The following is a 57671-nucleotide window of genomic DNA, read 5'->3' on the forward strand; positions in this document are numbered from 1 at the left end:
CCGGACGGGAGCGGTGTGCTCCCGTCCGGCCCGTCGCCCGTCCGGCACTCAGAGGAGTCCGTCGAACCGCAGTCCCACCTGGGCGCAGGCCTTCCCGCTCCCGCGCCCGCCGTCGGACAGCGGCCGCGCGGCCAGGAGTTCGCGGGCCCGGGCGGCGGAGCGGCTGCTCGCGTACCAGGGCACGGGGTCGTCCGCGAGGTCGGTGCGGATCAGTTCGAGCGCGCAGGTCCGCTGGGGCTCCGGCAGGCGGTCCAGGGCGGGGACGGCGTCCGCGGACAGGGTCCGGACGTTGCGCAGGTCGATCTGGTGCGACCGCTCGAAGCGGGCGACGTTCTGCCCGGCGACGACCGCGTCCGGCCCCATCAGCCCGTACACCACGGCGGTCAGCGCACCGCTGAGCACCACGGCGCGTGGCAGCCACCCGGTGCGGCGGGTCAGCCCGGCGGCGATCAGCAGCAGGAAGACGGCGCCCAGCCAGACCTCGACCACCAGCACCCAGAGCCGGAGCCGGGTCAGTCCGGAGGCGTCCACGTAGAACCACATCCGGCCGAGCGCCGAGGCGACCACGCCCAGTGCCAGCACGCAGAGCAGGCCGAGCAGGATCCGCGCCACCCGGCGATCGGCAGGTGTGGTGCGCGGGGCCCAGCGCTTGGCGAAGGTCACCACGACCAGGGTCAGCACGGTGATCGCGCTCAGCTGCCAGAAGCCCTGCCGGGCGTACTCGGAGCGGCTCATCCCGGTGTTGCTGAGCACGGCGTCCGCACCTCCAAGCACCACCACGGCCTGGATCACCGCGAAGGCTCCGAACATCAGGTTGAGCGCGACCAGCGGAAGCGCCCACTCCAGCCGGCGCCGCTCCCGGCCCGGCCGGATCTCCGTACGGTCCCAGCGGCGCGGGCCGGCGGCCGTGTGCGCGAAGCCCAGCGCGGTCACCGCCCCGAGCACGAACAGCGCGCCGCGCCCCGGGAGTTGGTCGAGGTCGAGGTCCGGGCTGAGATTGCCCAGCAGGTCCGCCATGGCGGCGTCGGCGCCGGCGAACAGCAGGCCGAAGACGGTCAGCAGGACGGCGGCGACCGCGAGCGCCTTGAGCACCGGGACGATCCGGCCGCGGCCGGGCAGCGGCCGCCGGTCCATGCTCTCCCAGACCCAGACGGCCGAGGGCACCAGCTGCCACAGGATGCCGGGCAGCGGGAACAGCACGCCCGGCCAGCGGCGGCCACCGTGCAGGGCCAGCGAGGCCAGCGCGAGCGCGCCGACGGCGGCCAGCGACGCCGGCCAGCCGGCATCCCACCAGGCCGGGACGACGAGCAGGGCGAGGGCGCACAGGCTCCACACCGCCGTCCAGGGCCGGATCCGGCGTCCGGCCGCGCGGGCGGCGATCCCGGCCCCGACGGCGGTGACGGCGCCGAGCAGCAGCAGGTTGGGCCCCAGGCCGTCGTAGAGCAGCCAGGCCGCCAGCAGGCCGGCGAGCAAGGCCGCCAGGAGGACCCTGGGGGTGGCCGCCGCCCGGCGCTCGGGGTCGCTGCGGCGCAGCCACGTACCGGCCGAGGGCACCGGCACGCCGGGCGCCCGGTTCGGGCCCGGCACGCCCCACGGGCCGGGGCCCGCCGCACGGTACGGACCGTACGGGTCGTACGGGTTCTCCGGCACGGTCGGACCGGGCGTCCCGGTCAGGCCTGACGTCCCGGTCGGACCGGGCGGCTCGATGGGACCGGGCGACTCGGTCGAACCCGGCGAATCGGACGAGGCAGGCATGGACGGACCTGACATGAGTCCCCCTCAGTGGTCGGCGGGCATGCGGAAGCCGCCCATCGGGCGGTCCGCCTGCGGGCGCGCTCGGCGCCGCGGCGCTGCCGACTGTAGACCATTCTGAACAGGTTCAAAAATTGATTCTGAACACGTTCAGAATGCCTTCGCCACCAAGGGCTCCCCGGCTACCCCTTCACCGACCCGGCCAGCAGCCCCCGGACGAAGTACCGCTGGAGGCTGAAGAAGACGATCAGCGGCACGATGATCGACAGGAACGCCCCGGCCGTGAGCAGTTCCCAGCGCCCGCCGAGCGAGCCGGACAGCTGCGCCAGGCGCACCGTCATCGGCGCCACCTCCGGTGTGCCGCCCGCGAAGGTCAGCGCCACCAGCAGGTCGTTCCAGACCCACAGGAACTGGAAGATCGCGAACGAGGCCAGCGCCGGCGTGCACAGCGGCAGCACGATCGAACGGAAGATCTTGAAGTGCGAGGCGCCGTCCACCACCGCGGCCTCCATCAGGTCGCGCGGCAGCTGGGCGATGAAGTTGTGCAGCAGGAACACCGCCAGCGGCAGCGCGAACATGGTGTGCGCCAGCCAGACCGGCGCGTAGCTGCCCTTCAGGTCCACCGCCGGGATCAGCGTCAGCGGGCCCAGGTGCGCACCGCCGGCGAACAGCCGCAGCAGCGGGATCAGCGCCATCTGGAGCGGCACCACCTGGAGCGCGAACACCGTGAAGAAGACCGCGTCGCTCCCCCGGAACCTCACCCAGGCCAGCGCGTACGCCGCCATCGCGGCCAGCACCAGCGGGAAGACCGTCGCCGGGACGGCGATCGCCAGCGAGTTGACCAGGAACGGCATCAGGCCGGTGGAGACGCCGGACCCGCCCTCGAACAGCACCGAGTGGTAGTTCCCGAGGCCGAAGTCCGGGTGGAGGAAGGCGTTCCACCAGCCGCTGGCGGTCACGTCCTGCTTGGGTCGCAGCGAGGTCACCAGCAGGCCCAGCGTCGGGATCGTCCAGAGCACCGTCATCGCGATCACGAACACCGAGGCCAGTGGGCTGCTGAAGGCCTTCCGCACCGGCCTCTCCCGACCGTCCGTCCCGATCACCGGACCTCACGCTCCTTCCGCAACTGGACGATGTTGTAGGCCACCAGCGGCAGCACCGCGAGGAAGAGGAGCACCGCGAGGGCGCTGCCCCGCCCGGCGTTGAACTGGACGAAGGACTGCGAGTACATCTCGTTGGCCAGCACCTGGGTGCCGAAGTTGCCGCCGGTCATGGTGCGGACGATGTCGAAGCACTTCAGGGTGATGAGCATGACGGTGGTCAGCACGACCATCACCGTGGTGCGGATCATCGGCACGGTGACGTACCAGAACAGCCGCACCCCGCTCGCGCCGTCCAGCCGGGCCGCCTCCACCACCTCGTCCGGGATCGCCTTGATCGCCGCCGACAGCACCACCATCGCGAAGCCGGTCTGCACCCAGACCATCACCGCCATCAGCAGGAAGGTGTTCAGCGGCTGCGAGAGCAGCCAGTTCGGCGGATCGTCCCAGCCCACCGTGACGGCGAGTTGGCTGAGCAGGCCGATCTGCGACTGGCCCGGCCCGCGCGACTCGTAGACGAACTTGAAGATGATCGACGCGCCGACCAGCGAGATCGCCATCGGCATGAAGATCAGCGACTTGTACACCGACTGGCCGCGCATCCGGTCCACCAGCAGCGCCAGCACCAGTCCCAGCCCGGTCGCCACCAGCGGCACGACGACCAGCCAGAGCAACGTGTTGACCAGCACCTCCCGCACCGAGTCGGAGGTGAAGGCCCAGCCGAAGTTCTCGCCACCGACGAACCGGGTGCCGTCGTCGTTCTGGAGACTGAGGTAGACCGTGCGGACCAGCGGTACGACCAGGCCGACGGCCAGCAGCAGCACCGCCGGGCCGAGGAAGAGCGCGACCGCCAGCGGACGGGCCAGGCGGCCCCGGGCCCGTCCGGCGGCCAGGAAGACCACCAGCAGGATGCCCAGGAAGCCCGCGACGGCGCCGAAGGTGTTGCCGAACTTGACCGCCGCGTCGCTCCAGGCGCCGGCCGCCAATCTCTCGGTGACCAGCCTCCCGGCTGCCAACTCGGCGGCGGGTGACGGGAATCCGGGTACGGACATGGCTGCGCGTCCCTTCGGGCGTGGTGGGAAGGGGGCGGGCGGTGCGGGTGGGTGGCCCCGCACCGCCCTCGACAGGTGGTCCTCGGTGCGCCCGGCCCCGCCGCGGAACCGAAGCCGGAACCGGAACCGGAACCGAAGCTGGAACCAGAACCGCAACCGGAACCGGAGCGAGGCCGGGCCGGGCGACGGCCCGGCTCTACTGCGGCCAGGCGGCGTCGATGTCGGCGGCGGTCTTCTGGATCGACTGCCCCTCGGCGAACCAGGCGGTCAGCGACTTCCACTCCTGCCCGGCGCCCACGGCAGCCGGCATCAGGTCGGAGCCGTCGAAGCGGAAGGTCGCCGACGGGTCGGTCAGGGCCTCCGCCGACAGCTTGTCGATCGGATCGGTGTAGAGGCTCTTGTCCACGCCCTGGTTGGCCGACACCCAGCCGCTCGCGGTCTTCACCCGGCTGCTCGCCCAGTCCGAGCTGGACAGGTAGTTCTGCACCGCCTGCACCTCCGGCCGGCCGGAGAACGCCGCCAGGAACTCGCCGCCGCCCTCGACCGGGTTGGCGATCGACGGGTTGACCGCGGGCAGGTGGAAGGCGAAGACGTCCCCGTCCGGGCCGACCTTGGTGCCCTTGGGCCACTGCGCCTCGTAGAACGAGGCCTGCTGGAGCATCAGGCACTTGCCGCTCAGGATCGGCGTGCCCGCGTCCTGGAAGGTGGTGGTGGCGATCGACTTCACGTCACCGAAGCCCGCGTTGACCCAGGCCGGGTTCTGCATCCAGTCGGCGACCGTCTTCATCGCGGCGGTGATCTTCTGGTCGGAGAACTTCACCTGGTGGCCGACCCACTGGTCGTACACCTCGCCGCCGTACGAGCCCAGCACCACCTCCTCCAGCCAGTCGGTGGCCGGCCAGCCGGTGGCCGTCCCGGAGGCGATGCCGCCGCACCACGGCCTGGCACCGCCCGCCTTGGCGATCCGGTCGCTGAGCGCCATCAGGTCGGCCCAGGTCTTGGGCACCTCGTAGCCGGCCGTCTTGAAGGCCTTCGGCGAGTACCAGACCAGGGACTTCATGTTGGCGCTCATCGGGGCCGCGTAGAAGGTGCCGTTGACCGAGCCGTAGGTCTTCCAGATCGGGCTCCACTTGTCCTGGTTGGCAACGGTCTGGGCGGGCGGCTTCACCACCTTGCCGCTCTTCACCATCTGCGCCAGCAGGCCCGGCTGCGGGATGATCGCGAAGTCCGGCGCGTTGCCGCCGGAGACCCGGACCGGCAGCTGGGACTCGAAGTCGTTCGAGCCCTCGTAGCTGATCTTGATCCCGGTGCACTTGCCGAACTCGGCCCAGGACTTCTCCAGGTTGTCCGACTCCGGGCTCAGGATCGAGGCGAACATCGTCACGGTGGTGCCCGAATGCCCGGCGTACGGCTGGTACTTGGCGCAGTCACCGGACAGCTGGGCGGCCGATCCTCCGCCGCCGCCTCCCGAACCGCCTGAGCTGTTGGAGCAGGCCGCGGTCAAAGCCAGCGCCGCCACCAGGGCGGGCACGGCGGCCAGGCGACGGCGGGAACTCGGATGCGGAGCGGTCGGGTTGAGGGTCAATGCGGTTCTCCTCGCCAGGGCATGCTGCCGACGGTGGGCTGAACGACATTGCGCTGTACCGGAGATGGGCCCACAAGGGACCGCGGACGGAATCACGGACGGACGGCGGCCGGACTGATCGAAGACGTTAACGCAGCCGCCGCCCCCCGCCAAGGTCCACGTTCGACCTTCACGAGCCGGTGTCCCGACCGTGACCCGCGACCGGGCGGCTTCCGGGCCGTCGCCACCAGAAGCCGAAGGCCCCGACCGGAAACCCGGCCGGGGCCGTGACGTGACGGAGGATCAGAACAGCCGGATCGGCAACTCCAGCAGGCTGTTCACCACCAGCGACGGGCTCGGCCGCAGCTCGGCGTCCGGCACCGCGAGCGACAGCCCCGGGAACCGCTCGAACAGCGCGGGCAGCGCGATCCCCGCCTCCAGCCTGGCCAGCGGGGAGCCCGGGCAGACGTGCGGGCCGTGGCCGAAGGACAGGTGGCGGGTCGGGTCCCGGGTGATGTCGAAGACCTCGGCCGTCACCCCGTGCTGGAGCGGGTCACGGCCGATCGCGTTGTACGAGACCAGCACCGGCTCGCCGGCCGGGATCACCACCTCGCCGACCGGAATGGACTCGGCGGCGAAGCGGAACAGGAAGTTGCTGGTCGGTGGCGTCCAGCGGAGTGACTCCTCCACCACAACGTCCCAGGACACCTGGCCCGAGTGCACCAGCTCCAGCTGGTCCGGATGGGTCAGCAAGGCCCGCACCGCGTTGCCGATCAGGTTCACCGTGGTCTCGTGGCCGGCCGCGATGATCACCCGCAGGGTGGCCGCCGCCTCCGCGTCGGTCAGCGCCCCGCCCTCGGTGTCGGCCGCCAGCAGCACGCTCGCCAAGTCCTCGCCGGGGGCCGAACGACGCTGCGCCACCAGGCTGTTGACGAAGGCGTTCAGTCCCGCGACGGTCGCCTGGATGCCCTCCGGGTTCGGCTTGATGCCGAAGAACCGCTCGTACAGGTCGCGCAGCAGGCCGTGGTCCGACTCCGGCACACCCAGCAGCGAGCAGATCACCGTCATCGGCAGCGGGAAGGCGAAGTCCGTCTTGAGGTCCACCACCGGCTCACCCGCCGCCAGGGCGTCCAGCAGCGCGTGGGTGATCTCCTCGACGCGCGGACGCATCAGCTCCACCCGGCGCGGGGTGAAGGCCTGCGCGACCAGCGCCCGCAGCCGGCGGTGCTCGGCGCCGTCGGTGGTCACCATGCTCGGGCCGGGCACCGCCAGGCCGATCAGCGGCCAGGTCTTCGGCACCTCACCGCGCTGGTAGGCCGCCCAGTGCGCGGCGTCCTTCACCAGCCGGGCGTCCGTCAGCAGGTCGCGCGCGGCGGCGTGCTGCGTCACCGCCCAGGCGGCGACCCCGCCGGGCAGCTCGACCGGCACCACCGGGCCGGCGGCCCGCAGCAGCGCGCCCTCGGCCGCGTTGTCGCGGGCCAGCGGGTCGAGGACGATTCGGGCCGGGGCAGCGGTCATCGACAGCTCTCCTTCGAACGGCGGGTGTTGGTGGATCAGGCCGGATGGCCCGGGGTGAACGAGGCCGGCAGCGCCACGAGCCCGCGCACCCAGGCCGACGGCCGCCACACCAGTGCGTGCTCGGCCACCGCCAGTCGCAGGTCCGGCAGCCGGTCGAGCAGCACCTCGATCGCGGTGGTGGCGATCACCTCGGCCGCTTCCTGGGCCGGGAACGGGCAGCCGTGCTCGCCGTACGAGTAGCTCATGTGCGCCCGGTTCCCCTCCGCCGGTCGGCCGTCCGCCTGCCGCACCGACGGGTCGGCGTTGGCCCCGGCGAAGCCGAGCAGGACCATGTCGCCCTCGCCGATCCGCTGGCCGCCCAGCTGGGTGTCGCGGACCGCCCAGCGGCCGGCGAAGATCTGGGTCGGGGTGTCCTCCCAGAGCGCCTCGTTCAGCGCCTGGCTGATGCTGCGCCGGCCGCCGGCCAGCGAGGCGGCGAACCGCTCGTCGGTGAGCATCAGCCGCAGCGCGTTGGAGATCCAGTACGAGGTCGGCTGGTGGCCGGCGATCAGCAGCACCCGCAGGTCGCGCATCACCTCGTCGTGGGTCAGCCCGGCCGGGTGCGCCAGCATCCGCGAGGCGATGTCGGCGCCCGGGTGCTCGGCCTTCTCCTCGACCAGCGCGGACATCAGCTCCAGCAGCCGCTGGGCACCGGTCGGTGCGTCCGGGCCGCCGTCCATCATCGCCAGCAGTGCCGCGATCAGCTGCGGCGCCTGCTCCTCGTCCAGGCCGAGCACCCGGCACAGCACCAGCAGCGGCATCCGGTGCGCGTACTCGGCCACCAGATCGGCCTCACCGCGCCCGGCGAACTCGTCGATCAGCCCGTCGGCGATCTCCTCGGCATGCTTGCGCAGCTCGTACGGGTCGATCCCGGCCAGCGCGTCGGTGACCGCGAGCGAGCGCCGGACGTGCTCCTCGCCCTCGGCGTAGAGGATCGAGGGGACGGGCGCCATCATCGGCTTCAGCGGCCAGTCGGCGGGCAGCGTCGCCCAGGCGTGCCAGCGGCTGGAGTCACGGCCGAACAGCTGCGGCTGCCCGGTCACCTGCTGGAGTTCGCGGTAGCCGATGACCAGCCAGGCGGGCACCCCGCCGGCCAGCTCGACCGGGGCGACCGGGCCGTGCGCGGCGCGCAGCTCGCGGTAGAGCTGGGACGGGTCGGTCTGGAAGCGCGGCCCGTACAGCGGCGTGGCGCCGGCGTGCGCCGGGCAGCCCGGGGGCGGGGTGGCGGCGGGCTCGGTCACGGGGTGCTCTCCTCGTAGATCGCGGTGCGGGGCCCCGCCGGGGCGGGCTCCCCGGCCGGGGCTGCCTCGTCGTCCCCGGCAGCGGTGGCCGGGACGGCCTCACCGGCAACGGTGGCCAGGGCGGCCTCGTCGGCCCCGGCCAGGGCCGCCAGGTGGTGGACCAGGGCGATCAGCACCCGCTTGCCGGACTCGCGGTCGCGCGCGTCGCAGTCCACCAGCGGCACCTCGGCCGGCAGGTCGAGCGCCTCGCGGACCTGCTCCAGGGTGTGGCTCGGCTCGCCGAAGTTGTTGCGGGCCACGATGAACGGCGTGCCGTGGTGCTCCAGCCGGTCGATCGCGTACCAGGAGTCCTCCAGCCGCCGGGTGTCCACCAGGACGACCGCGCCCAGGGCGCCGCTGAACAGCCTGTCCCAGAGGAACCAGAAGCGCTCCTGTCCGGGCGCGCCGAACAGGTACAGCACCTGGCGCTCGGAGAGGGTGATCCGGCCGAAGTCGAAGGCGACCGTCGTGGAGCGCTTGCCCCAGGTGCCGGCCGGGTCGATGCCCTCGCCCGCCTTGGTCATCACCTCTTCGGTGTTCAGCGGGCGGATCTCGCTGACCGAGCCGACCAGCGTGGTCTTGCCGACGCCGAAGCCGCCGACCACGACGATCTTCAGCGCGTTGTCGGCGGTCGACCGCAGCGGGGTGCGCGCGCCGGCGGGCCGGACGTCAGAGCTGTTGGAGGCCATGCAGCACCTGCTTCAGCGTGTCGAGGTCGGGCAGCCGGGCCTTGTTCGGCGCGAACCGGGGGTGACGGGCGGTGACCGCTCCGGACTCCAGCAGGTCGCCGAGCAGGATCTTCACCACCGAGACGGGCAGCGCCAGCTCCGCCGCCACCTCCACGACCGCGGTCGGGGCCTCGCACATCCGCAGGATCCGGGCGTGCTCCGACTGCATCCCGGGCGCCGGCTCCCGCTCGGCGACGATCAGGGTGACCAGGTCGAAGGCGTTCTCCGGAGCCCGGCTGCGGCCCCGGGTGATGGTGTAGAGGCGGTCCGGATCGTCATCGCGGCCCGGCAGCACCGGCCCGGCGTTCATATCGTCGCGCTCTCTTGCGCGGCGGCCTCGCCTTCCCCGCCCCGGGCGGGCGCGCTGAGGTGGACCCCGATCTGCTCGATCAGGCCGTGCATGTTGTGGCCGACCACGCCGACGTCCGCGTCGTCGTCCGTGACCACCGCCAGGTGCGCGCCCTCGCCGGCCGCCACGATGCACAGGATGCCGCCGTGGAACTCGGTCATCGACTGGCGCACGCCGCCGCTGCCGTCGCCGAACTCGATCGAGGCCCCGTGCGCCAGGCTCTGGAGGCCGGAGGCGATGGCGGCCAGCTGATCGGCCTGGTCGGTGCTCAGTCCGGCGGTGTGGCAGAGCTTGAGGCCGTCGGCGGAGAGAACCAGGGCGTGCCGGGTGCCGGGGGTCGCCGCCAGCAGGTTCTCCAACAGCCAGTCGAGGTCGCGGTCGGTGGCGCTGCTCATCAGGTTTCCTTCTGGGTGACGGGGGAAGCGTCGGTCATGGTGTCGGGGTCCGTGGTCGGCGCCCCGGCGGGGGGCTGCTCGGCCGCCACGGGACGGGCGGCGGCCCGGCGGAACGCGCCGAACCGGGCGGCCGCGCTCACCCCGTCGCTGCGGACGGGCTTCGCGGTCCGGTCCGTCGCGGGGACGGTGGTGGCCAGCGTCTGCCCTCGGCGGCGCTGCGGCAGGCCGCTGTCGGTCATCCGGGCCGGCGCGGCCGGCAGGGCGGGCGCGGTGGCGGGCTGTGCCCCGGAAGGGGTCCGCTGCGCGGGGGGCGCCGGAGGCAGGGAGGCGGGTGCGGAGCGCGCCGGGGTGAGCGCGGGGCGCGCGGTCTCCGCGGGCGGCGCCTGCGCCGGGACGGACACCTGGACCGGCGCCGGGGTGGCGGCCGGTACCGGGTGCGTGACCAGCTGCTGCGGGATCAGCATCACCACCCCGGTGCCGCCGCGCGCCGACGGCCGGAAGGAGATCTGCAGCCCGTACTTGCGCGCCAGCACGCCGACCACCGCGAGCCCCAGCCGGGTACCGGCGGAGAGCGTGGTGAGGTCCAACGGCTCGGCGGAGACGGCCCGCTCGGCCCGGCGCAGCCAGCTGTCGCTCAGGCCCAGCCCGCTGTCCTCGACGGTGACCACCAGCCCGGCGGGCACCTCCTCGACGTAGACGTGCACCTCGGCCGGCGGGGCGGAGAAGTTGGTGGCGTTGTCCAGCAGTTCGGCCAGCGCGTGCATCACGCCCTCGGCCGCGTACCCGGCGACCGCGGCGCTGCTGGCGTTGTGCAGCCGCACCCGCTGGTAGGCGCCGATCCGGCCGAGTGCGCCGCGCAGCACCGACTCCACCGCGATCGGTTTGGCCCAGCGGCGGCCCGAGCGGGCACCGGTGAGCACCGCGATGCTGTCGGCCATCCGGCCCGCCTGGGCGGTCGAGTGGTCCAGGCTCAGCAGGTCTCCGAGGACCTCCTCGTCGTGCCGGTGCTGCATCTCGCGCAACTCGGCGTGCATGCTCGTGGCCAGCGCCTGCACCCGTCCGGCGGCGGTCGCGGAGACCGCGAGCGCGGCGGCCCGCAGCCGCTCGCCGCGGCCGATCTCCTCCCCGACGGCGCGCAGCAGCGCGTACTGGGGGTGCTTGCGGTGGGCGGACAGCGCGCTGTCCACCGCCGCGCCGGCCCGCAGCTTCTTCACCACCTCGGGCAGCACGCCCTCGGCGATCCGGGCCAGCTCGGCGCGTTCGGCCTCGGCCCGGGTCCGCTCCGTCTCCGCCCCGGCCCGCTCGGCGTCGAGTTCGGCCCGCAGCCGGGCCAGCTCGGCGTGCGCGGTGGTGACGTCCGCCTCGGCCCTGGCCCGCTCGGCGCGGGCGGCGTCCCGCTCGGCGAGCGCCGCGGCCGCGCGGTCGGCGGCGGCCGTCTCGGCCTGCCGGGCCTTGCCCGCGGCGACCAGTGCGGCCCGGGTCTCCTCGTGCTGCGCGGCCAGGTCCTCGGTCAGCCCGCGGGTGCGCTCGGCACCGGTCGCCGCGAGGCCGACGGCGATCAGCCAGAGCACCGTGACGGCGCCCACGGCGAGGGCGGTGAGCGGCTGGTGCGCGCCGAACGCCCGGCTGATGCCGACCGGCGCGGCGACCAGCGCCAGCAGGACGGCGGCCGCGGTCAGGGCGACGGTGCGCGGCGCGGGCCGTCTGCGCGATCGGCCGTCAGGGCTGGTGGCTTCTCTCATCGGTGCGGTCCTCGGCAACGTCGGCGGGCGGCGGCGCGGGCGGCGGGTCGGCGACGGTTGCGGCCGCCGACAGCTGGTCGGGCGCATACCAGACCGCCCGGCGACGTAGCGAAACGTCTCCGGGCGCCTGTTCGGTTCGCGCTATCGGCCGATCATATCGATTCAGACATGGGCCTCAAGCGGCCAGTTGACGGCCAATCTCCTTCTTTCACGCCGCCCACACCACTCGGCGACGCCGACGACGCCCACCCGAGTACCGCGCTTCACGCCCGGGGCACCCGTCCCAGCGCCTCTTCGACCGCCCGTCGCACGGCGTCCGGGTCCAGCCCGTGCTCGGAGATCACCCGCGCCCCGCGCCCCTCGCCCTCGCGCAGCACCCCGAGCAGCAGGTGGCCCACCGCGATCTCACCCGACTTCAGCCGCAGCGACTCGCGCAGCGACAGCTCCAGCGCCTTCTTCGCCCGGGCCGTGAACGGGCTCCGTCCCGGCTTCGTCTCCGACCGGAACCAGCCGCGCCGCCTCGGCCCCTCCTCGGTGGGCGCATCCAGCGCCCCCTTGCCGAACACCGACTCGACGGCCTCGCGCACCGCACCCAGGTCGACCCCGATCGAGGCGAGCGCGACCGCGTCCTCCTCCGGCCCGAGCGCCCGGGCAACCGCCCGCCGCACCGTCTCCCGGTCCAGGCCCGCCTCGATCAGGACGGCGGCCGCCGGGTCGCCGGGCGCGCCGACGACCGCCAGCAGCAGGTGCTCCGTCCCGACGTGCCCGTGCTGCAGTTCCCTCGCCTCCTGCTGGGCCGTGACCACAGCCTGCCGCGCCGTGTCGGTGAAACGCTCGAACATCGCTCAGCCTCCGTCCTCGTCCTTGCCGGACCCGCGTCGGGCGTACTTCTTGTGCACCGCCTGCCTGGTCACCCCGAGGCAGACCGCGATGTCCTGCCAGGACCAGCCCTGCGACCGGGCGTTGCCCACCTGCAGGCCCTCCAGGCGGTCCGCCAGATCGCGCAGCGCGCGGACCGCCCGGAGCCCCACGGCGGGGTCACGGCTGCTCGCCGCAGCCGCGAGTTCTCCGCTCTCACTCATGCCGTCAACTCTGGTTGACACTTCCGCGGGTGTCAACCCTGGTTGACAGTCGCGTACCTCAGCGGTCTCCGAACCGCCGCTCCAGCGCCTCCTCGAAGGTCCCCCGGCCCACCGCCCGATCCGGTGCCAGGTTGCCGCCCGCCCGCAGGCCCCGGGCGGCCGCTCCCGGCAGGCGCAGCGGCAGCAGCAGTCGGCGCTTGCCGGCCGCCCGAAGGTAGGCCTCGGCCAGCTCCCGGTACGAGCGCACCTGCGGGCCGCCCACCTCCGGCGCGAAGCCGGCCGGCTCCTCCCCCGCCAGGTCCGCGACCGCCGCGGCCACCTCCCGCACGTCCACCGGCTGGAACGCCGACCCGCTCGGCACCGGGAAGACCGGCAGCCGGGCGGAGGCGTCGAAGAACTTCAGCACCAGGTCGTGGAACTGCGTCGCCCGCAGCACCGTCCAGCCCAGCCCCGACTCCCGCACCGCCCGCTCACAGGCGAGCTTCGTCCGGTAGTACGCGATCGGCACCCGGTCGATCCCGACGATCGACACGTACACCAGGTGCCGCACCCCGGCTTCCCGGGCCCGCGCCACCAGCGTCCGGACCCCGGCCAGGTCCGCCTTCCGCTGGGTGGTCGCACAGTCCACCACCACCTCGACCCCGGCCGTCGCCTCCGCGATCCCGGCCCCGCTCACCAGGTCCCCGACCACCCACTCGACCCCGCCACCCCCGTCCCGCACCCGCCGGCTCAACCCCCGCACCGCCACCCCGCGCGCCACCAGCAGCCGCACCACCTCCCGCCCCAGCGTCCCCGTCGCCCCGGTCACCAGCACCGTTCCCATCACCGCACCACCCCTTCTCGGAAGAACCCGTCGCCCCTGTCGACCGGACACCGCCCCCGGACGTGACATCGGCACCCCCGGGAACGCGAAGAAGCGGGGCGAGGACCGTGGAAGGTCCTCGCCCCGCTTCAGGGGTTCACCTCAGGAGGTGACCACCGGGGTCGAACGCGATACTGGCGCAGGTCACTTATTCCTGACGTGCGCTATTCCTCGGCGGCGGGTGCATCGCGGTCTGCGAACGCCCGCAGGTGGAGCTGGGGTGCCCCTGAGCCTGCGAGCCACTCCAGCCGACTGTCCTGCGTGGCGAGACCGGCGCGGGCTAGCTCGCACCAGTCCTCACGATCAAGGAGCGAGAGGTAGGCGGCCAAGACCGTGTCGCGCTGTGCATCGGTGCTGCCGACGTTCTCGGGGGGCTCGATGGTGAGGTGTTGCGCCAGCGCGGCCACGATGAAGAAGCGCTCGATGGTCGGTGTAAGGCGGCCGACATGTCGGGCGTGAGCTTCCAGGACAGCCGCGGCATGAGGGTAGTGCCGAAGGGTCGTTCCCATCCCACCGCAGTACGTCATCACGTGTAGCAGCCGGCCTGTGTGGTCCAGCAGTTCGCAGTCACGCTCGAACTCCGAAAGCGCCTCGTGCAGTCCGACGACTGTGGCGACCTTGCCCGCGAAGTAGCCGTTGAGGAAGTCGCCGTCACAGGCTCTGCGAAGCAGCCATGGTCGGGCAGTTGGACTGTCGAGTCTGCAGAGAGCTTCCACGACATAGACGCGTCCCCACCCGGTCACTCGCTCGGCAAGCCAGAGCAGAGCCTCGACTCCTTCTGGCTGACTCTCGAAAGCGTGCGCAGCCAGTGGCCCAAAGCGGTTGGACAGCAGCCCGATCGTCTGGATTAGGGGGATGTCGTCATCTGATCCCACGGAAGCGAGCAGGGCAAGCCCAACGGTGACCGAGCACCGATCGGTCCCGTAGCGGACCAGCCAGCGGCCCGTTCGGCGAACGCGGTCTCGGTCCGCCTGCTCAGCTGCAGCGGCGATGTGCTCGTTGTAGTGAATAGGGATGTAGACGTCGTGGAAGGCGTCGGCCAGTTCGCTGGGAAGGGCAGAGGTCCGCGCGAAATGCGCGTTCAGGATGAGCGCCGCGTCCTTGCCGACCCAGTGCCGGTCCTCAGGTGCCTTCGGGCCTTGTCGCCCACGATGCAACCCGTCGTCGGGATACGGTTCCCCGTCGCGCGGAAGCGGCTCCCCTGGAGCCAGCTGATGTAGCCGGAGCGCGTGGTCGAACAGTGTTGTCGGTGATCCGGGCAGCCCTGTCCCGGTCGTCTCGCTCATCGGCGGACGGAGGACTCGATTCTCTTGATCATGCCCCTGAGCCTGCCATCACGGCACCCGCCACACAAGCCTCTTTCGTAGGGATCCAGTTGCATCAGACACAACTGGCTGACGTGACCAAGGCCGAGGGCGATGGAGCCGGGACTCAGCTCCACCGCCCTGACCAGCTGCTTCACCCCCTGGCTTGCCCGAGAATCCTGGGGCAGTGCCTTTATTGGGATGGTGCAGTCTTCCCTGAACCCTCTCCACCTCAACGCGCCTCCTCATCGTCCGCCGCGCGGGCAACGAGGTAGTCCGTCCAGTCCCTTCTGGCAATGCCGGCCCAGCGGACGACCGTGGTGATGTGCAGGCCAAGAAGGTCGGCGAGGACTGGGGACGGGATGTCGGCAGCCAGGGCAACGAGGGCTCCGTTGCGGGCAGGCCTGACGTTGATCCCTTGGGAAGTGAGCTTGTGGTTGAAGTAGCTGGGTGTGACGGGTCGGCTGGGCAGCAGGCCGGGGAAGAGCCATCCCGGCCCGGAGTTGTTGCCTGCGACGAAGGCCTGGCGAACGGGTGTCTCGACGAGCTGGTGCAGGAGCACGGCGAGCTTGGGTGGGACGATTAGTGCGGGCTTCCCGATGTCGAGGTAGGTATCGCCGTCTTGTTGGTGCATATGCTCGGCGCGGAGGTGCAGAACCCGCGACATAGGCAGGCCGAACAGCAACATCATCGCCCCTGCAACTCGCACGTCCAGCGGCATGGAGATCTCGTTCAGGCAGCGCTTGAGCTGATCCCAGCGGTCGTCTTCGTTGAGGATGTCCGCGGGTCCTCCCCAGGCGATGGCGGGAACGGTGACATCGTGGGCAAGACCTCGGGCCGCCGCCCAACCGAGGAAATATCGGATGGTGTAGTGGCGGGTATTGCCGTCGGCCAGCCATCGGTCGAGATCGTGCTGGGTGAGGTCACCGAGCGACAGTTTCTGCTCATCCAGCCAGGTCAGGAACTCCAGGGCGACCCGGATTCGGGTGCGCAGATGATATCCAGCCATCGACGGTTCCTGACGGCGGATGGCTCGGCGGCGGGCTCGTTTCAGTACGGACCAGTGCACGAACGGACGGATGAGCCGAGCGTGCTGCGGGGTCCTGCCCGTCAGTAGTTGGTCGAGCCATGCGGGGATGCGGTCCAGGTCCTCGTGGCGCTCGGGCAGGACCCCGGAGTGCACGAGGATGTTGCGGACTTGGAGTTCATGGCGGCTGGGCGGCAGCTGATCGAGCAGGTCATGGCTGAGTTGTGCTCCCTCGGCGGCGAGTTTTCCCAGGAGCCGTGCGTTTGGGCTGTGTTGGAGCCAGGAGAGCACGCCACGTGCGTCACCGGCTGCAGTGAGTGCGTCGAAGACTGGGCGAAGTTGATCGGAGATGTGACCGTTGGGCCCAGACAGGTGCTCTTCAAGTCGCTGGCTCAGCACACAGTTCGGACAGCGCCCGTCGGCGTAGCATCGTCCTCCGCGTCCGCAGTCACGACAGGTGTAGAGGCCGGGCAGCCCGAAGCAAGGGCCGCAGATCTTCTCACCGGCCTCGCTGTAGGCGATCAGGGGCTGCAGGGTTTCGCATAGAGGACACTGTTCGAGCTCATCGAGGGTTCGGTCATAGCACACGTCACAGACTGGGCCTCGGGGCCACTGCGCGTGGACGGGCTGGTCCTGTCCGCAGAACGAGCACGGCTGGGTTGGGCGGGGCCGACATGCCCGGCAGACATGCTGATCTTCGGTGTCTGTAGGACACGGACGGACACGCCCACAGACTGAACACAGGGCCAGCGGCGGCGTTTTGCAGCTCCGGCAGAGATCTGGGCTGGTCTCGGTGGCACGGGTGTTGATCGGCACGTCCCTGCCGCACTTGCCGCAAGTCCGGCGCGGTTGGGCGTGCTTCGGATAGCAAGTGGTGCAGAGGATTCCGGTAGGGCCCCGGGAGTGGGCCTTTGCGATCTTTCCGCAGGCCGAGCAGGGGTGGAGCGGTGGCTTCCAGCAACGGGGGCAGAGCGGTCTGCCATCCAAAAGGCGGGTGGCAGGGACTCGGGTGTCTCCGCATCTCGCACACTCTTCGATGACCTGAGCGTCGGTGCGGTAGCAGTTGAAACAGATACCGCCGCCGTCGCGACGTGCAGCAATGCGGCCCGTCCTCCCGCAGCGGGCGCATGGCTTCTGGTTTTCGGAGCTCTTCGCGCTGCATGCCTGGCAGAGTCGGCCCTCCGGGCCGTAGCGGGGCAGAGCGACGCTGGTTCGGCGGCAGTTCGAGCATCCAGGCAGGACCACACCGAGGCAATCGGCCTCGTGCAGGGCTCGGGCGAGGCGTACGACCGCGGCCGGGCATCGTGAACTGCCCGAGGAGAGTGCCTCCGGACGCTCTCGAAGGTGGTCATCGAGGTCCTTCAGACCGATGCCTCGATCGGCACGGGCCGATTCCAGCACGGTCCTGACGACCTTCGGGTCGAGGGCCGGGAAGGCGGCGGACAGTGCGGCGATGACCCGATCTCGACGCCCTTGCCGTTCCTCGGAACGGAGCCTTGCCCGGTTCACTGGCCAGGTCGCCGGATCGTGGTCCGCCGTGCCTGGGGAAGCGGGCGGACATCGTCCCCAACGGCTTTGACCGCCTGCATATTGACGATCTGGACATCGATCAGGTCGTTCGGGGTGCACTCCAGGATGTCGCAGAGTGCGGCCAGGGTGTCCATGGACAGGCGTTGTGGGGGCTGGGTGACCAGCCGGAAGACCTGTTCACGGGAGAGGTGGACTCCGCGCTCGGCGAGCAGGGGAACGAGGTCGGTGGTCTGGAACATGTCACGGGTGGCCATCAGTTTGCGCAGGTTCCAGCTGATGCCCATCTTCTTGATCATCAGTTCTCCCAGAGGTCGGAGTGGCGGCTCCTGAGCGCGTTGAGTACCAGGCGGGTTCGGAACTCGTCCGAGACGCCGGTGTAGATCGCCGTCGTGCTGGCGTATTCGTGTCCGACCTGCAAGGACACGAACTTCTCGGGGTAACCGAACTCTACGAGGTGCGTCACGTAGCTATGCCTTAGAGCATGCAAATCGAGTTCTTCGGGCAGTCCCGCCGCCTTCCTTGCATGCTCGAACGCCGTGTTGAGGCCGCGGAGCGACATGCGGCTGGCCCGCTCGGTTACGAACAGGGCCGCCAGGCGACCGGGGCTGAAGGCCGGGCGCACTTCGCTCACCCAGTGATCGAGCACCTCAACGATCCAGTCCATTTCATGGACCGTGAGGACAGTGCGGCGCTTTGGTGGACTGCCCTTGGATGCCTTGCCGTAGCGGACGAACAGCCCGCCGTACTCTCCATACTGCGGGATCTTCGGCTGCCGGCGCCGGTCGGGGAGGTCGAGCATCCGGGTCTCGTTGCGGCGCAGGCCGAATGCATAGACGGTCTTGAGCAGAGCCGCGTCTCGCAGTGCGGTCAATGCACCTTTGCGCCCGCGGGCCCGTACGTTCTCCACGCGGCCGTCGACCGCGTCAAAGAGGGCCTGCACTTCGTCGTAGGTGAGCGGTCGCCGGCCCGGCTGTCCCTCGTGCTCAAGGACGTGAGTGACCCGGTTGTCCTCGGTGAAGATCTGCTGCGGGACCTGGCCGAATCTCTGCTGGCACTCAGCCGCCCATCCGTACCGGCGGTCAGTGATGAAGCCCATGAACAGCGCCAGGTTGGTCTCGTAACCGCGGCCGGTCGACATGACGATCGGCTTCTTGCGGTTCGGCGACCGCAGATGCGCGATGAACGCCTCGCCGTCGGCCGGCATCCAGTTCCACGGGTAGTCGTTACTGAAGGCCACCATCCGCCGCACCAGTGACACCCGCGGCTGGATCGTCCCTTCCTCACTCAGGAATCGGGTGCGCTGCTGACACACCCACCCCTCAAGCATCGCCTCCAGCACCGCACTCGCCGGGTCCAAATGAACGACTCCGTCGGCGAGCACCAGGTGTGCGGCACCGGGCAGTTCGGCTACTCGACTCACGATGCATCTAACGCAACATCACTGCATCGGTTACGCCGCCCAGGTCACAGGCGCAACGAAGGGGATCGACCGATGGCCGATCCCCTTCGCGACCTGCAGGTCAGCTACTTGTGCCGACTAGGTCGAATGTTGCATCCGGCGCAACTTGGCCCAAAATCAGCTGCAGCCGCTGGTGGAGCCGCAGCCCTCGCAGAGGTAGCAGCTGCCGGCGCGGCGCATCTTGGTGCCGCAGGAGAAGCAGAGCGGGGCGTCGGCGTTGAGGCCGAGCTGGATCTCCATCAGCTCCGTGGAGTTGTGGGCCTGCTTCGGGGCCGCCTTTGGCGCCTCGACGGCCGGAGCCGGAACCGGGGCCGGCTTGGCGGCGACCGGGGCGGACTGGGCGAGCGACTCGGTGTCGAGCTCCTCGGCCTCCAGCGGCTCGTACGAGCCCGTCTCCAGGTGGCGCTGGCGCTCCTCGACGGAGTGGATGCCGAGCGCCGAGCGGGTCTCGAACGGCAGGAAGTCGAGCGCCAGGCGGCGGAAGATGTAGTCGACGATCGACTGCGCCATCCGCACGTCCGGGTCGTCGGTCAGACCGGCCGGCTCGAAGCGCATGTTGGTGAACTTCGCGACGTAGGTCTCCAGCGGCACGCCGTACTGGAGGCCGACCGAGACGGCGATGGAGAAGGCGTCCATCATGCCCGCGAGGGTCGAGCCCTGCTTGGACATCTTCAGGAAGACCTCGCCCAGACCGTCGTCCGGGTAGGAGTTCGCGGTCATGTAGCCCTCGGCGCCACCGACCGTGAAGGAGGTGGTGATGCCCGGACGGCCCTTGGGGAGGCGCTTGCGCACCGGGCGGTACTCGACCACCTTCTCGACCGCGGCGGGAGCCTCGGCCTGCTCGGCCTTCTCCTCGGAGTCCTTCTTCTTGGCCGAGAGCGGCTGGCCGACCTTGCAGTTGTCGCGGTAGATGGCGAGTGCCTTGACGCCCATCTTCCACGCCTCGAAGTAGATCTCCTCGATCTCCTCGACCGTGGCGGACTCGGGCATGTTCACGGTCTTGGAGATGGCACCGGAGATCCACGGCTGGATCGCGGCCATCATCCGCACGTGGCCCATGGCCGAGATGACGCGCTCGCCCATCGCGCAGTCGAACACCTCGTAGTGCTCGGGCTTCAGGCCCGGGGCGTCCAGCACGTTGCCGTGCTCGGCGATGTGGGCGACGATCGCCTCGATCTGCTCGTCCTGGTAGCCGAGGCGCTTGAGGGCGCGCGGGACGGTGCCGTTGACGATCTGCATCGAGCCGCCGCCGACCAGCTTCTTGAACTTGACCAGGGCCAGGTCGGGCTCGACGCCGGTGGTGTCGCAGTCCATCATCAGGCCGATGGTGCCGGTCGGGGCGAGCACCGAGGCCTGGGCGTTGCGGAAACCGTTCTGTGCGCCGATGCGCAGCACGTCCTGCCAGGTCTTGTTGGCGGCCAGCCAGACCGGGGCGTCCAGGTCGTCGTGGGAGACGGCGTCCAGCGAGGCGTCCGCGTGCTGCTTCATGACCTGCTGGTGCGGGGCCGCGTTGCGGGCGTAGCCGTCGTACGGGCCGACCACGCCGGCGAGTTCGGCGCCGCGGCGGTAGGCGGTGCCGGTCATCAGCGAGGTGATGGCGCCGGCCAGGGCGCGGCCGCCCTCGCTGTCGTAGGCGTGGCCGGTGGCCATCAGCAGGGCGCCGAGGTTGGCGTAGCCGATGCCGAGCTGGCGGAAGGCGCGGGTGGTCTCGCCGATCTTCTCGGTGGGGAAGTCCGCGAAGCAGATGGAGATGTCCATCGCGGTGATGACCAGCTCGACGACCTTGGCGAAGGCCGCGGCGTCGAACGAGTCGTCGTCGCGCAGGAACTTCATCAGGTTCAGCGAGGCGAGGTTGCAGCTGGAGTTGTCCAGGTGCATGTACTCGGAGCAGGGGTTGGACGCGTTGATGCGGCCGGACTCCGGGCAGGTGTGCCAGTGGTTGATGGTGGTGTCGTACTGGATTCCGGGGTCCGCGCAGGCCCAGGCGGCTTCGGCCATCTTGCGGAACAGCTTCTTCGCGTCGACGGTCTCGATGACCTCGCCGGTCATCCGGGCGCGCAGGCCGAATTCGGTGCCGTTCTCGACGGCGGTCATGAATTCGTCGTTGACGCGGACCGAGTTGTTGGCGTTCTGGTACTGGACGGAGGTGATGTCGTCCCCGCCGAGGTCCATGTCGAAGCCCGCGTCACGCAGGGCGCGGATCTTCTCCTCCTCCTTCACCTTGGTCTCGATGAAGGCCTCGACGTCCGGGTGGTCCACGTCGAGCACGACCATCTTGGCCGCGCGGCGGGTGGCGCCACCGGACTTGATGGTGCCGGCCGAGGCGTCGGCGCCGCGCATGAAGGAGACCGGGCCGGAGGCGTTGCCGCCGGAGGAGAGCAGCTCCTTGGAGGAGCGGATCCGGGAGAGGTTGAGGCCGGCGCCGGAGCCGCCCTTGAAGATCATGCCCTCTTCCTTGTACCAGTCGAGGATCGACTCCATGGAGTCGTCGACGGACAGGATGAAGCAGGCGCTGACCTGCTGGGGCTGCTTGGTGCCGACGTTGAACCAGACCGGCGAGTTGAAGCTGAACACCTGGTGGAGGAGGGCGTGGGTCAGCTCGTGCTCGAAGATCTCGGCGTCGTCCTTGCCGGCGAAGTAGCCGTGCTTCTCGCCGGCGGCGCGGTAGGTGAGCACCACGCGGTCGATGATCTGCTTGAGGCTCCACTCGCGCTGCGGGGTGCCGACGGCGCCGCGGAAGTACTTGGACGTGACGATGTTGACGGCGTTGACCGACCAGAAGTCGGGGAACTCGACACCGCGCTGCTCGAAGTTGATCGACCCGTCGCGCCAGTTGGTCATCACGACGTCGCGCCGCTCCCAGCGGACCTCGTCGTACGGATGCACGCCAGGAGTGGTGTAGATGCGCTCCATCCGGAGACCGCCCTTCGGGGCCTTGGCGCCCTTGGCCGCGGCCTTCTCGGACTTCGACCCGCGTGCGGAACCGCTCGTGGTGTCTGTCACTTCTCGCTCCTCCTCCTGGGCAAACGCCCGAAGTGCCCCGAAAAGTCCGGGCACTGCTGGTTCGTTCTTCCGGTGTGCGGGCAGGCGGAGACCTTGCCTGCTTACGCACGGTTTGTAGTGTTCTGTGCCCCGTTTTCGGGCATGCGTGGGCCCCGCGGGGCCATGGTGGTGCGACGGGGCCCGCCCGGGGCCCGGTACCGGACCCTTCTAGGGCGCGGCGGCGGAGACGGACACGCAGGTGTCGTCCGCCTCGGGGGTGCGGGGCTGCTCGGCGCGGAGTTCCGCGATGGCGGCCTCGAAGTCTTCCAGTCCGTCGTACGCCTGGTACACGCTGGCGAAGCGCAGGTACGCGACCACGTCGAGCTCCTTGAGCGGGCCGAGTATGGCGAGCCCCACGTCGTGGGTGGTCAGCTCGGCGTTGCCGCTGGCACGCACGCACTCCTCGACCCGCTGGCCGAGCTGGGCCAGCGCGTCCTCGGTGACCGGACGGCCCTGACAGGCCTTGCGGACGCCGGTGATGACCTTCTGCCGGGAGAACGGCTCGGTGACGCCGCTGCGCTTGATGACCATCAGCGCGGCCGTCTCCACCGTGGTGAAGCGGCGGCCGCAGTCCGGGCACTGCCGACGACGGCGGATGCAGCTGCCGTCCTCGGTGGTCCGGCTGTCGACAACACGACTGTCGGAGTGCCGGCAGAAGGGGCAGTGCACCTCGGGATCCCTCCCTGGCAGAACGTTCGGACCAGTCGAGTCTATGCGATGCGCCCCCGGCCTCGGCAAGCTGATCATGCAGGGCGACCACTAGTACTGGGCACGGAGAGGACTGTAGCCACTACATCTAGGCCTCTGGGGGAGGTGAGCACCCTGGCGTGTCGGTGCCGATTAGACTGCCGGGGTCGAGTTTCGCTCGAACATTTACTCGATGTACAACAAAGCCTTGATCGAGTCAGTCAACTCCCGAATAATTCACTCGAACGTGTGTTTGGCGCAACCTTTCGATAGGAGGCGCGTTGGGCTGGAAAAGGGAGAGGACAGCCGTCGAGAGGGGCCGCCGTGAACACGATCGAAAGCAACACCATCCCGGTGCAGGAACACTCCCAGTTCAAGGTGGGGCAGCGCACCACGAATCAGCAGGGTGTGGACATCAGCATGGACCGTAGCGAAGACCACCGCCTCTCCGGCGCGGCCCTTTCCGGGGCGACCCGCGTTCCCGACCAGCCGATCGAACACTCCGCCGCCCTGGACGACGCCCACCCCTCCCCCGCCCGCGCGATGCCCGGCCGCCCCCCCGGCATCCGCACCGACGAGGCCGGTCTCACCGAGCGCCAGCGCCGGGTGATCGAGGTCATCCGGGATTCCGTCCAGCGCCGCGGCTACCCGCCGTCCATGCGCGAGATCGGCCAGGCCGTCGGCCTGTCCAGCACCTCCTCGGTCGCCCACCAGCTGATGGCCCTGGAGCGCAAGGGCTTCCTGCGCCGGGATCCGCACCGCCCGCGCGCCTACGAGGTCCGCGGCGTCGAGGTGGCCCGTCCGAACACCGCCGAGACGGCCGGCCGCCCGTCCACCTCCTACGTCCCGCTGGTCGGCCGGATCGCCGCCGGCGGGCCGATCCTGGCCGAGCAGACGGTCGAGGACGTCTTCCCGCTGCCCCGCCAGCTGGTCGGCGAGGGCGAGCTGTTCGCGCTCACCGTGCGCGGCGACTCGATGATCGAGGCGGCCATCTGCGACGGCGACTGGGTCACCGTGCGCCGCCAGCCGGTCGCCGAGAACGGCGACATCGTGGCCGCGATGATCGACGGCGAGGCCACCGTCAAGCGACTCAAGCGCGAGGACGGCCGGATCTGGCTGATGCCGCACAACCCGGCGTACGAGCCGATCAACGGCGACAACGCGACCATCCTGGGCAAGGTCGTCGCGGTCCTGCGCAGGCTCTGAACGCTTCTGCGCCACTTCTGGGCACTTCTGCGCCGCCTCTGGGCACTCGGTCGCGGTCCTGCGCCGCCCCGGGCACTCGGCGGACACGCGCGCACCGGGAAGGGGCTCCACCGCGCATGCGGGGAGCCCCTCCGGCGTCTTCGGCCCCGGGGCTGAGCACCCGGGGCCGGGGCGCTCAGCCCCGCTTCACCACCGGCCGCACCGGCGCCGCCGAGGCGTCGATCGCCGCCAGCGAGCGGCGCACCTGGTTGCGGTCCGTGGTGTACCAGAACTCCGGCATCGAGGAGCGGAAGAAGCTCCCGTACCGCTTGGTCTCCACCCGCGGGTCCAGCACCGCAACCACACCCCGGTCGTCGGCCGCGCGCACCAGCCGGCCCGCGCCCTGCGCCATCAGCAGCGCCGCATGCGTCGCCGCGACGGCCATGAAGCCGTTCCCGCCGCGCTGTTCGACGTCCTTCTGCCGGGCGCTCATCAGCGGGTCGTCCGGCCGGGGGAAGGGGATCCGGTCCATCACGACCAGCTGGCAGGCCGAGCCGGGCACGTCCACGCCCTGCCAGAGCGAGAGCGTGCCGAACAGGCAGGTGGTCGCGTCCGAGGCGAACTCCCGGATCAACTCGCCCAGGGTGTCCTCGCCCTGGAGCAGGACGCGGTGGTCCAGCCGCTCGCGCATCGCCTCGGCGGCCGTCTGGGCGCCTCGCATCGAGGAGAACAGGCCCAGCGTCCGCCCGCCGGCCGCGCCGATCAGTTCGGCCAACTCGTCCAGCATGTCCGGCCGTTCGGGATCGCGCCCGGGGTCGGCCAGGTGCTTGGCGACGTACAGGATGCCCTGCTTGGGGTACTTGAACGGGGAGCCGACGTCGATCCCGCGCCAGTACGGCACCGCGTCCTCGCCGAAGGCCGGGCCGGCCTCCGGGTTGTCCCCGGCGGTGCGGATGTCCGGCAGCCGCGTCTCGGAGGACAGGCCGACCGAGGCGGCGACGCCGTTGAAGTCCCCGCCGAGCTTGAGCGTGGCCGAGGTGAGGACGACCGAGCGCTCCTTGTACAGCCCCTCGCGCAGCAGCCCGGAGACGCTCAGCGGGGCGACCCGCAGCGAGGCGGTGCCCAGCCCGTAGCGGTCGCTGCGCTCGATCCAGACCACGTCGTACTCGGAGTCCTCCAGCAGCCGCTCGGCGGTCTCGTGCAGCGCCTCGGCCGAGGCCATCGCCTGCTTGCGGACGGCGTCCTCGTCGCTGAGCCCCTTGTCCCTGGTCTCGCCCAGCGAGGTGATCACCTGGCGGGCGGCGTCCCGGATCGCGGTGACCGCGTACGCCAGGTACTCGGGCAGCTCCTCGACCCGGCCGGGCTGGGCCGTCTCCATCAGGCCGTGATAGTTCTCGGCGGCGGCCTGGAGCAGGTCCACCGCCTTCTCGTTGGCCAGCCGCGCGGCCCGCTTCACCGCCCGGTTGACCGCGCCGACGGTCAGCTCGGCGGTGGCCGCGCCGGTGACCCGGTTGACCAGCTCGTGCGCCTCGTCCACGATCAGCAGCCCGTGCTCGGGCAGCACCGGCGCGCCCTCGATCGCGTCGATCGCGAGCATCGCGTGGTTGGTGACCACGACGTCCGCCAGCTTGGCCCGCTCCCGCGCCTTCTCCGCGAAGCACTCCTGCCCGTACGGGCAGCGGGTGGCGCCCAGGCACTCCTTGGAGGTGACCGACAGCTGGGCCCAGGCCTTGTCGGAGACACCGGGGCTGAGGTCGTCGCGGTCCCCGGTGTCGGTTTCCTCGGCCCAGTCGCGCAGCCGCAGCACGTCCTGCCCGAGCTTCCCGGTGGGCCCGCCGAGCGCGTCCACCGGGTCGAACAGGCCCTCGCCCTCGTCGCTCGGGGTGCCCTCGTTGGCCCGGTGCAGGCACAGGTAGTTGGAGCGGCCCTTGAGCATCGCGAACAGCGGGCGGCGGCGCAGCACCGGGTGCAGCGCCTCGACGGTGCGCGGCAAGTCCCGCTCCACCAGCTGGCGTTGCAGCGCCAGCGTGGCGGTGGCGACCACCACGCGATCGCCGTGGGCGAGCGCGGGCACCAGATAGGCCAGGGACTTCCCGGTGCCGGTGCCGGCCTGGACGAGCAGGTGCTCGCCGTGGTCGACGGCGTCGGCGACCGCCTCGGCCATCCGGACCTGGCCGGGGCGCTCCACGCCGCCGACGGCCGCCACCGCGGCGTGCAGCAGTTCGGGGATCCGCGAGCGCGGGACGGCGACGGCTTCCTCGGCCTCGTCGCCGAGGTCCGTCGCGGGCTGGGATTCGGAGTCGTTCGTCATGACCCTCCCACCCTACGGGGCGGGGATGACAATCCGGTCCCGTTGCACGGGCAGTCGCACGTCCACGGCCACCAGCGCGTTCGGCACGGTCCCGTACCGGGCGGCGTGCGGGCGGTGCGGGCGGTCCTGGTAGCCGTCCAGCAGCAGCCGGTTGCGGTTGAGGCAGAGCCGGTCGATCCGGGGGCGGAACAGGTCGAACAGCTCGAAGCGCTCGCGCAGCGCGGGGAAGCGGTCCTGGTAGCGGAGCACCTCGGCGCGCAGCAGGGCCCAGAACTCGGTCTCGGGCAGCCCGGTCTGCGCCTCCAGCAGCGGGGCGAGGTAGCGGAAGACGCCGATGAACAGCCCGGAGTGGATGAACTGGCAGAGCCCCTGCGGGCTCTCCCGCAGCAGCACCTCGGCCACCTCGGCGGGCAGGCCGTGCAGCTCGGGCAGGCTCTGCGCGCTGAGGTTGACGTCGTCCACGAAGTCCTTGACCGCGAGCCGGACCGGGGTGTCCCGCTCGTCGAAGATCACGATGGCGTTCTCGCCGTGCGGGGAGAAGACCAGCCCGTAGCGGTAGAGGAAGTGCAGCAGCGGCGGCATCATCGCGGCGAACAGCCGGCCGGTCCACTCGGCGGGGGCGAGGCCGGAGCGGGCGATCAGCTCGGCGGCGAGCGCCCGCCCGTCGGAGCCGGTCTGCAGCAGCGCGGCCAGGGTGCGGGCCCGCTCGCCGCCGTCCAGGAAGGGGCCGAGCGGCTGGCGCCAGATCGCGCCGAGCAGTTCCTTGTACTGGTAGGGCGCCTCGGGCAGCTCGCGGTAGAGCGGATGGTCGACGGTGACGGAGGCGATCTCGCCGAGCAGGATCACCCGGCACTCGTCGCGCAGGTACGGGTCGGCGTCGCGCAGCCCGAGCAGCCAGGCGGTGACGGTGGGCGCGGCGAGCGTGCGCTCGACCGGCAGGCCCCGCCAGACCAGGGTGTTGAGGACGGACAGCGGCAGTTTGACGGTGCAGCGCTCGGGGTGGGCGGTGTTGAAGAAGGAGCGGATGGACTGCTGGGGCAGCCGTGGGTCGCCGTCCGAGGGCAGCGGGACGATCTCTCCGGAGGCGATCCAGGGGGCGAAGAGCGGCAGGATCGTCTCGTCCCACTGCCAGGGGTGGACGGGCAGCAGCAGGTAGTCCTCGGCGTCCGGGCCGAGCGGGGCGCGCAGCGCGTCCACGTCGTCCAGCTCGCGGGCGTACAGCTGCTCGGGCCGTTCCAGGCCGGGCACGCCGCGGTACTCGGCGAGCCGGCGGTGGACGGCGATCCAGGGCAGCGGGCGCGGGCTGCGGGCCTCCGGCGCCCAGCGGGCGGCGTCGGTGGCGGAGAAGCCGATCCGGCCCTTGTTGGGGACGATCCAGGGGTGGCCGGTCTGCCGGCCCTCCAGCGCGGTGTGGTCGAGGTCCGCGAGCTCGGCTGCGGTCAGCGCGGTGGCGAGCTGGCGGGCGTCGGCGGTCAGGGTGGCGGAGAGCTCGCGGATCAGGTGGCCGGTGGTCTCGCCGCGCATGCCGAGGGTCTGCCGGGCGTACGGGAGGAAGCGCAGCGGGTCGAGGCCGTCCGGGCGGGAGCAGCGGACGGACTCCGGGTCGACCTGCCAGCTGTCGTAGGCGCCGCGCCGGGCGGTGAAGCGGTACTCGGCCTCGGGCAGCTCCAGCCGGTACTCGCCGGGCGCGTCGCCGGGGACGGGCCGGAGCAGTTCCTCGTAGGCGAACTCGCCCAGCATCTTGGCCAGCAGGGCGCGGCCGGCCCGCCGCCAGTGCCCGGCGGTGAGGTGCGGGGGCAGGTGGAGCGGCGGTTCAGCGGCCGACGGTTGCGGCACGGGTCAACTCCTGGGAGCGGGGGACGACGGGGGTCTGGTCGAAGGACGCGGAGGCGGGGACGGGTGGCGCGAATCCGGTCCAGGCGGTGCGGCCGGGCAGCCGGTGGACGGTGCGCCCGGTGACGGCGTTGAGGATCACGGCGGCCCGGTGGGCACCGAGCCCGAGGTCGGGGGTGCCGACGCCGTGGGTGTGCAGTTCGGCGTTCTGGACGTACAGCCCGCCGGTGAGCCCGGGCCGGGTGGCGACCCGGTGGTCCAGGTCGACCCGGTAGCGCCCGGCCTCGTCCCAGTCGATCAGCTCGGCGAGCGGTTCGAGCGCGGCCGGGCGGGCCGCCCGGTAGCCGGTGGCGAGCACCACGGCGTCGGTGCGCAGCAGGTGCTCGGTGCCGGAGTCGGTGTGCCGGCAGTGCAGTTCGAGGCCGCCGCACGGGCCGGGGCGGGCGGCGTCGACGGCGGTGCCGGGGGTGATCTCGACCGGGGCGGTGTCGATCGGGCGGCCGATGGTGCGCTCGTAGAGGTGGTCGTGGATCTCGGCGAGGGTCTCGGCGCTGGCGGCCTTGTGCAGCTGCCACTGGGCGGCGACCAGCGCGTCCCGGACGGGGGCGGGCAGGCCTTGGAAGTAGCGGGTGTAGTCGGGGGTGAAGTGTTCCAGGCCGAGCTTGGAGTACTCCATGGGGGCGAGCGCCCTGGTCCGGGTGAGCCAGCGCAGCCGGACGCCGTCGCCCTCGTGCCGCCGGAGCAGGTCGAGGAAGACCTCGGCGCCGGACTGTCCGCTGCCGACCACGGTGATGTCGCGGGCGCCGGCCAGGTCGGCGCGGCGGTCCAGGTACTCGGCGGAGTGGAAGGCCCTCGGGTGGCCGGCCAGCGCGGCGAAGGCCTCGGGCAGCACCGGCCGGGTGCCGACGCCGAGGGCGAGGTTGCGGGCCCTGGCCTCGGAGCGCCGGCCGGTCGCGGTGTCGGTCAGCTCGACGCGGTACCAGGGCGCGTCCCAGTGCAGGGCGGTGACCTCGGTGCCGAAGCGGCAGTTGGCCAGCCGCTCGGCGGCCCAGCGGCAGTAGTGGTCGTACTCGCGGCGCGGCAGCTGGAAGCGCTCGGCGAAGTAGAACGGGAACAGCCGGTCCTGCTCGCGCAGGTAGTTGAGGAAGGACCAGCGGCTGGTCGGGTCGACCAGGGAGACCAGGTCGGCGAGGAACGGCACCTGCATCCGGGCGCCGTCCACCAGCATCCCGTGGTGCCAGCGGAACTCCGGGCGCTGGTCGCAGAAGAGCGTGCGCAGGCCGGGGACGGGCTCGGCGAGCGCGGCGAGCGAGAGGTTGAACGGACCGATGCCGACGCCGAGCAGGTCGTACGGAGGGGGTGTCGAGGTGTCCACAGGGGTGTCCTAGGCGGGGAGTTGGGCCTGCGCGGCGGGCCCGCCGGGCCGGTCGCGGACCATCAGGGCGGCGCGCTTGTCGGGCAGGTCGAGTTCGGCGGCGGCCCGGAATCCGGCCCGTTCGAAGGCCCGGACGGACCGCCGGTTGCGGACGTCCGGCTCGGCCACCACCCGTTCGCAGCGCGGATTCCGGCGGAGAATCAATTCTGCTAGGGCGGTCAGGAGGACGGCGCCCAGCCCGCGGCCGCGGCTGGCAGCCGGGCCGAGCAGCAGGTGCACACCGGTGTCGTGCGGCCGGGCCGGGTAGTGCGCGGCGAGCGGGTCGAGGTCGGCGCGGTAGACCTCCCAGTAGCTCATCGGCTCGCCGTCGAGCAGGCCGAGGCACGGAATGCTGCGCCCGTCGCCGTCCAGCTGGTCCCGGACGTGCCGTTCGGTGACCTCCGGCGGCCCGGCGAGCTCCCAGAAGGCGTCGACCTCGGGGTCGTTCATCCATCCGGCGAGCAGCACCAGGTCGGCGGGCAGCCGGACCGGGTCGAGCCGGAACTCACCGGCCGGGGTGGGGACAGCGCCCCACCCGGGCGGGTCGCACGACTTCACGCGGCCACCTCGCTCCCCTCGCCGGGGCGTTCGCCCGGGCACACCTCTTTCCGGTTCACTCTTCCCCGGCCTCCGGCCGGGGGATCCCCCACCGCTCGCTCACGTGCCCCGCCACCGGGTTGGGGATGTCCACGTACACGGACTGGCTGGCGACCGGGCCGACCAGCTCGTCCATGCCGTTGATCCGGGTGAGCAGGTTGGCCTTGCAGGGCAGCGCAGGCGCGTCCAGCAGCAGCTCGGACAGCGCCGATCCGGTGGCGGTGACCCGCGGGCCGGCCAGGAACCGGCGCAGCGCGGCCAGCAGCACCGTCTCGTCGGCGAGCCGCTGGGACCCGAAGGCGCCGATCAGGCCGAGCACGTGGTTGATGCCGAGGTAGTAGGCGAAGTGGTGGTCGATCACCTCGTCCGGCAGGAAGGTGTCGCTGTCGGCGCCGAGCCCGGGCAGCCGGGCGGCGAGCTTCCCGGCGGCGCTCTCCCGGTAGTAGTAGCCCTGGTTGTCGCGGTAGCGGCCGCCGCACGGCCAGCCCTCGGCGTCCAGCAGCACCAGGCTGTTCTGCTGGTGCGCCTCCAGGGCGATGCCGCCCCGGCCGTCCAGCCAGAGGATGGGCAGCACGACCGCGTCCAGGTAGCGCAGGAACCATTCGGCGGCCACGGTCGGCAGCGGGCGGGCGCAGCGCGCGGCCAGCGCCCGCAGGGTGTCGCCGAGCCGGGAGGGCACGGTGTCGCCGGTGCCCAGCGGCTGTTCGGCGACCAGCCCGGCGACGCACAGCGCGCGCTCGGCGGGCGCGAAGGGCTGGGCGCGCAGCACGGTGTCCAGCCCGCCCGGGTCGCCGAGGCCGGGGTGGTCGACGCCGATCCAGGCCGGGTCGCGGACGATGTCGAAGCCGGGGTGGGCGGCCCGCCACTCGGCGGCCAGTCCGCTCTCCAGCAGCCGGTGCATCTCCAGGCCGCGGTGGAGCTCCTTGCGCAGGTTCTCCCGGCGGGAGTTGGTGATCCGCAGGCCGAGCGAGAGCTTGAGCATCCACGGAGTGCCGGGCCGGTAGACGGTGCGCACCGAGGAGGTGGGGTACCAGGGTTCGCCGGCCGGCCCGAGGTCGTGCAGCAGCCCGTCGGCGAGCAGTGCGGCAACGGGTGGGCGGTGGGCGAGTTCGCGGGCCTGCCACGGGTGCAGCGGGACGGCGGCGGTGCCGGGCGGCAGCGCCGTGCCGCCGCCGAGCAGGCCGGCGGTGAGCTGCTCGGCGCTCTCGGCGACGGCGGAGCCGGCCGCGAGCAGCTCACGGTCCACCGCGTACCAGTGCAGTTGGAAGGAGCCGTGCAGCTCGGGCGAGTAGGCGGCGCTCTGGGCCGGCCCGAGGCCGTCGCGGCTCTTCGGCGTGGGGTGCAGCGGGTGGCCGAGCAGCAGGGACTGCTCGGCGGCGAGGAAGTGCGAGCGCTCCGGCCCGCCGGGCACGGCGGCGGTACGGCGGTGGGCGAGGATCTCGGTGGTGCGCACGACCGAGTCGGCGACCCGGCCGGCCAGGTCGGCGACCTGCCCGGGGTCGGGCCGCTCGGCGGCCGCGGCGGCGAGCAGCGCGGCGGCGGTGACGGCGTCCACCGGGGCCTCGGAGACATCACCCGCCGCGGCGACCTCCCCCACCGCGAGGGTGGCGGGCCCGAAGCGGTGCCAGCCGCCGGGCGACCAGTAGCGGACCGGGGCGGTGAGCCGGGCGGCTCCGCCGAGGACGGCGATCCGCAGCCGGCCGTCCGGGCCGGGCCGGGCTCCGGTCTCCCGCGTCCAGCAGCGCAGCAGGGCCTCCAGTCCGGCCTGCTCGGCGGCGACGGCCGGGTCGGGGTGCAGCAGCAGGTCGTGCCCGGAGGCCCGCTCCACGGCGGGCGGCGGTACGGGCGGGGCTCCGGTGAGGGCGGTGCTCAAGACTGCTCCTTGGGGCGCGTGGGGGTGCGGACGCGCACTGTGGTGGAGGGGATCGGCGGGCACTCGCACCGTCGCGTCAAGTAAGGGTTACCTATCCCTGGCGGGTGATCACAAGGACCGCTCACTCGTCCGGGTGAGAATCGGCGATTGTCCACCTCCGGGGCCGGATGCCCTGCTGGGCCGGTCAACCGGCCGGGGCCCGGATCACGGATCGGTGACCTCCGGCCCGCACCGCAACCCGGGGGGCGGGCACCGCCGTCCTCGTCTGCGATGGAAGACTCCAGGGCGGCGGCCCGCCGCACCGCGAACCGGCCGAACACGCACCACCCGGTTACCGGGCCACCGGCCGGGGCACCAGCCGGCGACCCGGCACCGCCCAGCACCGAACGACCGAGCACAGGGGGAAGCGCACAGATGCCAACGATCCACCGGTCAGCCCTGGCCGCCGCTCTGGCCGCGGGCACCCTGCTCGCCGTGAGCGCCTGCGGGCCGGACGGTCCGGCGAGCGGCGGGACCAGCCCCGCGCCGCCGCCCTCCTCCGCGGCGGCGGCCCCGGCCGCGGGCTCGGGCGGCGTGATCGGCGGGATCACCCTCCCGTCCGGGCTGCCGACCAGCCTGCTGGAGGGGCTGCCCAGGAACTGGGACGACCTGAAGAAGTGGAAGTTCGAGGACTGGGACAAGTGGGCGTCCAAGCACGTCTTCAACAACCCGGTGGTGAAGGACTTCTGGGACCCGGACAAGATGGGCGACTCCAAGCCCGCCGATCCGGCCCCGCCCGCCGCCAAGCCCGCCCCGGCCACCCCCGGGCCGTCCACCGACGACGGCGTGACCGACCCCGAGCCCCCGGCGGTCAAGGCCGTGGCGATGCCCCGTCCGTACACAAAGCAGCCCTCCGGCAAGGTGTTCTTCTCCGCCAAGGGCGGCCGCGGCAACTGCTCGGCAACGGTGATCACCGACCCGCAGCACCCGGGCAGGAGCAACCTGGTCTGGACGGCCGGCCACTGCGTGCACGAGGGCAAGGGCGGCAACTTCTACAAGGACCTGGTCTTCGTGCCCGCCTACAACAACTCGGGCGCCTCCAGCGGCGGCAAGCGGGCCCCGCTGTCCGAACTGGCCCCGCTCGGCACCTGGTGGGCCGACCAGGTCACCACCTCGCCGCAGTGGATGGTCGAGGGCGGCGGCAGTGGCGACGCCGCCAACCAGTACGACTTCGCGGTCATGCGCGTGCACAACCAGAACGACACCGGCAAGTCGCTGGAGGAGACGGTCGGTTCGGCCGTCCCGGTCTGGTTCGACGCGCCGCGCGACCAGCTCAAGGTCTCGGCCGTCGGCTACCCGCTCGTCAAGCCGTTCGACGGCCAGGAGCTGTACGCGTGCGACGGCGGCAAGCCCACCCGGCTCTCCTTCGACGCCAAGCGCCCGACCATGCTGACCATCGGCTGCAACATGACCCAGGGCGCCAGCGGAGGCGGCTGGTTCGCCACCATGCCCGACGGCCGGACCGCCCTGGTCAGCAACACCTCGATCGGCACCCAGGAGCACACCTCGCTGAGCGGCCCGTACCTGGAGGCGGTCGCCCGGCAGGCACTGGACTGGATCTCCAAGAAGTAGCAGCCGCCACCGGGAGGCCGTACGGAACCACCAGCACAGCACGGGGGAACGAGCCAGCATGCCGAGAACCACCAGCCGGCGGCGCCGGGTCGCGACGGCGAGCGGCGCGCTGCTCGCCGCGCTCGCGCTGGGTACGGCCGGGTGCGGCCCGGACGGCCCCGCCCGGCCCGCCACCGCCCCCCTCGCCCTGCCCAGGTCCGCGCCCACCAGCCTGGGCGACCTGACCGGCTGGAAGGTGGAGGACTGGGCCCGCTTCGTCGCCGACAGCGCCTTCGCCAACGACGCGGCGCCCGGCTCCTGGCCGGCGGCCCGGATGGACGCCGCCAAGCCCCGGCCGACCCCGGAGTACTCCCTGACCGCCCCCGCGGCGGCCGGCGTCGAGCGGGACACCCCGCCCGCCGTCGTCCCGGCCAAGCCACAGCCGCACCCGTACGGCCAGGCCGACTCGGTGGTCGGCCGGCTCTTCATGACCACGCCGCAGGGCGACGCGGCCTGCTCCGCCACCGTGGTCTCCGACCCGTTCAACCCCGGCCGCAGCAACCTCGTCTACACCGCCGCGCACTGCCTGCACGACGGCAAGGGCGGCGGCTGGATGAAGAACCTGGTCTTCGCACCCGGCTTCAACCGGGACGGCCAGGTGGTCCACGGCAAGCCGAACCCCGACCAACAGGCCGCCCCGTACGGCCGGTGGACGGCGGTGCGCGCACTGGTCTCGCCGACCTGGCTGCAGGAGAGCGGCGTCGGTGCCCACCAGCAGTACGACTACGGCGTCCTGCGGGTGCGCGGCGAGGACGGCTCCGGCAGGTCCCTGGAGGAGACGGTCGGCGGCTCGGTGCCGATCTGGTTCAACGCCCCGCGCGACCGGATCACCGCGGCCGCCGCCTACGGCTACCCGGCCGAGCGGCCGTTCGACGGCCTGGAGCTCGAACACTGCGACTCCCCGGTCGCGCCCGGGCAGCTCTCCTTCGACCGGACCCGCCCGCCGATGTACCTGATCGGCTGCACCATGACCGCCGGCTCCAGCGGCGGCGGCTGGTTCGTCACCAGGGACGGCAAGCCCAACCTGATCAGCGTCGGCGCGCTCGGCAACCGCAGCCCGGCCGGCTACCAGGCCGGCCCCTCCCTGCAGGACCAGGCGAAGCAGGCCTTCGACTACTTCGCCAAGAACGTCAGGTAGCACCCGCGGGGGAGAGACGCGGGAGGGGCCCCGGGGACGGCACGCGTCCCCGGGGCCCCTCCGTTCGCTTCGGCCTCAGCCCTGCAGGGCCACCGCGAAGTACTCCAGCTCGGCGGCCAGCTCGGCCGGCACCTTGGCGTGCAGCAGGGTGCCCTCGCCGGTGTGCTCGGTGGAGAGCAGCTCCCCCTCCGCGTGCACCCGGGAGACCAGCCCGCCCTGGGTGTAGGGCACCAGGGCCCGCACCTCGATCGCCGGACGCGGCAGCTCGTCGTCGATGAGCTGCAGCAGCTCCTCGATGCCCGCGCCGCTGCGGGCCGACACCACGATGGCGTGCGGCTCGCGGCGCAGCAGGCGCTGGAGCACGTGCGGATCGGCGGCGTCCGCCTTGTTGATCACCACGATCTCCGGCACGTTCTGTGCGTCGACCGAGACGACGACCTCGCGGACGGCGGCCAGCTGCGTCTCCGGCTCGGGGTGCGAGCCGTCCACCACGTGCAGGATGAGGTCCGCGTCGGCGACCTCCTCCATGGTCGAGCGGAAGGCCTCGACCAGGTGGTGCGGCAGGTGCCGGACGAAGCCGACGGTGTCGGCCAGGGTGTAGAGCCGCCCGCTCGGGGTCTGGGCCCGGCGCACCGTCGGGTCCAGGGTGGCGAACAGCGCGTTCTCCACCAGCACGCCCGCGCCGGTCAGCCGGTTGAGCAGGGAGGACTTGCCGGCGTTGGTGTACCCGGCGATGGCCACGGACGGCACCTGGTGGCGCTTGCGCTCCTGGCGCTTGGTGTCCCGGCCCTTCTTCATCTCGGCGATCTCTTTGCGGAGCTTCGCCATCTTCTCGCGGATCCGGCGCCGGTCGGTCTCGATCTTGGTCTCACCGGGACCACGGGTGGCCATGCCGCCGCCCGAGGAGCCGGAGCCACCGCCACCCATCTGCCGGGACAGCGACTGACCCCAGCCGCGCAGCCGCGGCAGCATGTACTGCATCTGCGCGAGCGAGACCTGCGCCTTGCCCTCCCGGGACTTGGCGTGCTGGGCGAAGATGTCCAGGATCAGGGCCGTCCGGTCGACGACCTTGACCTTGACCACGTCCTCCAGGTGGATCAGCTGGCCGGGGGTGAGCTCACCGTCGCAGACCACGGTGTCGGCACCGGTGGCGGCGACGATGTCGCGCAGCTCCTGGGCCTTGCCGGAGCCGATGTAGGTGGCCGCGTCGGGCTTGTCACGGCGCTGGATGACGCCGTCCAGCACCTGGGAGCCGGCCGTCTCGGCGAGCGCGGCGAGCTCGGCCATCGAGTTCTCCGCCTCCTCCAGCGTGCCGTCGGTCCAGACGCCGACGAGCACCACGCGCTCCAGGCGGAGCTGGCGGTACTCGACCTCGGTGACGTCCTCGAGTTCGGTGGAGAGGCCGGCGACCCGGCGCAGGGCGGCTCGCTCGCTGCGGTCGTACTGGTCGCCGTCGTAGTGGTGGCCGAGGTCCTCGTCGATGGCCGCGAGGTCCTCGTCCATGAGGGCTTCCGCCCGCAGACCGTCGAGGCGGCGCGGAGCGTCGGCGTGGTCGCGGGTGTCGAACGTGGAGGTCATTCTGTCCTTTGGCTGACTGGTACGGATGGCCTTCGGGGACCGCGACTGCGGTCCCGTACGGAGTCTGCCCAGCTGCCGCCCCGGCTACCGTCCGGGCGGGGTGAGCTACCCCTCAGGTCCCCGGGTGCCGCCCCGGGCCCCTGTGCCCGGAGAACGCCGTGGACCGGCCGTGAATTCCCCATGATGGTCGCACGCCCGGCGCGGGCCGGTCATCCCCATTTCCCCCGGGCCTCCGGGCCGCCGGGCCGGTCCCCCGGTTCCCTGCCGCCCTCCGGCGCGTGCGGGCGGCTCACGTCGTACACCCCGGAGACCTTGAGCATCGCCCGCATCAGCCCCGGCAGCGCGGCCGGCTCGGGCAGTTCGACGGTGTAGGTGTGCCGGACCCGGGACTCCTGCGGCGGCTCGACCTCGGCCGAGACGATGCCGACGCCCGCGCCGGAGATCGCCGCGGTGAGATCGGCGAGCAGCCGGGGCCGGTTCAGCGCCTCGGCCCTCAGGGTGACCCGGTGCCCGGCGGCCGGCGCGCCCTCCGCCCGCCAGCGGACCTCCAGCTCGGCCCGCCCGTCCGCGCGCATCCGCTCCCCCGCCGGGCAGCCGGTGCGGTGCACCGCGACCGCGCCGCCGCGGATCGGGTAGCCGGCCACCGCGTCCGGCGGCACCGGGGTGCAGCAGCGCGCCAGCCGGACCGACACCCCGGGCCGTCCGGCCACCGCGACCGGGGCGGCCCGCCGCTCGGCGGCCGGGCGCCCGGGCGGGGCGGGCTGGCCGCCGGCCGGGCCGGTGCGGACCACCGGCTGCCGGACCGGGTGGTCGGCCAGCCAGCGCTCGATGGCCAGCCGGGCGGCCGGGGTGCGGGCGTGCGCCAGCCACTCGGGGGCCGGGCCGGAGGGCTGTCCTCCCCCGGCCGGGAGGGTCTCGGTGAGGACCGCGATCTGGTCGCCGTCCTCCAGCACGGTGGACAGCGCGGTGAGCCGCCCGTTGACCCGCGCGCCGATGCATCGGTGGCCGGTCTCCTCGCCGAGCAGGTAGGCCGCGTCCACGCAGGTGGCGCCGGCCCTCAGCTGAAGCGTTTCGCCGCTCTCCGTCACCACGGTGATCTCGCGGTCGCCGGCCAGGTCGGCGGTGAGCGTGGACCAGAAGGCGTCCGGGTCGGGCGTCTCCTGCTGCCACTCCAGCAGCCGGCTGAGCCAGCCCGGGCGGGCCGGGTCGGTGCGGTCCAGCTCGTCGGCGTCCTGCACGGCACCGGCCGGGGACGGGTCGCCGAGCGCGACCACCCCGGTCTCGGCCACCTCGTGCATCCGCCGGGTGCGGACCAGCACCTCGACCACCGCGCCGCCGCTGAGCGCCACGGCGGTGTGCAGCGACTGGTAGAGGTTGAACTTGGGCGCGGCCACGAAGTCCTTGAACTCCCCGGGCAGCGGCGTCCAGCAGGTGTGCAGCTCGCCGAGCACGGCGTAGCAGTCGGCGTTCTCCTCGACCACCACCAGCAGCCGCCCGAAATCGGCCGGCCGCGGCCCCGACGGCCGCCCGTCCGGCCCGGGCACGGCGGCCCGCCGGAGCAGCACCCGGTGCAGCGAGACGCAGTGCCGGGGCCGGACGGTCACCTCGGCGGCCACCCCGGCCTCGGCCAGCTGGCGGGCCAGCTGCCGGGCGAAGGGCTCCAGCAGGGTGTCCGGCTCGGCCTCGTGACCGGACATCAGGGCGCGGGTGCGGGTGTGCTCCTCGGGGTGCAGGGTGGCGAAGACGATGTCCTCCAGCTCCGCCTTGAGCACCTGGATGCCGAGCCGCTCGGCAAGGGGGATCAGCACGTCCCGGGTGACCTTGGCGATCCGCACCTGGCTGGCCGGCTTCATGTGCCGGATGGTGCGCATGTTGTGCAGCCGGTCGGCCAGCTTGATCACCATCACCCGGACGTCGTCCCCGGTGGCGACCAGCATCTTGCGGAAGGTCTCCGCCTCGGCGGCGGCACCGAAGTCGACCTTCTCCAGTTTCGTCACCCCGTCGACCAGGTAGGCGACTTCGGGGCCGAACCCGGCAGCCACCTGGTCCAGCGTCAGCTCGGTGTCCTCGACCGTGTCGTGGAGCAGCGAGGCGACCAAGGTCGTCGTCCCGGCGCCGAGTTGGGCCAGGATCATGGTGACGGCCAGCGGGTGGGTGATGTACGGCTCGCCGCTCTTGCGCTTCTGGCCGCGGTGGCTGGCCTCGGCGAGCCGGTACGCCCGGGCGAGCAGGCCGAGGTCGGCCTGGGGGTGGTGCCGGCGGTGGACCCGGACGAGCGGCTCCAGGGCGTCCGGCACGGGCGGCCGGCCGGTGGCGAGTAACGCGGCCCGCCCGGCCCGGCCGAGGGCTGCCCGGCCGAGCTCTCCGAGGGGCCGCCTGGCCCCGGCCTGCCGTACGGTCGTCGGCTGCCCCGTCAGGGACTGCCCGGCTTCGATGGTCATCGGCACCTCCGGCAACGGTCGCCGGGCGCCGCCCCTCCCGAGGGGGGTGATCCTGCTACCCCTCCCCAGGGGTGATCGACCCGGTGGTCCATGCTACCGAGCGGAGCACGTTCCGCGACGCCCTGATTCCCGTCCGCGACCGGTATCACCCGATCGGGGGGATTCGTCACCGCGCGAATTGGGCAAACCGACCTGCCCCCGGGCAGGCGTCAGCGCACCGACTCCCACCAGCGCCCGTCCAGCCGCCCCTCGGCCACGATCACCGCCGGCCCGGTCATCTCCACCCGGCCGTCCGGGTGCTCGGTGATGACCAGTCGGCCGCCCAGCACGTCCACGGTGTACGAGACCGCCTCGCCGGTGACCGCCGGGTCGGCGCCGTCCCGGCGGATGGCCGCCACCGCCACCGCGCAGGCGCCGGTGCCGCAGGAGCGGGTCTCGCCCGAGCCGCGCTCGTGCACCCGCATCGCGACGTGCCGCGGCCCGCGGTCCACCACGAACTCGACGTTGACGCCCTCCGGGTAGGCGCCCGCGGGGCTGGTGAGCGGCGCGGTGAACAGGTCGCCGGCGTGGTCCAGGCTCTCCACGAAGGCCACCGCGTGCGGGTTGCCCATGTTGACGTTGAGGGCCGGCCAGCGCCGCTCGCCGACCGCGACCTCGATGCCGTCCGGCCCGGGCAGCCGGGCCCGGCCCATGCCGATGGTGACGTCGCCGGGTGTGCCGTCCGCGGCGGCCTCGGCGACCTTCGCGGTGAGTACCCCGGAACGGGTGGCGACGGCCAGCTCGCCGGGCTCGGCCAGGCCGGCCTCGACCAGGAAGCGGGCGAAGACCCGCAGGCCGTTGCCGCACATCTCAGCGATGCTGCCGTCCGAGTTGCGGTAGTCCATGAACCACTCGGCCCGGTCGGCCATCCCCGCGGCGGCCGGGTCGGCGGCGGCGCGCACCACGCGCAGCAGCCCGTCCCCGCCGATGCCGGCCCGCCGGTCGCACAGCGCGGCGACGGTCTCGGGACCGATCTCCAGCGAACCGTCCGGGTCCGGGACGATGACGAAGTCGTTCTGGGTGCCGTGCCCCTTGAAGAAGGGGATGCCGCCCTGCCGGGGAGAGGATGCGCTCACCCCTCCGATGGTACTGAGCGGTGGGCCGCCCGCTCAGCGCAGGTAGGCGACCCGCCAGACCGCGAGCGCACAGGCGGCCAGCGCGACCAGGGTGTAGACCACGATCGCCTTCCAGCCGGCCCGCTGCCCGGAGCCCCGGCGCGGCAGCCCCGGCCACTTGTAGCCGGCGTGCCGGGCGGCCATCGCGCCCCAGCCGACCGAGGCGGCGGTGAACAGCAGTCCGAGCATCCCGACCATGGTGGCGCGCGCCCCGGCCGAGCCGAAGGCGAGCGGGAAGGCGAACATCAGCGAGCCCAGGGTGCCCAGCAGGGCGATCGGCAGCGTCTGCCACCAGCGCAGCCGGCGCAGCGGGCGGATCTCCCGTTCGTGCACCGCACCGCCGGGCGGGGTGCGGGTGTCCAGGGCGGGCACCGCGACCGCGTAGGAGGTCGGCGCCTCCAGACCGGTCAGCACGGGGAGGTCGCCCATCGTCGACTCGTCGAACTCCTCGGCCGGTGCGGTGACGCCCCCGCTCTGGCCGGACTCGGGGCCGGTACCCGTCGACACACGGCCTCCCCTGACAGTTCGACACGAGCGGACTCGCGGCCGGGCACGGTCGGCCCGTTGGCCGACCCCTACGGCATCGATGATGGCATGTCCAGAGAGGCGTTCCGGGCCTGACCGGGGTCGACGGGTGATCCGTGGCCATCACGTGATCGGGCCGTGACCGCCGGTTCGTCCTGCACGGTCGCCTGCGCGCGCAGGTGCACCGCCGGATTGGCCGGAAACCCGTCCTACGCGGCCGGAACTCCCTGACGCCCGATCAGTTCCAGGGACCGGCCCAGCAGCTCGACGGGGTCGGTTCCGGCCGGCCGGGAGAGCCAGTTGATCCGGTCGTCGCGGCGGAACCAGGACTCCTGACGGCGCGCGAAGCGCTTGGTGGCCCGGACGGTTTCGGCCCGGGCCTCGTCCTCGGTGCACTCGCCGGCGAAGTGGTCGAGCACCTGCTGGTAGCCGAGCGCCCGGGAGGCGGTCCGCCCCTCCCGCAGCCCGGCCTTCTCCAGCTCCCGCACCTCGTCCGGCAGTCCGGCCTCCCACATCCGGTCGACCCGCAGCGCGATCCGCTCGTCCAGCTCGGGACGCGGCACGGCGACGCCGATCTGCACCGCCTCGTAGACGGCGGTGTTGCTCGGCAGGTTGGCGGTGAACGGCTGCCCGGTGATCTCGATGACCTCCAGGGCGCGGACGATCCGCCGGCCGTTGCTGATGAGGATCGCCTCGGCGGCCGCCGGGTCGAACTCGGCCAGCCGCCGGTGCAGCGCGTACGGGCCGGCCTGCTCCAGTTCGGCCTCCAGCCGGGCCCGCACCGCCGGGTCGGTGCCCGGGAACTCCATCTCGTCGATCGCCGCCCGGACGTACAGCCCGGAGCCGCCGACCAGGACGGGCGTGCGGCCGGCGGCGAGCAGCCGGTCGATCTCGGCCCGGGCCAGCCGCTGGTACTCGGCGACGCTGGCGGCCTCGGTGACGTCCCAGACGTCCAGCAGGTGGTGCGGCACTCCCCCGCGCTCGGCCACGGTGAGCTTGGCGGTGCCGATGTCCATGCCCCGGTACAGCTGCATCGAGTCGGTGTTGATCACCTCGCCGTCGAGACTGCGGGCGATGGCGACGGCCAGGTCGGACTTGCCGGCCGCGGTCGCGCCGACGATCGAGATGACACGCGGGGTACGGGAGCTGCTCACCGCTCCAGTCTCGCAAAACCCCCGGGCCACCGGAGACCGGGCTGCCGCGCGGCCGCAACCGCGCGACGATATGAGTGTTTCCCGGACTCTTTCCGGCCGTTTCCCCGGTTGGGACCGGTTTGCGAACGCTTTGCCGGGCAGGGTCGTTGTGCAGGAAACAGCGGATGAAGGAGATCGCCATGGGTCTGATGGACAACCTCAAGGGCAAGGCCGAGGAGCTCAAGGGCAAGGCCAGCGAGTTCGCGGGCAAGCACAGCGACCAGATCGAGAAGGCCGTGGACAAGGCCGGCGGCGCGATCGACAAGGCGACCAAGGGCAAGTACAGCGACAAGATCGAGCACGGCGCCGGCAAGGCCAAGGGCGCGGTCGGCGACTTCGCCCACAAGCCGAAGCAGGGCGACGAGGAGCAGCCTCCGCAGTCCTGACCCGCTAGGACCAGGACGCCACGAAGTACCCGACCCCGTACGGCGCGTCCTGGTAGTCCAGCCTCCCGGTGAGGCCCGCGCCCTCCGCGGCGCCGGCCAGCACCTGCCAGGGTGCCCGGCCGTCGGCCTTGAGCTCGGCGGCCAGGCCCGGGTCCAGCGCGGCCAGGGCCGGCAGGTCGGCCGTGCCCAGGGCCGCGGCCAGGGCGGTGTCGAAGCCCTCGGCCCGCTCGTCCAGGTAGCCGGGCGCCTTCACCGAGCGGCAGGCGCTGCCGTCACCGAGCACCAGCAGGGCGACCCGGTCCGCGAGGCCGGCCAGGCCCTGGCCGAGGCCGAGCATCCGGTCGGCGGGGGCGTCGGCGGGCACCGCGCAGGCGTGCGTCGGCAGGGTCACTCCGGCGCGCTCCAGCAGCCAGGCGCCGACGGTCAGCGAGGGGGCCAGTTCCGGCCCCTCGACCCGGTCGCCGGGCAGCTTGGCGACCAGCGGCACCCCGTAACGGTGGAAGGAGCCGGCCCCGCCCTCGGTCCACACCTCGGCCTCCGGCCCGGTGCCGACCACCACGACCAGCTGCGGTCCGGCCGCGACCAGCGCTGCCAGCGCCTCGTCGCAAGCGGCGCGCAGCCCGTCCAGCTCGGCGGCCGCCCCGGCGGCGACCTCCGGGACGAGCAGCGGTGGACAGGGGCACACGGCGGCGGCAACCAGCATGCGGATCACTTTAGGGCCTGTCGCCCGGATCCCGTTCTGCGAGATCCGGGCGACAGGCCCACACCGACGACGGCGACGGCGGCCCGGTGGGAGTCGGAACTCCCACCGGGCCGCCGTCACGAGCAGCGGGTCAGTCGCCGCAGCAGGCCCCGCCGGCCGGCGCGGCGAGCGGCAGCTCGGCCGGGGCGCCGATCTTCGGCAGGCCGAGCATCACGCCGGCCGGCTTGGCGGCGTGCGCGGCCTGGCGCTTCTCCCAGGCGTCGCCGGCCCGGGTGCGGCGCACCGCGAGCGCCGGGCCCTCGGCGAGCAGGTGGTGCGGGGCGGCGTAGGTGATCTCGACGGTCACCATGTCGCCGGGGCGCACCGGCTCGGCGGGCCGGCTGAAGTGCACCAGCCGGTTGTCGGGGGCGCGGCCGGAGAGCCGGTCGGTCTTGTCGTCCTTCTTGCCCTCGCCCTCGGCGACCAGGATCTCCAGGGTGCGGCCGACCTGCTTCTTGTTCTCCTCCCAGGAGATGTCCTCCTGGAGGGCGATCAGCCGGTCGTAGCGGGCCTGCACGACGGCCTTCGGCACCTGGTCGTCCATCTCGGCGGCGGGGGTGCCGGGGCGCTTGGAGTACTGGAAGGTGAAGGCGTTGGTGAAGCGGGCCTCGCGGACGACGTGCATCGTCTCCTCGAAGTCCTCCTCGGTCTCGCCGGGGAAGCCCACGATGATGTCGGTGGAGATGGCCGCGTCCGGCATCGCCTCGCGGACCTTCCGGATGATCCCGAGGAAACGCTCCTGCCGGTAGGAGCGGCGCATCGCCTTGAGGACGCGGTCCGAGCCGGACTGCAGCGGCATGTGCAGCTGGTGCATCACGTTCGGGGTCTCGGCCATCGCGGCGATCACGTCGTCGGTGAAGTCGCGCGGATGCGGCGAGGTGAAGCGGATCCGCTCCAGGCCCTCGATCTGGCCGGCGGCGCGCAGCAGCTTGGAGAAGGCCTCGCGGTCGCCCAGGTCGGAGCCGTAGGCGTTGACGTTCTGGCCGAGCAGGGTCACCTCGATGACGCCCTCCTCCACCAGCGCCTCGATCTCGGCGAGGACGTCGCCGGGGCGGCGGTCCTCCTCCTTGCCGCGCAGGGAGGGGACGATGCAGAAGGTGCAGGTGTTGTTGCAGCCGACCGAGATGGCGACCCAGGCGGCGTAGGCGGACTCGCGGCGGGTCGGCAGGGTGGAGGGGAAGGTCTCCAGCGACTCCAGGATCTCGACCTGGGCCTTGCGCTCGACCGCGGCCCGCTCCAGCAGCGCCGGCAGGTGGCCGATGTTGTGGGTGCCGAAGACCACGTCGACCCAGGGGGCGCGCTTGACGATGGTCTCGCGGTCCTTCTGGGCCAGGCAGCCGCCGACGGCGATCTGCATGCCCTTGTGGCGGGTCTTGACCGGCGCGAGCTGTCCGAGGTTGCCGTACAGCTTGTTGTCGGCGTTCTCGCGCACCGCGCAGGTGTTGAACACCACCAGGTCCGGGTCGCCCTCGGGCCCGGCCTTGACGTACCCCGCGTCCTCCAGCAGGCCGGACAGCCGCTCGGAGTCGTGGACGTTCATCTGACAGCCGTGCGTGACGACCTTGTAGCTCTTCAATCCGCTCTCACCGCTCACCAGACCAGGGTACGGGCAGCGGCGAAGCGCTTTTCCCTGAGCTTCCACCACCCGTTCACTCCCGTTCGGCCGGAGCGCCTGGCAGTATCCCTGCATGGCCCCCACCACCCCGTCCCGTCTCGGCGCCGCCGTCCGCACCGCGGCGCGCAGCCCGCTGTGGCGGACTGTGCTGGTGGTGGTACTGCTGGTGGCCGGGTTCGGCGGCTGGTGGCTGTCGGCGGGCCGCTCCCCCGGGTACCCGCGCGGCGAGGTCCGTTTCGCCACCGGGGTGCAACGCGGCGTCTACGACCGGTACGGGCAGCTGCTCCAGGCCCACGTCTCCCGGGCGATGCCGGGCGTGCGGCTGGCCCTGGACAACTCCGAGGGCTCGATAGACAACCTCACCCGGGTGATCACCGGCCGGGACACCTTCGCGATAGCCACCGCCGACGCGGTCGCCGACTACCGGGGCCCCGGCAAGGAGAAGCTGCGGGCGATCGCCCGGCTGTACGACGACTACCTGCAGCTGGTCGTCCCGGCCTCCTCCCCGGTGCACCGCACCGCCGACCTCAAGGGCCTGCGGGTCGGCGTCGGGCTGCCGCAGTCCGGGGTGAACCTGGTGACCAAGCGGCTGCTGGCCGCCGCCGGGCTGGACCCGGACCGCGACATAGTCCCGGTGCCGAAGGGGGTCGGCGAGGCCGCCGACGACCTGCGCGCGGGCCGGCTGGACGCCTTCTTCTGGTCCGGCGGCCTGCCCACCAACGCGCTCACCGACCTCTCCGAACACGTCAGGATCCGGGTCGTGCCGCTGAGCGACCTCTCCGAGGCCCTGCACAAGGCCGAGGGCGGCGGCACCGACGCCTACCGGGCGGCCACCATGCCCAAGGGCACCTACCCGAACGCCGATCCCAAGGACGCCGTCGCCACGGTGGCCGTGCCCAACCTGCTGATCACCCGGGACGACGCGGACCCGGGCCTGGTCGAGGGCATGACCCGCGCGGTGATCGACAGCCGGGACCAGATCGGCGCCCAGGTGCACGCGGCCCAGCTGGTCGACCTGCGTACCGCCGTCTACACCGACCCGCTCCCGCTGCACACCGGCGCGGCGCGCTACTACCGCTCGGTGAAGCCGTAGGGCGGTGGCCCGCGGGCCACCGCCCCGCAGGGTGAGCCGCAACAGGTCCGTGGGCGCCCGCACCCCGCCCGGCGGCCGTCACTTCTCCGGCCGCGGCACCGCCAGCGTCACCGCGAGCCCGGTCGGCTCGACCGGCGCGAAGCCGAGCGAGCCGCCGCCGGCCGCCAGCAGGGTGCGCGCGATGGACAGCCCGAGCCCCGAGCCGTCCACGTTCTGGTGCCGCGGGCTGCGCCAGAACCGGTCCCCGGCCCGGGACAGCTCGTCCTCGGTGAGGCCGGGCCCGGCGTCGGTGACGGTCACCGCGACCTCGTCCCGGCGCACCGCGACCCGCACCCGCACCTCGCTGCCGGCCGGGCTGAACTTGAGCGCGTTGTCCACCACGGCGTCCAGGGCCGAGCCGAAGCCGATCGGATCGGCCATCCCGATCGCCAGTGCCGGGCCGTCCCAGCGCAGCCCGATCCCGCGCTGCTCGGCCACCGGCCGCCAGGCGTCCACCCGGGCCAGGGTGAGTTCGGCGAGGTCGGTGCGCTCCGGTTCGGGGCGGGCGTGCTCGGCGGTGGCCAGCCCGAGCAGGTCGTCCAGCACCCGGGCCAGCCGGGCGCCCTCCTCCCGGACGCCGCTGAGCTCCTCCTCGTGGCCCTCGGGCAGTTCCAGGCCGAGCAACTCGACCCGCAGCAGCAGCGCCGACAGCGGGTTGCGCAGCTGGTGCGAGGCGTCGGCGACGAAGGCCTTCTGCTGGTCCATGGCGAGCACCACGTGGTCCGCCATCTCGTTGAACGAGCGGGCCAGCCGCTGGAGTTCGGGTGGTCCGCCGCCGGGGGCGACCCGGGCCGCCATCCGCCCGGTGGCGATGTCGTGGGTGGCCCGGTCCAGGGTGCGCACCGGGCGCAGCACCCACTCGGTGAGCCGGACGGCGAGCAGCACGGCGACGATCATCGCGGCGGCCTCACCCCCGCCGATCACCAGCCACTTGTGCAGCACCCGGGTGCGCAGCGCCTCGGTCGGGGACTCGCTCAGCACCACCGCGACCACGTCGCCGTCGCGCACCACCGGGGCGGCGACGATGATCGTCCGGTCCGGCGTCCACGGCCAGACCTGCGGCGGGTCGTGGCTGCGCCGCCCGTCCAGCGCCTCCTGGAAGGCCTGGGCTCCCCAGCCCCCGGAGGGCACCCGCCAGTCGTCCGGGGCTGCGGCGATCGGCACGCCGTCGCGCTGGAAGATGCCCAGGCGCACGCCGTACAGGTCGTGGTAGCGGCGGACCTCGGCGTCGATCGCGCGCTGCCGGCTGAGGTCGCCCGGGGCGGGTTCCGGTTCGCCCTTGCGCGCCGAGTCGGCGGCGCCGGAGGTGGGCAGGTCCTGGGCGAGGCGGGCGGCGTCGTCGAGCCGGTCGACGACCACCTTGGTCTGCTCGGCCGCCGCGACCGCCGCCGCGAGCGGCAGCCCCAGGGCGGCCAGGACGCAGAGCATGAGGGCGATCAGGATGCCGAGGAGGCGGGTGCGCACGTGCGGTCAGTGCTCCGCGGGGGCGGGCGGGGCCGGTTCGGCCGCGGCGGGCGTCGGACGGTCGGGGATCAGCCGGTAGCCGACCCCGCGCACGGCCTCGACCAGGCCGGGCAGCGCCAGCTTGTTGCGCAGCGAGCCGATGTGCACCTCCAGGGTGCGCCCGTTGCCCTCCCAGCCGCTGCGCCAGACCTCGCTGAAGATCTGCTCGCGCCGGTAGACCACGCCCGGGCTCTGGGCGAGCAGTGCGAGCAGGTCGAACTCCTTGCGGGTGAGCGGCACGTCGCGGCCGTCCACGCTGACCCGGCGGCGCTCCCGGTCGATCCGGATGCCGCGGGACTCCAGTGGGCCGCGCTGCTGCGGCACGGCGTCGGGCGCGGGCACCGACACCGCGGCGGGGGCGGCGCCGCGGCGGGCCACGGCGTGGATGCGGGCGAGCAGCTCGCCCATGTCGTACGGCTTGGTGACGTAGTCGTCGGCGCCCAGGTTGAGGCCGTGGATCCGGGAGCGAACGTCGGCGCGGGCGGTGACCATGATCACCGGCACGCCGCTGCCGGCCCTGATCCGGCTGCACACCTCGAAGCCGTCGCGGTCGGGCAGCCCGAGGTCGAGCAGCACCACGCGGTACGGCTCGTTGCCGTCCGGCACCAGGGCGTCCAGCGCCTCGTGCCCGCTGCGGGCGTGCCGGACCTGGAAGCCGTGCCGGCCCAGCACCGCGACCAGCGCGGCGGCCACGCGTTCGTCGTCCTCGACGAGCAGCAGTCGCATCCTGTTCTCCTCCTTCCCCCACGTGATCACCGGTGATCACCGGGCCGATCCGTCAGGTCCCGGTCCTGCGCAGTATGGGCCAGTGAACGGCCCGGCGCCAGGTTCGACCGCGCACCGGGCTCGTGGGGAACGGGGAGCACCGGAGCGGATTCCCGCTGTGACATGCCCCGTCGGCGCCCGCGCGAACAGCGCGTGGGCGGCGTGTGGCCGTTTCGTGATCCTCAAGTTCCGCTCAGATCGGCTGACGGCGCGCGGTCACGGCTCCTATGGTCGGCCCACCGGGGGCCCGCGGCTCCGCCGGCCGCGGCCCCCGGATCTCGTACCACCACTGCCTCCCAAGGGAGTTGAGACTTCTCGGGCAGGCTCTATTCGACGACAGAGGGAGCAGGCGCGATGACCGAGAGCCCGGTCGAGGACTCCACCCCCGCAGCCGCCCCGCTGGTCGTGCTGAGCAACGTCAACAAGCACTACGGCGCGCTGCACGTGCTGCAGGACATCGATCTCAGGATCGGCCAGGGCGAGGTGGTCGTGCTGATCGGCCCGTCCGGTTCGGGCAAGTCGACGCTCTGCCGGACGATCAACCGGCTGGAGACGATCGACTCCGGCACGATCACCATCGACGGCCGGCCGCTGCCCGAGGAGGGAAAGGAGCTGGCCAGGCTGCGCGCCGAGGTCGGCATGGTGTTCCAGAGCTTCAACCTGTTCGCGCACAAGACCGTGCTGGAGAACGTGGTCATCGGCCAGGTGAAGGTGCGCAAGGTGCCCCGCCCGCAGGCCGAGAAGACCGCCCGGGGGCTGCTGGAGCGGGTCGGCGTCGGCGCGCAGGCGGACAAGTTCCCGGCCCAGCTCTCCGGCGGCCAGCAGCAGCGCGTGGCGATCGCCCGGGCGCTGGCGATGAAGCCCAAGGTGATGCTCTTCGACGAGCCCACCTCGGCGCTGGACCCGGAGATGGTCAACGAGGTGCTGGAGGTCATGCGCCAGCTGGCCGCGGACGGCATGACGATGGTCGTGGTCACCCACGAGATGGGCTTCGCCCGCTCCGCCGCCAACCGGGTGCTGTTCATGGCCGACGGAAGGATCGTCGAGCAGAACACCCCGGACGCCTTCTTCACCGCGCCGCGCTCCGACCGCGCCAAGGACTTCCTCTCGAAGATCCTCCACCACTGACGCTTCGAGACCAGGGGGGCCGCCACCGGCAACGGTGCCGGCCGGCCCTGCCCGTGCACGACTTCCAGACGCCAGAGCCCGGTTGACACCGCGGCCCAGCCCCAGGAGAACCCTCATGAGGACTTCCCGCACCCTCGCCGTCGCGCTCTGTGCCGTCGCGCTCACCGCCACCGCCGCCTGCGGCAAGGACGGCACCCCCGGCGCCACCGCCGCGAGCAGCGGCGCCGCCGCCCCGAAGCTGCCGAGCTACACCGTCAAGACCGACGTCAAGATCGACTCCGCGGTCCTCGCCGAGGCCAGGAAGCGCGGCCAGCTGATCATCGGCGCCAAGGCCGACCAGCCGAACCTCGGCTGGGAGGACGTCGCCAGCGGCGACCGCAGCGGCTTCGACATCGAGATCGCCAAGATGATCGCCGCCGACCTCGGCTTCACCCCGCAGCAGATCAAGTGGCAGACCCTGGTCTCCTCGCAGCGCGAGCCGGCCATCGCCAAGGGCCAGATCGACCTCTACGTCGGCACCTACAGCATCAACGACGAGCGCAAGAAGAGCGTCTCCTTCGCCGGCCCGTACTACATCGCCGGCCAGGACCTGCTGGTGAGGGCCGACAACACCTCGATCACCGGCCCGGAGAGCACCAGCGGCAAGAACGTCTGCACCGCCACCGGCTCGACCTCGATCAAGAACATCCAGCAGTACAACCCGAAGGTCACGCAGTTCGACACCTACTCGGCCTGCGTCGAGAAGCTGCTGTCCAACGAGGTCGACGCGGTCACCACCGACGACGCGATCCTCAAGGGCTACGCCTCCAAGTACGCCCCCAAGCTCAGGGTGGTCGGCAAGCCGTTCACCAAGGAGAACTACGGCGTCGGCCTCAACAAGGACGACAAGGCGCTGCGGGACGCCATCAGCGACGCCCTCAAGGCCCACGAGGACAACGGCGACTGGAAGAAGGCCTACGACGCGACCCTGGGCGCCTCCGGCTCCCCGGCGCCGGACGTCCCGGCCCTCGAGCGCTACTGATCCGCCCGCCGTACGTCGATTCCCGACCATGAACTGAGAGGAGGGCCGCCGGATGGGGTTCCTGTTCGAGGACGACAACTTCGCGTTGTTCCGCGACGGCTTCCTACAGACGATCGAGGTGAGCGCGCTCAGCGCTCTGCTCGCCCTGCTGCTGGGCACCCTGCTGGCGGCCTTCCGGGTCTCCCCGGTGCCCGTCCTGCGCGCCTTCGGCACCGCCTGGGTGACGCTCTTCCGCAACACCCCGCTGACCCTGCTGTTCTTCGCCGTCACCTTCGGCCTGCCGCCGCTGGGCGTGCACTTCAGCCACCTGGTGTTCGCGGTGCTGGCGCTCGGCGGGTACACCGCCTCGTTCGTCTGCGAGGTGATCCGCTCCGGCATCAACACCGTGCCGCTCGGCCAGGCGGAGGCCGCCCGCAGCCTCGGCATGACCTTCGGCCAGACCCTCACCCTGGTCGTCCTGCCGCAGGCGGCCCGGACCGTCCTGGGCCCGATGAGCAGCGTGTTCATCGCCCTGCCCAGGAACTCGGCGATCGCCGGCGCGTTCAGCGTCCCCGAGCTGTACAGCGCCCAGCAGACCTTCTCCGAGCGCGGCTACTCGATCTTCGCCATCTTCTTCTGGGTGGCCTGCGCCTACCTGCTGATCAGCGCGACGGTCGCCTCGTTCTTCCGCTTCCTGGAATCCCGACTGGCGGTGGCCCGATGAGCATTCTCAACCGTCAGGCTTCGTCGAGTGTCCTCTACGACGCCCCCGGCCCGAGGGCCCGGACCCGGTACCGCGCGTTCGGCGTCCTCGCGGTGCTCGGCATCGCCGGTCTCCTCTGGTACGTCTTCAGCGCGCTGAACGACAACGGCCAGTTCGACCCCGGCCTCTGGGACGCCTTCCAGTACACCTTCGTCCAGCAGCGGATCGTGGACGGCCTGCTGGCCACTCTGGAGGCCTTCGGTCTGGCCGCGCTGTTCTCCCTCGCCCTGGGCGCCCTGCTGGCGGCCGGTCAGCTCTCCGACCACCGGCCGGTCCGCTGGGCCTGTACGGCCTTCACCCAGTTCTTCCGGGCGATGCCGCTGCTGATCCTGATCGTCGGGCTCTACTACGCCTTCTTCGCCCAGGAGCCGATGTGGGCGCTGGTGCTCGGCCTCACCCTCTACAACGGGGCGGTCCAGGCCGAGATCATCCGCAGCGGTGTCAACGCCGTCCCGCGCGGCCAGGGCGAGGCGGCGTACGGGCTCGGCATGCGCAAGACCCAGGTGATGATGTCCATCCTGGTGCCGCAGGCCGTCCGCTCGATGCTGCCCTCGATGATCGGCCAGCTGGTCGTCACCCTCAAGGACACCTCGCTCGGCTTCATCATCACCTACCACGAGCTGCTGTTCGTCGGTAAGGCGATCGCCAGTCAGCCGATCAACGCCGCGGGCTTCCCCTACATCCCCGTGGTGCTCGTGATCGGTCCCATCTACATCGCGATGTGCCTGCTGTTGACCGCGCTCGCACGCTGGATCGAAGCACGTGGCCGTCGCGGCGCGAACCGGCGCACTTCAGCTGCTGCTTGACGGACACGCAGGTGAACTGTTGCATTGCTGTTCGTGACACCTCCCGGGAGCATCCACGCGGCATATGCGGCAGCCGTAACTGACGCCGGCCGATCGGCCGGTTCGTGCCCGGAGGTTCCCTCATGGACCCGGTGATCGTGGTCGGGGCCGGACCGGTCGGTCTGGCCCTGGCCCTCGCCCTGGCCCGGCACGAGGTGCCGACCGTCGTCCTGGACGAGGGCTCCGGGCTCTGTCCCGAGGGCCCGCGCAGCCTCGTCCTCGGCGCCGACACCGCCGCCTTCCTGACCCGGATCGGGTACCCGCGGGCGGTCTCGGACTCCGCGCTGTGGGACTCCTTCGCCGTCTGGCGCCGCCGCCAGGAGGTGCTGCGGATCGACCTCACCGACTCGCCCACCTTCCACCTGCCCCAGCACCGCCTCCAGCGCGGGCTGCGCGACGCCCTGACCGGCACCCCGCTGATCAAGCTGGTCCCGCTCAACCGGGTCGTCGAGCTCGAACAGGACCGGGACGGCGTCAGCGTCCGCACCATGGGCACCCAGGACGGCTCCACCACCTGGTGGCGCGGCAGCCACCTGGTCGGCTGCGACGGCGCCAGGTCCGCCGTCCGCAAGCTCCTGAAGATCCGTTTCCCCGGCCGCCCGGCGGTCGACCGCAACGCCATCGCCACCGTCCGGGTCGACCTGCCCTTCGACGGCGCCCGGCTGCACCGCGAGCCCCCGTGGCGGGGCGACCGCGAGGCCTCCGCCCGTCCGCTGCCGGACGGCGTCTGGCGGCTCGACTGGCGGCTGCCCCCCGGCCGTCCCGCCGCCACCGAGACGGTCGACCCGCACGCCACCTGGCCCGGCATCGTCACCGGCGACACCCTGCTCACCCGGGTCACCTCCACCCTCACCGGCTGGTGCGGCGAGCTGCCCCGATTCGAACTGCTGGCCGCCGCCGACCACACGGCCCAGCAGCGGCTCGCCGCCCGCTTCCGGGCCGGCCGCTGCTTCCTCGCCGGCGACGCCGCCCACCTGCACGGCGCGCTCGGCATGCAGAACCTCTCGGACGGGCTGCGCGACGCCGACAACCTCGCCTGGCGGCTCGCCCTCGCCTGGCACCTCCACCCCGGCGGCCCGCAGCCCGGCGGCTCGCTGCTGGACGGTTACGAGGCCGAGCGGCGCGGGGCGGTCGGCGCCCGGCTGCGCGCGGTCGACCAGTCCATGCCGCTGCTGCGCCCACTGCGCGGCTGGCAGCAGACCCGGCGCTCGCTGCTGGTGGGCGGCTTCCGCAAGCACGCCCCGCTGCTCGCCGACGGCCAGCTCGGCACCGGCCGGTTCGGCGGCGCGCCCGCCTACCCGGCGGCGCCCCCCGGCGTCCCGGGCCGGGTCCCGGTGCAGCGCGGCACGCGCGGCACCACCTCGCTCAGCGAGCTGCTGCCCCCCACCGCCCCCGGCGTGCTCGTCCCGGACCTGCCGGTGCTCGCCGACGACGGCACCCCCGACCACCTGCATGCCCGGCTCGGCGCCACCTTCCTGCTGCTGCTGGTCGCCCCCGGCACCACCGTCTGGTCCTCCGAGCACTGGCTCGGCGCCGGCCTGATGCCCCGCCTCGCGGAGGTCGCCGCCGCGCTGCCCGTCCCCGCCGAGGTGCTGGTCACCGAGGACTACCCGGGCGCCGGCCCGCACACCGTCCTGCTGATCCGCCCGGACGGTCATCTGGTCGGCGCCACCCAGGGCGCCGTCGCCGAGGACCTGCTCGCCCTCGCCGACCGCGCCCGCGGCGGCCCGGCCACGCTCACCCGGGTGCCCGACCCGGCCGAGCAGCCCGCGCCGCAGCAGGTGGACTCCCCGAGCCGGGGCATCTCCTAGGGTCCGACGACTCCCGCCGCGCGCTGATCCGACTCGAATCGTCGGACGCGCCCTAACCGGCCACGGCCGTGGCCCGGCTCTCGCGGACCACCGTCACCTGGATCCGGCCCGGATAGGTCAACTCGGTGGAGACCTGGCGGGCCACCTCGCGGGCGATCAGCTCCGCGCCGAGGTCGTCCACCGCGTCCGGACGGACCATCACCCGGACCTCGCGGCCGGCCTGCATCGCGTACACCTCGGCCACGCCCTCGTGCGAGCGCGCGATCTCCTCCAGCCGCGCCAGCCGCCGGACGTACAGCTCCAGCGACTCCTTGCGCGCGCCCGGCCGGCCGCCCGAGCAGCCGTCCGCGGCCTGGGTGAGCGCGGCCGTCACGGTGCGGGGCTCGACCTCGTTGTGGTGGGCGGCGATCGCGTGCACCACCTCGGGGGACTCCCCGTACCGCCGGGCGAGCTCCGCGCCGACGGCCGCGTGGCTGCCCTCGGACTCGTGGCTGAGCGCCTTGCCGATGTCGTGCAGCAGCGCCGCGCGCCGCACCGGCTCCGGGTCCACCCCGAGCTCGGCGGCCATCATCCCGGCCAGGTGCGCGGACTCCAGCAGGTGTCCGAGCACGTTCTGCCCGTACGAGGTCCGGTAGCGCAACGCGCCCAGGGTGCGGACGAGTTCGGGGTGCATCCCGCCGACCCGGGCGTCCAGCAGGGCGTCCTCACCGGCCCGGACGCAGCGCTGCTCGACCTCCTCACGGCTGCGCTCGTGCAGGTGCTCGATCCGGTTCGGGTGGATCCGGCCGTCCTCGACCAGCTGCTCCAGGGTGAGCCGGGCGGTCTCCCGGCGGACCGGGTCGAAGCAGGACAACTGCACCGACTCGGGAGTGTCGTCGACGATCAGGTTCACGCCGGTGACCGCCTCGAAGGCGCGGATGTTGCGGCCCTCGCGGCCGATGATCCGACCCTTCATGTCCTCGTTCGGCAGTCGGAGGACGGTGACGGCGCTCTCCGCGGTCTGCTCCGTCGCCAGCCGCTGGATCGCCCCGGCGATGATGTCCCGGGCCCGGCGCCCGCCCTCCTCCTTGGCCTCGCGCTCGATCTCCCGGACGGTGACCGCGGCCTCCCGCCGGGCCGACTGCTCGGCCTCCCGCAGGAGTTCGGCGCGGGCCTGCTCGGCGGAGAGCCCGGCAGCGCGCTCCAGTGCCGCCACCCGGCGGGTGACCAGCGTCTCGGCCTCACTCCGGGAACGCTCCAACTCGGCGGAGCGCTCCGCCAGTTCGTCCTCCCGGCGGCGCAGCCTGCGCAGTTCCTCGGCCACGCCCTCCTCGCGGCGGGCGATTTCGGCCCGCTGCCGGGCGGTCTGTTCCTCGGCCCACCGGCGGGCCTGCTCGGCCTCGGCGAGCGCGCTGCGCCGGGCCGCCTGGAGCCGCCTGATGATCAGCCCGGCGGCCACCACGAGCACCAGCAGGAGGAACGCGGCCGATCCGGCGACCGAAACCGGCGAGCCGCTCGGACCGGTGCCAGCCGAGATCCCCATTGCCGCCCACTCCCCCGTCGCCGCGCGGGCCGCCGTCCGGAGGCGCCCCGGGCACTGAAGGCGAGGCTAGGTGGGGGTCACGAAACGGTCAAGAGTTGACCCGGCTCACCCCAAGAAGCCTACAAAACTGCCACTACTCCCGACCTGACGGTTCACTCGACTCCTCCTCCAGCGCACTGCGCACCACCCGGAACGCCAGCCCCTCGGAGTAGCCGCGCCGCGCCAGCATCCCGACCAGCCGCCGGGTGCGCACCTGTGTGTCCAGCCCACGGGTGGACCGCAGCTTGCGCTCGACCAAAGCCCGGGCCGCGTCCGTCTCGTCGTCGTGGTCGAGCTGGGCGACGGCCTGCTCGACCAGGTCGGCGGCGACGCCCTTGGTGCGCAGTTCCTGGGCCAGCGCCCGCCGGGACAGGCCCCGGACGGCGTGCCGGGACTCCACCCAGGCTGCGGCGAAGGCCGCGTCGTCGATCAGCCCGACCTCTTCGAGCCGGGTGAGCACCTCGTCGGCGACCTCGTCCGGGACCTGCCGTTTGCGCAGGGCGTCGGCGAGCTGTTTGCGGGTCTTGGCGGCGCCGGTCAGCAGCCGCAGGCAGACGTCCCGGGCACGGGTCTCCGGATCGACCGACTCCTCGGCCTGCTTGCGGGAGGTACGGCCGGCGCCCTCCTCCCCGGACGGCCCGGCGGCGGAACGGCCCCGACGCGCGCCACGGCGGGAGGCCGAGGCGGCCACACCCCCGTGACCGGCCGCCTCGTCCCCGCCCCGGCCGCTCTCCACGGCCGCCGGTGTCGAAGCGGTTCCGGCCGCTTCAGATTCCTCGGCCGCCACGGCCGAGCGCCGCCGCCGACGGCCGGTGGGCAGCTCGGAGGCGGAGACCAGGCCGAGCGCCTCGACCGAGGCCTCCGCCGGCTCCGGCCCGGGCGCCGCGCCGCGCACCGGCCGGGCCGGAGCCCGGTCGAACTCCGGCTCGGAGCCGGATGCCCATTGCGTGGTGGACTGACGGCCGCGCCGGGAGCGCGATCCCCGGGGCTTCGCGGCCACCGGCTCCGGTTCCTCCGCGACCGCGGCGAACCAGTCCGGCGGCCCGTGGTCGTCGTCCTCCGGGCTGCCGATGCCCACCGTGTCGTACTGCGTCAACGGCTCAGGCCTTGGCCGCCGCCGTCTTCTTCGCCGCGGCCGTCTTGGTGGCGGTCGCGGTGATCGGCTTGGCGGCGCCGTCGGCGGCGGCCTCCGCCCCGCCCTCGGCCGGCTCCTCCAGCTTCGGGCCGATGCCGAGCTTGCCCTTGATCTTTCGCTCGATCTCGTCGGCGAGCTGCGGGTTGTCCCGCAGGAAGTTGCGGGCGTTCTCCTTGCCCTGGCCGAGCTGGTCGCCCTCGTAGGTGTACCAGGCGCCCGACTTGCGGATGAAGCCGTGCTCCACGCCCATGTCGATCAGGCCGCCCTCGCGGCTGATGCCCACGCCGTAGAGGATGTCGAACTCGGCCTGCTTGAACGGCGCGGCGACCTTGTTCTTGACCACCTTGACGCGGGTGCGGTTGCCGACCGCCTCGGTGCCGTCCTTCAGGGTCTCGATCCGGCGGATGTCGAGGCGGACCGAGGCGTAGAACTTCAGCGCCCGGCCACCGGTCGTGGTCTCCGGCGAACCGAACATCACGCCGATCTTCTCGCGCAGCTGGTTGATGAAGATCGCGGTGGTGTTCGACTGGTTCAGCGCACCGGCGATCTTGCGCAGCGCCTGGCTCATCAGCCGGGCCTGGAGACCGACGTGCGAGTCACCCATCTCGCCCTCGATCTCGGCGCGCGGGACGAGCGCCGCGACCGAGTCGATGATCACCAGGTCGATCGCGCCGGAGCGGATCAGCATGTCGGTGATCTCCAGCGCCTGCTCACCGGTGTCCGGCTGGCTGACCAGCAGGGCGTCGGTGTCCACGCCGAGCTTCTTGGCGTACTCCGGGTCGAGCGCGTGCTCCGCGTCGACGAACGCGACCGTGCCGCCGGCCTTCTGGGCGTTGGCGGCCAGGTGCAGGGTCAGGGTGGTCTTACCGGAGGACTCGGGGCCGTAGATCTCGATCACTCGGCCGCGCGGGATGCCGCCGACCCCGAGGGCGACGTCCAGGGCGGTGGACCCGGTGGAGATCACCTCGACCGGCTCGTTGGCCTTCTCGCCGAGGCGCATCACCGAGCCCTTGCCGAACTGCCGCTCGATCTGGGCGAGAGCGGTCTCCAGGGCCTTCTCGCGGTCCGTACCTGCCATGGCTTTTTCCCTCGGGTTCTGTGCTGTGCGCTTCATCGTCCTCGACGCTAGCGCGTCCCACTGACAAACGAGCCCGACCGGGCTCGGCCTGTGGAAAACTCCTCGCCGGAGAGTACAAAGAACATCTGTTCGATTCAAGCGTCGCACGTCCGGGCCACGCCGCCCCCGAGGACACCCCGGGAACGGCGCCCCGCGTCACTCCCCGCGCCTCCCGTCCCCGCCGACCATCCGGCGCAGCCGCCGGGCCGCCTCCCGGCGCAGCTCCCGCCGGACCCGCCGCTGCTCTCCCCGGTCGATCCGCGGATCGGTGGCCACCTCGTACCGCCGCACGTACGTCCCCACGAACCCCTGGAGCGTCGCCGCCGCCGGGATCGCGATCAGCGCGCCCACCGCACCGAGCAGCGCCGCGCCCGCGATCACCGAGCCGAAGGCCACGGCCGGGTGCACGTCCACCGTCCGCGCGGTGATCCGCGGGTGCAGCAGGTAGTTCTCGATCTGCTGGTAGACCACCACGAAGACCAGCACCCAGAGCGCGTCCACCGGCTCCACGGTCAGCGCCACCAGGACCGGCAGCGCCCCCGCCAGATAGGTCCCGATGGTCGGCACGAACTGCGACATGACGCCGACCCAGACCGCCAGCGCCGCCGCGTACGGCAGGTCCAGCAGCTCGAACACCACCCAGTGCCCGATGGCCGACGCCACCGCGAGCAGCGCCCGGGAGTACAGGTAGCCGCCGGTCTTGGCGAGCGCGATCTCCCAGGCCCGCAGCACCTCGCCCTGCTTCGCGGGCGGCAGCAGCGAAC

47 protein-coding genes (1 of these 47 running past the window's edge) are annotated in these 57671 nt (G+C 72.4%); 10 read left to right on the top strand and 37 right to left on the bottom strand.

Annotated features, from left to right (window positions below):
• Positions 1-48 precede the first annotated feature (48 nt).
• The 19 genes from AB0O11_RS29630 to nrdR form a co-directional block, all read right to left on the bottom strand.
• Positions 49-1650 (bottom strand): DUF4173 domain-containing protein, encoded by a 1602-nt coding sequence (locus AB0O11_RS29630; protein ID WP_363393038.1) that lies wholly within the window; start codon positions 1648-1650, stop codon positions 49-51.
• 284 nt (positions 1651-1934) lie between these two features.
• The gene (locus AB0O11_RS29635) at positions 1935-2825 is read right to left on the bottom strand and encodes a carbohydrate ABC transporter permease (RefSeq protein WP_363393041.1); all 891 of its coding nucleotides are present in this window, start codon (positions 2823-2825) and stop codon (positions 1935-1937) included.
• A gap of 26 nt (positions 2826-2851) precedes the next feature.
• On the bottom strand, positions 2852-3904 hold the full coding sequence (locus AB0O11_RS29640) for a sugar ABC transporter permease (protein ID WP_363393044.1): 1053 nt from the start codon (positions 3902-3904) through the stop codon (positions 2852-2854).
• A 196-nt stretch (positions 3905-4100) separates the two neighbouring features.
• Positions 4101-5489, bottom strand: a complete 1389-nt coding sequence (locus AB0O11_RS29645; protein ID WP_363393047.1) for an ABC transporter substrate-binding protein — start codon at positions 5487-5489, stop codon at positions 4101-4103.
• Between the two features lie 282 nt (positions 5490-5771).
• Positions 5772-6986 (bottom strand): cytochrome P450, encoded by a 1215-nt coding sequence (locus tag AB0O11_RS29650; RefSeq protein WP_363393050.1) that lies wholly within the window; start codon positions 6984-6986, stop codon positions 5772-5774.
• 35 nt (positions 6987-7021) lie between these two features.
• Positions 7022-8266: a cytochrome P450 gene (locus tag AB0O11_RS29655; RefSeq protein WP_363393053.1), complete on the bottom strand. Its 1245-nt coding sequence runs from the start codon at positions 8264-8266 to the stop codon at positions 7022-7024.
• Positions 8263-8994 (bottom strand): ATP/GTP-binding protein, encoded by a 732-nt coding sequence (locus AB0O11_RS29660; RefSeq protein WP_363393055.1) that lies wholly within the window; start codon positions 8992-8994, stop codon positions 8263-8265. The genes AB0O11_RS29655 and AB0O11_RS29660 overlap by 4 nt, the downstream gene beginning before the upstream one ends.
• The gene (locus AB0O11_RS29665; protein WP_363393058.1) at positions 8975-9343 is read right to left on the bottom strand and encodes a DUF742 domain-containing protein; all 369 of its coding nucleotides are present in this window, start codon (positions 9341-9343) and stop codon (positions 8975-8977) included. Before AB0O11_RS29665 ends, AB0O11_RS29660 begins: the two co-directional genes overlap by 20 nt.
• On the bottom strand, positions 9340-9777 hold the full coding sequence (locus AB0O11_RS29670; RefSeq protein ID WP_224283070.1) for a roadblock/LC7 domain-containing protein: 438 nt from the start codon (positions 9775-9777) through the stop codon (positions 9340-9342). Before AB0O11_RS29670 ends, AB0O11_RS29665 begins: the two co-directional genes overlap by 4 nt.
• Entirely contained in the window at positions 9777-11519 is a 1743-nt protein-coding gene (locus AB0O11_RS29675) for an ATP-binding protein (protein ID WP_363393061.1), read from the bottom strand. Before AB0O11_RS29675 ends, AB0O11_RS29670 begins: the two co-directional genes overlap by 1 nt.
• A gap of 263 nt (positions 11520-11782) precedes the next feature.
• Complete coding sequence (locus AB0O11_RS29680) at positions 11783-12361, bottom strand: Clp protease N-terminal domain-containing protein (RefSeq protein ID WP_363393064.1); 579 nt, start codon at positions 12359-12361, stop codon at positions 11783-11785.
• Positions 12362-12364: 3 nt separating this feature from the next.
• The gene (locus AB0O11_RS29685) at positions 12365-12601 is read right to left on the bottom strand and encodes an RNA polymerase subunit sigma-70 (RefSeq protein WP_363393067.1); all 237 of its coding nucleotides are present in this window, start codon (positions 12599-12601) and stop codon (positions 12365-12367) included.
• Between the two features lie 58 nt (positions 12602-12659).
• Positions 12660-13424 (bottom strand): NAD(P)H-binding protein, encoded by a 765-nt coding sequence (locus tag AB0O11_RS29690; RefSeq protein WP_363393193.1) that lies wholly within the window; start codon positions 13422-13424, stop codon positions 12660-12662.
• A 203-nt stretch (positions 13425-13627) separates the two neighbouring features.
• Positions 13628-14749: a hypothetical protein gene (locus AB0O11_RS29695; RefSeq protein WP_363393070.1), complete on the bottom strand. Its 1122-nt coding sequence runs from the start codon at positions 14747-14749 to the stop codon at positions 13628-13630.
• A 250-nt stretch (positions 14750-14999) separates the two neighbouring features.
• A complete protein-coding gene (locus AB0O11_RS29700) occupies positions 15000-16085 on the bottom strand; it encodes a hypothetical protein (protein WP_363393073.1) in 1086 nt (361 codons plus the stop codon).
• A gap of 1214 nt (positions 16086-17299) precedes the next feature.
• Positions 17300-17620: a helix-turn-helix transcriptional regulator gene (locus AB0O11_RS29705; RefSeq protein WP_363393076.1), complete on the bottom strand. Its 321-nt coding sequence runs from the start codon at positions 17618-17620 to the stop codon at positions 17300-17302.
• Positions 17620-18744: a tyrosine-type recombinase/integrase gene (locus AB0O11_RS29710; protein WP_363393079.1), complete on the bottom strand. Its 1125-nt coding sequence runs from the start codon at positions 18742-18744 to the stop codon at positions 17620-17622. Before AB0O11_RS29710 ends, AB0O11_RS29705 begins: the two co-directional genes overlap by 1 nt.
• Before the next feature lie 156 nt (positions 18745-18900).
• Entirely contained in the window at positions 18901-21786 is a 2886-nt protein-coding gene (locus AB0O11_RS29715) for a vitamin B12-dependent ribonucleotide reductase (RefSeq protein ID WP_363393082.1), read from the bottom strand.
• A 207-nt stretch (positions 21787-21993) separates the two neighbouring features.
• Positions 21994-22494: a transcriptional regulator NrdR gene (gene nrdR / locus AB0O11_RS29720; protein WP_224281042.1), complete on the bottom strand. Its 501-nt coding sequence runs from the start codon at positions 22492-22494 to the stop codon at positions 21994-21996.
• Between the two features lie 342 nt (positions 22495-22836).
• On the opposite strand from nrdR, the gene lexA reads away from it, so the two are divergent.
• The gene (lexA, locus tag AB0O11_RS29725; RefSeq protein WP_363393086.1) at positions 22837-23718 is read left to right on the top strand and encodes a transcriptional repressor LexA; all 882 of its coding nucleotides are present in this window, start codon (positions 22837-22839) and stop codon (positions 23716-23718) included.
• A 175-nt stretch (positions 23719-23893) separates the two neighbouring features.
• Here lexA and AB0O11_RS29730 read toward each other — a convergent pair whose 3' ends face one another.
• Genes AB0O11_RS29730 through AB0O11_RS29750 form a run of 5 tightly spaced genes read right to left on the bottom strand, consistent with a single transcriptional unit; the run spans position 23894 to position 31725 of the window.
• Entirely contained in the window at positions 23894-26008 is a 2115-nt protein-coding gene (locus AB0O11_RS29730) for an ATP-dependent DNA helicase (RefSeq protein ID WP_363393089.1), read from the bottom strand.
• A gap of 12 nt (positions 26009-26020) precedes the next feature.
• Positions 26021-27844, bottom strand: coding sequence for an IucA/IucC family siderophore biosynthesis protein (locus AB0O11_RS29735; RefSeq protein ID WP_363393092.1), 1824 nt, complete (start codon positions 27842-27844; stop codon positions 26021-26023).
• On the bottom strand, positions 27822-29216 hold the full coding sequence (locus tag AB0O11_RS29740; RefSeq protein ID WP_363393095.1) for a SidA/IucD/PvdA family monooxygenase: 1395 nt from the start codon (positions 29214-29216) through the stop codon (positions 27822-27824). The genes AB0O11_RS29735 and AB0O11_RS29740 overlap by 23 nt, the downstream gene beginning before the upstream one ends.
• Positions 29217-29225: 9 nt before the next feature.
• Positions 29226-29813: a GNAT family N-acetyltransferase gene (locus AB0O11_RS29745; protein WP_363393098.1), complete on the bottom strand. Its 588-nt coding sequence runs from the start codon at positions 29811-29813 to the stop codon at positions 29226-29228.
• A gap of 55 nt (positions 29814-29868) precedes the next feature.
• Positions 29869-31725 carry an IucA/IucC family protein gene (locus AB0O11_RS29750; RefSeq protein ID WP_363393101.1) on the bottom strand — a complete coding sequence of 619 codons (1857 nt, stop codon included), beginning with the start codon at positions 31723-31725 and terminating at the stop codon, positions 29869-29871.
• Positions 31726-32139: 414 nt separating this feature from the next.
• On the opposite strand from AB0O11_RS29750, the gene AB0O11_RS29755 reads away from it, so the two are divergent.
• Both AB0O11_RS29755 and AB0O11_RS29760 read left to right on the top strand, forming a co-directional pair.
• A complete protein-coding gene (locus AB0O11_RS29755) occupies positions 32140-33336 on the top strand; it encodes a hypothetical protein (protein ID WP_363393104.1) in 1197 nt (398 codons plus the stop codon).
• A 58-nt stretch (positions 33337-33394) separates the two neighbouring features.
• The gene (locus AB0O11_RS29760; protein WP_363393107.1) at positions 33395-34513 is read left to right on the top strand and encodes a hypothetical protein; all 1119 of its coding nucleotides are present in this window, start codon (positions 33395-33397) and stop codon (positions 34511-34513) included.
• 75 nt (positions 34514-34588) lie between these two features.
• Here the strand turns inward: AB0O11_RS29760 and hflX are convergent, their stop codons facing one another.
• From hflX to miaA, 5 genes are all read right to left on the bottom strand, one after another.
• Entirely contained in the window at positions 34589-36091 is a 1503-nt protein-coding gene (hflX, locus tag AB0O11_RS29765; RefSeq protein WP_363393110.1) for a GTPase HflX, read from the bottom strand.
• Positions 36092-36300: 209 nt separating this feature from the next.
• Complete coding sequence (locus AB0O11_RS29770) at positions 36301-38532, bottom strand: HD domain-containing protein (protein ID WP_363393113.1); 2232 nt, start codon at positions 38530-38532, stop codon at positions 36301-36303.
• Between the two features lie 209 nt (positions 38533-38741).
• Positions 38742-39647, bottom strand: coding sequence for a diaminopimelate epimerase (dapF, locus tag AB0O11_RS29775; protein ID WP_363393116.1), 906 nt, complete (start codon positions 39645-39647; stop codon positions 38742-38744).
• 33 nt (positions 39648-39680) lie between these two features.
• Positions 39681-40193, bottom strand: coding sequence for a hypothetical protein (locus AB0O11_RS29780; protein ID WP_363393119.1), 513 nt, complete (start codon positions 40191-40193; stop codon positions 39681-39683).
• 227 nt (positions 40194-40420) lie between these two features.
• Complete coding sequence (miaA, locus tag AB0O11_RS29785; RefSeq protein ID WP_363393122.1) at positions 40421-41365, bottom strand: tRNA (adenosine(37)-N6)-dimethylallyltransferase MiaA; 945 nt, start codon at positions 41363-41365, stop codon at positions 40421-40423.
• Between the two features lie 164 nt (positions 41366-41529).
• Here miaA and AB0O11_RS29790 point away from each other — a divergent pair, with 164 nt between their 5' ends.
• The gene (locus tag AB0O11_RS29790; protein ID WP_363393125.1) at positions 41530-41790 is read left to right on the top strand and encodes an antitoxin; all 261 of its coding nucleotides are present in this window, start codon (positions 41530-41532) and stop codon (positions 41788-41790) included.
• A gap of 4 nt (positions 41791-41794) precedes the next feature.
• Here the strand turns inward: AB0O11_RS29790 and AB0O11_RS29795 are convergent, their stop codons facing one another.
• Positions 41795-42493, bottom strand: a complete 699-nt coding sequence (locus AB0O11_RS29795) for a class III extradiol dioxygenase subunit B-like domain-containing protein (protein ID WP_363393128.1) — start codon at positions 42491-42493, stop codon at positions 41795-41797.
• A 130-nt stretch (positions 42494-42623) separates the two neighbouring features.
• Positions 42624-44126, bottom strand: coding sequence for a tRNA (N6-isopentenyl adenosine(37)-C2)-methylthiotransferase MiaB (miaB, locus tag AB0O11_RS29800; RefSeq protein ID WP_363393131.1), 1503 nt, complete (start codon positions 44124-44126; stop codon positions 42624-42626).
• 94 nt (positions 44127-44220) lie between these two features.
• Here miaB and AB0O11_RS29805 point away from each other — a divergent pair, with 94 nt between their 5' ends.
• On the top strand, positions 44221-45240 hold the full coding sequence (locus tag AB0O11_RS29805; RefSeq protein WP_363393134.1) for a TAXI family TRAP transporter solute-binding subunit: 1020 nt from the start codon (positions 44221-44223) through the stop codon (positions 45238-45240).
• A 78-nt stretch (positions 45241-45318) separates the two neighbouring features.
• On the opposite strand, the gene AB0O11_RS29810 is transcribed toward AB0O11_RS29805, so the two are convergent.
• Positions 45319-46743, bottom strand: a complete 1425-nt coding sequence (locus AB0O11_RS29810) for a HAMP domain-containing sensor histidine kinase (RefSeq protein WP_363393137.1) — start codon at positions 46741-46743, stop codon at positions 45319-45321.
• Positions 46744-46749: 6 nt separating this feature from the next.
• The gene (locus tag AB0O11_RS29815; protein WP_363393140.1) at positions 46750-47508 is read right to left on the bottom strand and encodes a response regulator transcription factor; all 759 of its coding nucleotides are present in this window, start codon (positions 47506-47508) and stop codon (positions 46750-46752) included.
• A gap of 393 nt (positions 47509-47901) precedes the next feature.
• Between AB0O11_RS29815 and AB0O11_RS29820 the strand changes: the two genes are divergently transcribed.
• From AB0O11_RS29820 to AB0O11_RS29840, 5 genes are all read left to right on the top strand, one after another.
• Positions 47902-48675 carry an amino acid ABC transporter ATP-binding protein gene (locus AB0O11_RS29820; RefSeq protein ID WP_363393142.1) on the top strand — a complete coding sequence of 258 codons (774 nt, stop codon included), beginning with the start codon at positions 47902-47904 and terminating at the stop codon, positions 48673-48675.
• Between the two features lie 115 nt (positions 48676-48790).
• Positions 48791-49696, top strand: a complete 906-nt coding sequence (locus AB0O11_RS29825) for a glutamate ABC transporter substrate-binding protein (protein ID WP_363393145.1) — start codon at positions 48791-48793, stop codon at positions 49694-49696.
• A gap of 52 nt (positions 49697-49748) precedes the next feature.
• Positions 49749-50399 (top strand): amino acid ABC transporter permease, encoded by a 651-nt coding sequence (locus AB0O11_RS29830; protein WP_224282636.1) that lies wholly within the window; start codon positions 49749-49751, stop codon positions 50397-50399.
• Positions 50396-51244, top strand: a complete 849-nt coding sequence (locus AB0O11_RS29835; RefSeq protein WP_363393149.1) for an amino acid ABC transporter permease — start codon at positions 50396-50398, stop codon at positions 51242-51244. The genes AB0O11_RS29830 and AB0O11_RS29835 overlap by 4 nt, the downstream gene beginning before the upstream one ends.
• A 122-nt stretch (positions 51245-51366) precedes the next feature.
• Complete coding sequence (locus tag AB0O11_RS29840; protein WP_363393152.1) at positions 51367-53094, top strand: FAD-dependent monooxygenase; 1728 nt, start codon at positions 51367-51369, stop codon at positions 53092-53094.
• Positions 53095-53146: 52 nt separating this feature from the next.
• On the opposite strand, the gene rny is transcribed toward AB0O11_RS29840, so the two are convergent.
• From rny to AB0O11_RS29860, 4 genes are all read right to left on the bottom strand, one after another.
• Positions 53147-54616, bottom strand: a complete 1470-nt coding sequence (rny, locus tag AB0O11_RS29845) for a ribonuclease Y (RefSeq protein ID WP_363393155.1) — start codon at positions 54614-54616, stop codon at positions 53147-53149.
• 133 nt (positions 54617-54749) lie between these two features.
• Positions 54750-55346 (bottom strand): recombination regulator RecX, encoded by a 597-nt coding sequence (gene recX / locus AB0O11_RS29850; RefSeq protein WP_363393196.1) that lies wholly within the window; start codon positions 55344-55346, stop codon positions 54750-54752.
• A gap of 409 nt (positions 55347-55755) precedes the next feature.
• The gene (recA, locus tag AB0O11_RS29855) at positions 55756-56868 is read right to left on the bottom strand and encodes a recombinase RecA (protein ID WP_224284746.1); all 1113 of its coding nucleotides are present in this window, start codon (positions 56866-56868) and stop codon (positions 55756-55758) included.
• Between the two features lie 195 nt (positions 56869-57063).
• A protein-coding gene (locus tag AB0O11_RS29860) for an AI-2E family transporter (protein WP_363393198.1) crosses the window boundary here: on the bottom strand, positions 57064-57671 show its 3' portion. The gene runs 535 nt beyond the window's last position; the window shows 608 of its 1143 coding nt (coding positions 536-1143); the start codon falls outside the window, past its right edge; its stop codon occupies positions 57064-57066.

It is taken from the genome of Kitasatospora sp. NPDC093102 (assembly GCF_040683915.1).
Classification (GTDB): Bacteria; Actinomycetota; Actinomycetes; order Streptomycetales; family Streptomycetaceae; genus Kitasatospora.

What these genes read in the sequence shown, in the direction of transcription:
- AB0O11_RS29825 (WP_363393145.1), top strand. Translation starts at nt 48,791, where the DNA reads ATGAGGACTTCCCGCACCCTCGCCGTCGCGCTCTGTGCCGTCGCGCTC.
- AB0O11_RS29760 (WP_363393107.1), top strand. Translation starts at nt 33,395, where the DNA reads ATGCCGAGAACCACCAGCCGGCGGCGCCGGGTCGCGACGGCGAGCGGC.
- hflX (WP_363393110.1), bottom strand. Translation starts at nt 36,091, where the DNA reads ATGACCTCCACGTTCGACACCCGCGACCACGCCGACGCTCCGCGCCGC.
- AB0O11_RS29675 (WP_363393061.1), bottom strand. Translation starts at nt 11,519, where the DNA reads ATGAGAGAAGCCACCAGCCCTGACGGCCGATCGCGCAGACGGCCCGCG.
- AB0O11_RS29685 (WP_363393067.1), bottom strand. Translation starts at nt 12,601, where the DNA reads ATGAGTGAGAGCGGAGAACTCGCGGCTGCGGCGAGCAGCCGTGACCCC.
- AB0O11_RS29770 (WP_363393113.1), bottom strand. Translation starts at nt 38,532, where the DNA reads ATGACCATCGAAGCCGGGCAGTCCCTGACGGGGCAGCCGACGACCGTA.
- AB0O11_RS29830 (WP_224282636.1), top strand. Translation starts at nt 49,749, where the DNA reads ATGGGGTTCCTGTTCGAGGACGACAACTTCGCGTTGTTCCGCGACGGC.
- AB0O11_RS29730 (WP_363393089.1), bottom strand. Translation starts at nt 26,008, where the DNA reads ATGACGAACGACTCCGAATCCCAGCCCGCGACGGACCTCGGCGACGAG.
- AB0O11_RS29755 (WP_363393104.1), top strand. Translation starts at nt 32,140, where the DNA reads ATGCCAACGATCCACCGGTCAGCCCTGGCCGCCGCTCTGGCCGCGGGC.
- AB0O11_RS29795 (WP_363393128.1), bottom strand. Translation starts at nt 42,493, where the DNA reads ATGCTGGTTGCCGCCGCCGTGTGCCCCTGTCCACCGCTGCTCGTCCCG.
- AB0O11_RS29820 (WP_363393142.1), top strand. Translation starts at nt 47,902, where the DNA reads ATGACCGAGAGCCCGGTCGAGGACTCCACCCCCGCAGCCGCCCCGCTG.
- recA (WP_224284746.1), bottom strand. Translation starts at nt 56,868, where the DNA reads ATGGCAGGTACGGACCGCGAGAAGGCCCTGGAGACCGCTCTCGCCCAG.
- AB0O11_RS29790 (WP_363393125.1), top strand. Translation starts at nt 41,530, where the DNA reads ATGAAGGAGATCGCCATGGGTCTGATGGACAACCTCAAGGGCAAGGCC.
- AB0O11_RS29840 (WP_363393152.1), top strand. Translation starts at nt 51,367, where the DNA reads ATGGACCCGGTGATCGTGGTCGGGGCCGGACCGGTCGGTCTGGCCCTG.
- AB0O11_RS29680 (WP_363393064.1), bottom strand. Translation starts at nt 12,361, where the DNA reads ATGTTCGAGCGTTTCACCGACACGGCGCGGCAGGCTGTGGTCACGGCC.
- AB0O11_RS29815 (WP_363393140.1), bottom strand. Translation starts at nt 47,508, where the DNA reads ATGCGACTGCTGCTCGTCGAGGACGACGAACGCGTGGCCGCCGCGCTG.
- AB0O11_RS29660 (WP_363393055.1), bottom strand. Translation starts at nt 8,994, where the DNA reads ATGGCCTCCAACAGCTCTGACGTCCGGCCCGCCGGCGCGCGCACCCCG.
- AB0O11_RS29690 (WP_363393193.1), bottom strand. Translation starts at nt 13,424, where the DNA reads ATGGGAACGGTGCTGGTGACCGGGGCGACGGGGACGCTGGGGCGGGAG.
- AB0O11_RS29640 (WP_363393044.1), bottom strand. Translation starts at nt 3,904, where the DNA reads ATGTCCGTACCCGGATTCCCGTCACCCGCCGCCGAGTTGGCAGCCGGG.
- AB0O11_RS29670 (WP_224283070.1), bottom strand. Translation starts at nt 9,777, where the DNA reads ATGAGCAGCGCCACCGACCGCGACCTCGACTGGCTGTTGGAGAACCTG.
- AB0O11_RS29650 (WP_363393050.1), bottom strand. Translation starts at nt 6,986, where the DNA reads ATGACCGCTGCCCCGGCCCGAATCGTCCTCGACCCGCTGGCCCGCGAC.
- AB0O11_RS29665 (WP_363393058.1), bottom strand. Translation starts at nt 9,343, where the DNA reads ATGAACGCCGGGCCGGTGCTGCCGGGCCGCGATGACGATCCGGACCGC.
- AB0O11_RS29835 (WP_363393149.1), top strand. Translation starts at nt 50,396, where the DNA reads ATGAGCATTCTCAACCGTCAGGCTTCGTCGAGTGTCCTCTACGACGCC.
- AB0O11_RS29695 (WP_363393070.1), bottom strand. Translation starts at nt 14,749, where the DNA reads ATGAGCGAGACGACCGGGACAGGGCTGCCCGGATCACCGACAACACTG.
- AB0O11_RS29705 (WP_363393076.1), bottom strand. Translation starts at nt 17,620, where the DNA reads ATGATCAAGAAGATGGGCATCAGCTGGAACCTGCGCAAACTGATGGCC.
- rny (WP_363393155.1), bottom strand. Translation starts at nt 54,616, where the DNA reads ATGGGGATCTCGGCTGGCACCGGTCCGAGCGGCTCGCCGGTTTCGGTC.
- AB0O11_RS29805 (WP_363393134.1), top strand. Translation starts at nt 44,221, where the DNA reads ATGGCCCCCACCACCCCGTCCCGTCTCGGCGCCGCCGTCCGCACCGCG.